Raw genomic sequence first — 50,076 nt, 5'->3', positions numbered from 1 at the left:
CGATGCTCACAAGGGTCAATCGCATCACCCGCGCGTCGGGGAATCCCACACGTGAGTCAAAAGCCACAGGATCTGGTATCATGCCTAACGCACGCCGCGAACAAGGACCGCAGAGCAACGCTTACCGCCGAGCTGGCGGAGACGAAGGAGAAAGCGGCGCAAGCGGGGCCGTGGCCGACGCCGCCAGCAGGGCACGAGAAGTGCCCGCGTTGCGGCAAGCCGACGATCATCAGGGAGCCGGAGGATGCGCCCGGCGCCTACTTCCTCGGCTGCTCGGGTTTCCCCGCCTGCAGATGGACCGGGGATTTGCCGGAGGGATGACGCCGTGCGGCTGAAGCCCCACCGAAGCCCCGAGCCGGAGGGAACCTGTGGATAACGCGGCCAAATCTTGGTGGGCGCACTAGGATTCGAACCTAGGACCCGCTGATTAAGAGTCAGCTGCTCTACCAACTGAGCTATGCGCCCGCCAAGCGCCCGGCGGCACCCACCGATGCAGGGCCGGCTAGATAGCGCCCCGGGCCGGCAAATCAAGCCCGAAATCCGCCCTGTCGCCTTCCTTCACTCGCGGGGCGGCTCGAATTCCACGCTCCGGTGCACCCAGGCCGAAAGCAGCAGGCCGAAGCCCAGCATCACGGTCAGCATCGCCGAGCCGCCATGGGAGATCAGCGGCAGCGGAACCCCTCCGACCGGGATGGAGCCGGTCACCATCGCAACGTTGACGAAAACATAGAGGAAATAGTTCGTCCCCAGGCCCACCGCCAGCAGTCGCCCGAACTGATGCCGACAACGCAGCGCCACCAGATGGCAGAACACCACCACAAGAAGCATCAGACCGAGCACGGTCATGGCACCCACAAGGCCAAATTCCTCCGCCAGCATCGTGAAGATGAAGTCGGTCTGCTTTTCCGGAAGGAAGTTGAGGTGCCCCTGTGTGCCCTGCAGGAATCCCTTGCCCCACACCCCGCCGGAGCCGAGTGCGATCTTCGACTGGATGATGTTGTAGCCAGCCCCGAGCGGATCGCTCTCCGGGTCGAGGAAGGTCTGGATCCGCGCCTTCTGGTAGTCGCGCAGGTGCTGGTAGGCGATGGGCGCGGCCACCGCCGCTGCCCCAAACGCCAGCGCGAACTTCCACCAGCGGACTCCCGCCGCCCAGAACACCGCGGCCCCGACGGTGGCGGTGATCAGCGCGGTGCCGAGATTGGGCTGCTTCAGGATCAGGGCGACCGGAACGGCCACCGCCACCACGGGCGGGATCAGGAACAGGGGGTTGCCCACCCGCTCCCAGCTCGCCCTGCGGAACCATGCGGCGAGCGCAAGGACGAGCAGGATCTTCATCAGCTCCGACGGCTGCAACTGCACCGGACCGACGTCGATCCAGCGCTGCGCGCCCTTGCCGACGTTGCCATGCACCAGCACCAGCGCCAGCAGCGCGAGACCGCCCGCATAGGCCGGCCAGGCGAGGCGCGCGATCACCCGAATGTCCACCAGCGCCACGGCCAGCATCACCACGAGCCCGAAGCCGAAGCGGATCGCGTGCCGCTGCGCGTAGGGCTCCGGCGCCCCGCCACCCGCCGAGTACAGCGCCACATAGCCCACCGTCGCGAGGAGGCAGAGCAGCAGCACGAAGCCCCACGGGATCCGCCAGAGCTTCGCCAGGATGACGGCGCCTCGGTCGTGGGCGAGGAGCCGGCGCTCGAACACCGCCGTCATGGTCGGGCGGCCCCCGCCAGGCGCGGTCCCGGCACGGCCGGACCGTTGCCGCCGGGCCGCAGGCGCTCGAACGCCTCGATCAGGATCTCGCGCGCGAGCGGCGCCGCGGCGCCGGAGCCGCTGGTGCCGTGCTCGACCACGACCGAGACTGCGAAGCGGGGATCGTCGTGCGGCGCGTAGGCGACGAACAGCGCGTGCGGCCGCCATTCCCGCGGCAGCTGGCTGACGTGGAAGCCGCGCTCGCGCTGCTCGCGCGTCACGCGCCGCACCTGGGTGGTGCCGGTCTTGCCCGCCATCTGCGCGCCGAGGGAGGCGGGCAGGCGGGATCGCCGCGCCGTGCCGCCCTCCTCGTTCACCACCGCCCACATGGCCTCGCGCACCAGCCGCAGATCGCGCTCGGGGATGCCGAGCGGGGGCCAGTCCTCGGGCCGCGATCCGGGCGCGGGGCGGCCACCGACCGCCCGCGTGAGGCGCGGCTGCACCGCCCGCCCGGTGGCGAGGCGCGCCGTGTAGGTGGCGAGCGCGAGGGGGCTGAGCTGGTAGAAGCCCTGGCCGATGCCGTGCACGACCGTGTCCCCCAGCGCCCAGGGCCTGCCCTGGGCCTCGCGCCAGGCGCGGGTCGGCACCAGGCCGCGGCGCACGCCGGGCAGCTCGATCCCCAGGTCCACGCCGAGGCCGAGGCGGCGCGCCATCGCCGCGATGCGGTCGATGCCGAGGCGCTTCGCCATCTCGTAGAAATAGACGTCGCACGAGTACTTCAGCGCGGCGCGCAGGTCCATCCCGCCGTGGCCGCCGCGGTTGTGGCAGTGGAACCGGGCGTTGCCGAGGTCCATGTGCCCCGGACAGTGCACGCGCTCGCCGGGCGTGCAGACGCGGGCCTCGAGCGCGGCCAGCGCGACCGCCATCTTGAAGGTCGAGCCCGGAGCATAGAGGCCGTTCGTCGCCTTGTTGATCAGCGGCGTCGCGCGGGAGGCCGTCCATTGCCGCCACTGCTCCGCGGAGACGCCGGCATTGAACAGGTTGGGATCGAAGGAGGGCTTGGTCGCCATCGCCAGCACCTCCCCGTTGCGCGCGTCGAGCAGGACGGCCGTCGTGCCCTCCTCGATCTTCCCCCGGATCGCCTTCTGCAGCTCCGCGTCGACGGTGATCTGCACGTCCTGTCCGGGGACGCCCTCGCGCCGGTCGAGCTCGCGGATGACGCGGCCGACCGCGTTGACCTCGAGCTGGACCGTGCCGGCGCGGCCGCGCAGGACCCGGTCGTGGTGCCGCTCCACCCCGGCCCGGCCGACGCGGATGCCGGGCAGCGCGAGCAGCGGATCGTCGCCGATGTCGGCCTCCGCGGGCGCCGCGACGTAGCCGACCACGTGGGCGAGATCCTCGCCCTCCGGGTAGATCCGCGTGGTGCCCATGTCCACGACGATGCCCGGCAGGTCGGGCGCGTTCAGCTCGATCCGCGCCATCTCCTCCCAGTCGAGGAACTCCCGTACCACGACGGGTACGAAGCGGCGGCGCCGGCGCACCTCGCGCTCGATCCGCGCCCGCTCCTGCTCGGCGAGCGGGACGATGCGCGAGAAGGTGTCGAGCGTGGCGGTGACGTCGGCGGTCTGCTCGGCGACCAGCAGGGCGCGCCAGTTCAGCCGGTTCGCGGCCACCACGCGCCCCTCGCGGTCCAGCACCCGGCCGCGCGGCGGGGCGATGAGCCGGACGCTGATCCGGTTCTCCTCGGCGAGGGTGGCGTAGCGCGCGCCCTCCTCGACCTGCAGCCGCCAGAGCCGGTGGCCGAGGAAGCCCAGGGCCCCGATCTGCGCGGCGGCGAGCACGAGGGCGCGGCGGGTGAAGACGCCGCGGCGGCGTTCCTCCTCGCGCCGGGCGCTGGTGCCGAGGCTGCCGCCCAGGCCCTGTCCCGGGGCGGCGCGGCGGCGCCAGCGCGGGCCGGACCTCCGCGGCAGGCCGATCACGCCGCCTCCTCCTCCGCCCGGCTCACCACCCGGAGCAGCCGCGCCATCGGCCAGGCGAGCAGGGGGTAGAGCCCGGCGGAGAGCAGGAAGAGGTGCCATGCCGGGGCGAGGGCGGGCACGCGCAGCGTCAGGAGGAGCTGCAGGACCCAGCCGAGTGCCGCGGCCGCCCCCGCCGTGACGCAATAGAGGATCCAGGCCACCGGAAAGCTCTGCCGGGCGATCGGCCGCCGCCAGCGCACCGCCGCGCCATGCACCGCCAGCAAGGTGAGCACCCCGGCGCCGAGCGGGGCGAGGCCAAGCAGGTCCTGCAGCAGGCCGAGGGCGAAGACCACCGGCGAGGACATCGCCGCGGGGCGGTGGACCGACCAGAAGAACACCGCCGGCAGGCCGATCGCCGCGACCACGCCCGGCGGCCCGGCCGGCGCGGCGGCGAGGACCATCAGTCCGGCCGCGGCGAGGCCCGGCAGGCTCGCCCGGCCGAAGGAGTCGAGCCGCTGCAGCAGACCGGGGGGCGACGCCTTGCGTCCCGGCGGGGCGGGCCGCGGCGGCGTGGCGCCGCGGCCCGTCATCGCCGCGCCATGGCGGCAGTTCCGCCGCCCCTGCGGGGCGCCGGCCGCGCCACCGCCTCCGGCGGCAGGATGCCATCGGGGCCGAAGTCGAACAGCCGCACCAGATCGAGCCGGTCGAGCCGGGCGAACAGCTCGACCTCCGGCGCGCCGGAGGCGGACCAGCGCACCACGCCGACCGGCAGGCCGCCGGGAAAGAGATTGCCCTCGGCGCTGGTGACGAGCCGCTCGCCCTCGGCCGGCCGCGTGCCTTCCGGCCAGTAGGCCAGGCGAGGCCGCGGACCGTTGGTGCCGATCATCAGCGCGCGCGCCCGGCTGCCCTCGAGCGCCACCGGGATGCGGCTGTTGATGTCGGTGGCGAGCAGCACGCGGGCGGAGCGAGCGCCGACCTCGGTCACCCGACCGACGAAGCCGCGCTCGTCGAGCGCCACCTGGCCCTTGCGGATGTCGTGGCTGGGGTGGAGGGCGAGCAGCACGGCGCGCGCATAGACGCCGCCGCCGTCGGCCACCACCCGGGCGGTGACGAAGCGCGGCGCGGGGTCGGGGATGAAGTCGAGCTGGCGCCGGAGCAGCGCGTTTTCCGCCTCGAGGGCGTGGGCGGCCGCCTGCCAGCGGCGGAGGCGCTCGTTCTCCTCGCGCAGGCGGGCGTTCTCGGCGCGCAGCGCGACCAGGGTGCGCGCCTCCTCCGCCGCGTCGCGCGCCGCACGCAGCGGCTCGGCCACCGCTGCCCAGATCGGGGCGAGGGCGTCGGCGAGCGCCGTGCGGGCACGCTCGGCCAGCAGCGCGTCGGCCTTGCCGAGCAGCATGGTCGCGAAGGCCGCGGCGACCATCACCGGCAGCGTCAGCCGGGCCAGCGCCTGCCGCAGCGGGATGCTGAGACGCAACACGGTTCGGTCCGCCCCCCTCCGCCGGGCGTTGTCCCCCGGCCGCCCCCCCAGGCTACCCGTCGATTCAGTACATGGAGGTTAGCACATGGCGAAGCCGCTTCATCTCCTCAAGCGCCCGGCCGGTGCCGAGCGCGACGCAGGAGAGCGGTTCCTCGGCCACCGTGACCGGCAGCCCGGTCGAGTCGCGCAGCACCTGGTCGAGGCGGTTGAGCAGCGCGCCGCCCCCGGTCAGCACGATGCCCTTGTCCACGATGTCGGCGGCGAGCTCCGGCGGCGTGTTCTCGAGCGCCACCTTCACCGCCTCGACGATCTGGCTGACCGGCTCGGCGAGGCTGTCGGCGATCTGGCGCTGGCTCACCACCACCTCGCGCGGCACGCCGTTCATCAGGTCGCGCCCCCTCACCTCGGTCAGGGTGCCCTCGCCGCCGTCCTCGGGCGGCGCGGCGGAGGCGATCTCCATCTTGATCCGCTCCGCCGTGCTCTCGCCGATCAGCAGGTTGTGGTGGCGGCGGATGTAGCTGATGATCGCCTCGTCCATCTTGTCGCCGCCGACGCGCACGCTGCGCGCGTAGACGATGCCGCCGAGCGAGATCACCGCGACCTCGGTGGTGCCGCCGCCGATGTCCACGACCATGCTCCCCGACGGCTCGGTCACCGGCAGGCCGGCGCCGATCGCGGCGGCCATCGGCTCCTCGATCAGCAGCACCTTGCGGGCCCCCGCGCTTTCCGCGCTCTCCTGGATGGCGCGGCGCTCCACCGCGGTCGAGCCCGAGGGGACGCAGACGACGACCATCGGCGAGGCGAAGCTGCGCCGGTTGTGTGCCTTGCGGATGAAGTGCTTGATCATCTCCTCCGCCACCTCGAAGTCGGCGATGACGCCGTCGCGCAGGGGGCGGATGGCGGCGATGTTGCCCGGGGTGCGGCCGAGCATGTGCTTGGCCTCGTTGCCGACCGCGAGGACCTGCTTGCGCCCGCGCAGGTCGGCGATGGCCACGACCGAGGGCTCGTTCAGCACGATGCCGCGGCCCTTCACGTAGACCAGCGTGTTCGCGGTGCCGAGGTCGATGGCCATGTCGGCGGAGAGGAAGCCGAACAGGCGGGAGAACATGCGAGCAGCCTTCCGGTGGCAGCAGAGGGGGCGCCCGGCGTCCGGCGCTGGCGGGGGTCACGATGGCGCGCGCGGGCCGGGGCAGGCCGCCTTACCCGCCCCGGCGCCGCCGCTCAAGGCCGGAATTGGCAGGGACCGCAACCCGTTGGCAAGGCAGGCGTTTTTCGCCCAGCACCCACCGGCGCCAACAAGCGGAGACCTGCCACGATGACGCGCAAGCTCGGCCTCGCCCTCCTCGCCGCCGCCGGTCTTGGGCTGTCCGCCTGTGGCTACACGACCACCGACCGGGCAATCTCCGGCGGCCTGCTCGGCGCCGGCGCCGGGGCGGGCATCGGCGCCCTGGCCGGCGATGCCGGCACCGGCGCGCTGATCGGCGGCGGCCTCGGCGCGCTCGGCGGCGCCGCGACCAGCGGCAGGAACATCAATCTCGGCCGGCCGATCTGGCGCTGAGGCGCACCGCCGCCGCAGCCGCCGCCCTCGCGGGGGCTTCCCATCCCGCGCGGGGCGCCTGCCCGCCATGCCTGACCGCGAGGCGATGGGCAGGGCCGCCCGCAGGCAAGCGTCCCATGCCCGATCCTGCGATCGGCGCCGATCCGCCCAGGACGCCGGCGCCGGGCCGCCGGCCGTCGGGGGGAGCCCGGCCGCGGCCGCGGCTCGGGTGGGTCCCGCCGCCGCACCGGCCTGCGCCCCTCGCCCGCCCCCCGGCGTCGGGTCAGGCCCCGCGGATCACGCCGACGACGAGCGAGACCAGGAACAGCACCAGGAAGATCGCGAACAGCACCTTGGCGATGCCGGCCGCGGTCGAGGCCACGCCGCCGAAGCCGAACAGGCCGGCGATCAGCGCGATGACGAGGAAGATCAGCGTCCAGTAGAGCATGGGGCGACTCCGACTGCGTCCTCGCCGCCCAACGCCCCCGCTGCCGGAGGGTTGCCCATGCCGAACGAGCGGGGACCGCGGCCCGCGCTACTCCTCGCGCTCGAGCCGCTCGATGTCCTCGTCGGAAAGGCCGAAATGGTGGCCGATCTCGTGGATCAGCACGTTGCGCACCAGGCGGAACAGATCCTCCCCGGTCTCGATCCACTCGAGAAGGATCGGCTCGCGGAACAGGAGGATCGTGTCGGGCGCCGAGGGGACGTCGCCGACGCTCTTCTGCGTCAGCGGCACGCCGCGGTAGAGGCCGGTGAGCTCCCAGGGGCTCTCGAGGCCCATCTCGGCCAGGATCTCGTCGTCCGGCGCCTCCTCGACCACGATCGCGGTGCCGCGCACGAGGCTGCGCAGCGGTTCGGGGATGGCGGCGAGGGCGGTCTCGGCCATCTCCACGATGTCCTCGGCGGTGGGGGGCGTGCCATGGCGCATGATGGGCGCCACCGGACGCCGCGCCGCCGTCCGCGTCAAGCGGTCCGGGAGGAGAAAGAGGAGGAACGACGCGCCATGGCCCCCATCGCCCGGCTCGACCCCGCCGCCCGCGCCGCCCTGCCCGGCATCCTGCCGGGCTGGAGCCTGATCGAGGGCCGCGACGCCATCCGGCGCGGCTTCCGCTTCCGCGACTTCTCCGAGGCCTTCGGCTTCATGGCCCGCGTCGCCCTGCTGGCCGAGAAGCACGACCACCACCCGGAATGGTCGAACGTCTGGAACCGGGTGGAGATCACGCTGACGACCCACGACGCGGGCGGGCTGTCGGAGCGCGACGTCGCGCTGGCGCGCGCGATCGACGCGCTGCTGGGGGAGGGGGGCGGCTGAGGCGCGCCTCAGCCGCCCCGGCCCGTCAGGCGCGTCCCGCCGCGAGCAGCCGGCCGAACAGCGGCACCGCGGCGGCGAGCTCGGCGATGCGCGCGCGCTCCTGCGGGGTGTGGATCGTGTCCGAGGATTCCGGGCCGAGGACGACGCAGGGGGCGATCGCCTGCAGCTCGCAGGCGTCCGTGCCGTAGGGGACGGTGCGGGCGCGCTGGTTGGTGTGCTGCACGGCGAGCTGGATGAGCGGGTGGTCCTCGGGAAGCTCGGGCGGCGGCCCCTCGCGCTGCTCGGTCAGGCGCACCCCGGCGCGGGCGGCCGCGGCGCGGACGGCCTCGACGACGGGCGTGGGGTCTATGGAGTGGCTGTAGCGGTACTTGATGCCCGCGGTGGCGCGCGCGACCGTCACGTTCAGCGCCGTGCCGTGGTTGTCGAGGACCAGGTTGAAGTCGGAGAAGGGCGGCTCGTAGGCGGGGTCCTGCAGCGAGGGGTCGCTGCGCAGGCGCTCGTACAGGCTGCGCATCTCGGCGAGGAAGGGGATGAGCTGCCAGTTGGCGTTCACCCCGGTGCCGAGGGCGGAGTGCGCCTGCACGCCCTCCGCCTCGGCCGTGAAGTTGATGTGCGAGCGGTGGCCGCGCACCGGGGCGAGGCGTGTCGGCTCGGCGACGACGATGCCGAGGAGGCCGAGGGAGCGGGCGAGGGCGGAGGACTGCGCGATCAGGCGCGCGCCCTGCTTGGTGGTCTCCTCGTCGGTGGTGAGGAGGAGGGTCACGGGGGTGTCCCTGTCGGCGGCCCTGGCGGCGAGGATGGCGGCGGCGACCTGGCCCTTCATGTCGGCGCTGCCGAGGCCGTGCAGGAAGCCCTGCTCGTCGATGCGGGCGGAGAAGGGATCCTCCTGCCAGCCGGTGTCCGGCACGGTGTCCATGTGGCCCGAGAGGGCGTAGCCGCCCGGCGGGCCGCGATGGGCGACGAGGGCGCGCTTCCGCACGCCGCGGGCGTCGGCGTAGTCGAGCCGCTCGATCTCGAAGCCGGCGAGTTCGGCCTCGATCCGCTCGGCGAGGGGGAGGTTGGAGACGAAGGAGCGGCTGTCGATTCGGACCAGGTCCGCGGCGAGCCGGGCGACGGCGGTTTCGAGTTCGGTCATGGCAGGGGGAGGATGGACTTGCGGAGGTGCGTGCGGCAAGCGACCTTCCCGCCGCCATGACGACGCCGCCCGCCGCCTATCTGGACCCCCGCACCGGCCGCACCTGGCCGCTCGATCCGCCGCGCTGGTGCGGCGACGGCCGGGCGCCGCTGCTGCTGACGCCGCTGCCCGGCCTGAGGCGCGACGCGATCCGGCGCGAGCGGCGCTCGCTCTGGCGCTACGCCGCGGCGCTGCCCTTCGCGCCGGAGGACCCGATCAGCCTGGGCGAGGGCTGCACGCCGCTGGTCCCCCGCCGCGTCGCCGGCGCCACCGCGCTGCTGAAGTGCGAGTGGTTCATGCCGACCGGCAGCTTCAAGGACCGCGGCGCCAGCGTGATGCTCTCGCTGCTGCGCGCGCAGGGGGTGAGGGAGGTGCTGGAGGATTCCTCCGGCAATGGCGGCGCCGCCGTCGCGGCCTACGCGGCGGCCGGGGGGATGCGGGCGAAGATCCTGGTGCCGGCCGGCACCTCCCCGGCCAAGACCGTGCAGGCGCGCGCGAGCGGCGCCGCGATCGAGCTGGTCCCCGGCAGCCGCCAGGACTGCGCGGAGGAGGCGTTGCGCCAGGCGGAGCGCATCTTCTACGCGAGCCACAACTGGCATCCGTTCTTCCTGCACGGCACCAAGACGCTGGCCTACGAGCTGTGGGAGGACCTCGGCTTCCGCGCGCCGGACAACGTGATCGTCCCCTGCGGCGCGGGCTCGAACGTGCTCGGCTGCGGCATCGGCTTCGAGGAGCTGAAGCGCGCCGGCGAGATCGCGCGGCCGCCGCGCATCTTCGCCGCGCAGCCGGAGAACTGCGCGCCGATCGCGCGCGCCTTCCTCGGGGCGCCGGCGGCGGCGCCGGCGCCGACGATCGCCGAGGGGACCGCGATCGCCCGGCCGATCCGGCTGCCGGAGGTGCTCCAGGTGCTGCGCGACACCGGCGGCGGCGCGGTGATGCTGAACGAGGCGGAGATCGGCGCGGCGACGCTCGACCTCGCGCGCGGCGGCGTCTATGTCGAGCCGACCTCGGCCCAGGCGGCGGCGGCCTTCGCCAAGCTGCTGGCGAGCGGGGCGATCCGCGCCGAGGAGACGACGGTGGTGGTGCTGACCGGAACGGGCCTCAAGGCCACGCCGCGCATCGCCGAGCTGATGGGGGTGTCGCTGTGAACGGTCCGCGCGTCGCGCTGCTCGGCTTCTCGATCGAGTGCAACCGCTTCGCCCCGCCGGCGGAGCGCGAGGACTTCGCGCACCGCTGGTTCGAGGGCGAGGCGATGCTCGCCGACGCCCGCGCGGCCGCGCCGCGCATGCTGGCCGAGATGCCGGGCTTCGTCGCAGATATGGACGCCGCGGGGCCGTGGCGGCCGCGCCCGATCCTGCTCGCCATGGCGGAGCCGAACGGGCCGGTGCGCGGTTCCGTCTTCGCCGGGATGATGGCGATCTGGCGCCGCGGCCTGGAGGCGCTGCGCGGGGAGGTGGACGGGGTCTACTGCGTGCTGCACGGCGCCGGCCTCGCCGAGGGCGACGACGATCCCGAGGGCACGGTGCAGCAGCTCGTCCGCGACATCCTCGGCCCGGAGGTGCCGGTGGTGTGCAGCTACGACCTGCACGCCAACGTCTCCGACCGCATGGTGGCGCTGTGCGACGTCTTCGTCGGCTACCGCACCAACCCGCATCTCGACCTGCGCGAGCGCGGCGCCGAGAGCGCGCGGCACCTGCGCCGCCTGATGGGCGGCCTGCGCGCGCACCGCGCCTTCCGCCGCCTGCCGATCGTGGCGCCGACGGTCAGCATGCTGACCGCGCAGGGACCCTACGCCGAGGTCATCAACCTCGGCCAGGAGCGGCAGGCGGGCGATCCGCGCATCCTCAACGTCTCGGTCATGGGCGGCTTCGCCTACGGCGACACGCCCTTCAACGGCATGGCGATCATCGTCACCGCGACCGAGGCGGAGGCGGCGGAGGCGCTGGCGGATGAACTCGCCCTTGCGACCTGGGAGCGCCGGCATCGTTTCGTGGCGCACCTCACGCCGCTGGAGGATGCCGTGCGCCGCGCGAAGGAAAGTCCGGTGCCGCTCGCCTTCGCCGACGTCGCCGACAATCCGGGCGGCGGCGCGCGCGGCAACACGATGTACATCCTGGAGGCGTTCCACAAGGCGGACGTGCGCGACTGCCTGGTCGGCATCATCCACGACCCGCTGCTCGCCGCGGAGGCGCACCGCCTCGGCCGCGGCGCGCGCCTCACGGCGCGGTTCAACCGTCCGCAGGGCACGCTCGCGGCGGACGACCCGTTCAGCCGGCCCTTCGCGGCGGAGGCGGAGGTGCGCGCGCTCTCCGACGGCCGGGTGACGGGGCGGCGCGGCATCTACGCCAACACGGCGGTGGACCTCGGCCCGACCGCGGCGCTGCAGATCGGGGGCATCACGGTCGTCGTCGTCTCGCGCCGCGCGCAATGCGCCGATCCGGTGTTCTTCGAGCATCTCGGCCTTGACATCGGCGCCGCGCGCGCGGTGGTGGTGAAGTCGCGCGGCCATTTCCGCGGCGGCTTCGACGAGTTCTTCCGCCACGAGCAGATCGTCGAGGTGGACTGCCCCGGCCTGACCAGCCCGATCCTCTCCCGCTTCGACTGGAAGCGCCTGCCGCGCCCGGTGCTGCCGCTCGATCCCGACGCGAGCTGGTCGCTGCCGGCGCGCGCCCGCTGACGGACCGCCCGGGGGCGTCCTGGCGCGCGCCGCGGTTGCGCCATAGTGTGCCTGCCATGACGACCCTGGACGACCTGCCGACCCCCTGCCTGGTCCTCGACCTCGGCATCCTCAAGCGCAACCTGGCGGCCATGGCCGACGCCATTGCGCGCCATCCGGGCGTGCGGCTGCGCCCGCACCTGAAGACCGCGAAGAGCCGCGAGGTCGCGGCCCTGGCGGCGCCGGGGGGCGGTCCGATCACCGTCTCGACCCTCGCCGAGGCGCGCTACTTCGCCGAGGGCGGCTGGCGCGACCAGATCTACGCCGTCGGCATCGCCCCGGCGAAGCTCGACGCGGTGGCGGCGCTGAACGCCGCCGGCGCTGACGTGAAGGTGATCACCGACGATCCGGACGCCGCCGCCGCCATCGCCGCCCATCCCGGCCCGGTGCGCGCCCTGGTCGAGGTGGACGTGGGCGAGGGCCGCGGCGGCGTCGCGCCGGACTCGGAGGCGCTGCTGGCCGTCGCCGCCCGCCTCGGGCCGCGCCTCGTCGGCGTTCTGGCCCATGCCGGGCACTCCTACGCCGGCCGCTCGCCGGGCGAGATGGAGGCGATCGCCGAGGCCGAGCGCGCCGGCGTCGTGCGCGCCGCCGAACGCCTGCGCGCGGCGGGGCACCGGGTGGAGATCGTCTCGCTCGGCTCCTCGCCGACCGCGCTGCACGCGCGCTCGCTCGCCGGCGTCACCGAGGTGCGCGCCGGCGTGTACATGTTCGGCGACCTGTTCCAGATGCAGCTCGGCACGCACGGGCCGGAGGACATCGCGCTCACCGTCCTCGCCTCGGTGATCGGGCGCAAGCCGGAGCGCAACGCGGTGCTGCTCGACGCCGGCGCCCTGGCGCTGTCGAAGGACCGCAGCACCCAGGCCGCGCCGCGCGACTACGGCTTCGGCCTGATGCTGGACCGCGCCGGCCGCCCGAGCTTCGGCGATGCCATCGTCGTGCGCACCCACCAGGAGCACGGCGAGGTGCGCGGCGAATCCGGCCCGCTGCCCTTCGACCGGCTGCCGGTCGGGGCGCGGGTGCGCGTCGCGCCGAACCACGCCTGCCTCACTGCCGCCGCATACGACCGCTATCATGTGGTCGAGGGCGGCGAGCAGGTGATCGCCGTCTGGGGCCGCGTCAACGGCTGGTAGAACGGCGGCCGGCGGCGCCGGGCGGGCGCGACTTGCGCCGGCCGGCGGGATGGGGTTAGGAGGCCCGCGGGCCGCAGGGGCGCCGCACGCCGCCCCGGTGTCCCCGGCGGGCCCGACGGATCGGAGAGTCGCGTCCTTGGTCATCCTCGTCACCGGCGGCATGGGCTTCATCGGCTCCGCGGTGGTGCGCCGCCTGCTGGCGACGACCGATGCCGTCGTCGTCAACGTGGACAAGCTGACCTACGCCGCGAGCCCGGACTCGCTCGGCCCCTGGCTGCGCGACCGGCGCCACGTGCACGTCCGCGCCGACATCTGCGACGCCGCCGCGATGCGCGCGGCGTTCGCGCAGCACCGCCCGCGCGCGGTGATGCACCTCGCGGCGGAGAGCCACGTGGACCGCTCGATAGACGGGCCGGCGGACTTCATCCGCACCAACGTCGTCGGCACGCAGGTGCTGCTGGAGGCGGCGCGGGAGCACTGGCTGTCGCTGGACGCGCCGGCGAGGGCGGCGTTCCGCTTCCACCACGTCTCCACCGACGAGGTGTTCGGCTCGCTCGAGAGCGCGGACGACCCGCCCTTCCGCGAGACGACGCGCTACGACCCGCGCAGCCCCTACTCGGCCTCCAAGGCGGCGTCCGACCACCTGGTGCGCGCCTGGCACCACACCTACGGGCTGCCGGCCTTCGTGACGAACACGACGAACAATTACGGGCCCTGGCAGTTCCCCGAGAAGCTGATCCCGCTCGTCGCGCTCAACGCGCTGGAGGGCAAGCCCCTGCCGGTCTATGGCGACGGCTCCAACATCCGCGACTGGATCCATGTCGAGGACCACGCGGAGGCGCTGGTGCTCGCGTTGCAGCGCGGGCGGCCGGGCGAGACCTACTGCCTCGGGCCGCGGCAGGAGCGGACGAACCTGCAGGTGGTGAAGGCGATCTGCGCCACGCTCGACCAGCTGCGCCCCGACCCGGCCGGGCCGCGGGAGAGGCTCATCACCTTCGTCAAGGACCGGCCGGGGCACGACTTCCGCTACGCCATGGACCCGTCCGCGGCGGAGCGGGCGCTGGGCTGGAAGGCGCGGCGGGACTTCGAGACGGGCCTCGAGGAGACGCTGCGCTGGTACCTCGACAACGAGGCGTGGTGGCGGCCGATCCGCGAGCGGCGCTACGCCGGGCAGCGCCTGGGGACGGCGGCGGCATGAAGGGCATCCTGCTCGCCGGCGGCTCCGGCACCCGGCTGCATCCGATGACGCTGGCGGCGAGCAAGCAGCTCCTGCCGGTCTACGACAAGCCGATGGTCTACTACCCGCTGGGGACGCTGATGCTGGCGGGAATCCGCGACATCCTGGTGATCTCCACGCCGCAGGACCTGCCGCAGTTCCGCCGCCTGCTCGGCGACGGCTCGCAGTTCGGCGTCGCGCTGAGCTATGCCGAGCAGCCGCGGCCGGAGGGCATCGCCCAGGCCTTCCACATCGGCGCCGAGTGGATCGCCGGCGGGCCCTGCGCGCTGGCGCTCGGCGACAACATCATCTACGGCCACGGCCTGTCCGACCAGCTCCGCACCGCGGCGACGCGGGCCGAGGCGGGCGAGGCGACGGTCTTCGCCTACCGCGTCGCCGATCCGGAACGCTACGGCGTGGCGGAGTTCGACGCGGCCGGGCGCGTGCTCTCGCTGGAGGAGAAGCCGCCGCGGCCGAAGTCGGACTGGGCGGTGATCGGCCTCTACTTCTACGACCGGCGCGTGACCGAGCTGGCGCGCGGCCTGCGGCCCTCGGCGCGCGGGGAGCTGGAGATCACCGACCTCAACAGGGTCTACCTGGAACTCGGGGCGCTGCGCGCGGAGCGGCTCGGCCGCGGCTGCGCCTGGCTCGACGCCGGCACGCCCGCCTCGCTGCTGCAGGCGGCGCTGTTCGTGCAGACCGTGCAGGAGCGCCAGGGGCTGCAGGTCGGCTGCCCCGAGGAGATCGCCTTCCGCATGGGCTTCATTGACGCGGCGGCGCTGCGCGCCCGCGCCGCCGCGCTCGGCAGGACGGCCTACGGCGCCTACCTGCTGGATCTCGCGGAGGGACGGCACGCGTGAGGGTCGAACGCCTCTCCATCCCCGACGTGCTGCTGATCGAGCCGCGGCGCCTCGCGGACGAGCGCGGCTTCTTCTCGGAGGTGTACAGCCGCCGGGCCCTGGCCGAATGCGGCGTGGACGTGGAGTTCGTGCAGGACAACCACAGCCTCTCGCGCCAGGTCGGCGTGGTGCGCGGGCTGCACTTCCAGGTCCCGCCCTCGGCGCAGGGCAAGCTGGTGCGGGTGACGCGCGGCGCGGTGTTCGACGTCGCGGTGGACATCCGCCACGGCTCGCCGACCTTCGGGCGGCACGTCGCGGCGGTGCTGAGCGCCGCGAACTGGCGCCAGATGTGGATCCCGCGCGGCTTCGCCCACGGCTTCTGCACCCTCGAGCCCGACACCGAGGTGATCTACAAGGTGGACGCCTACTACGACCGCGCCGCGGATGCGGGGATCCTGTGGAACGACCCCGCGCTCGGCATCGAATGGCCGGTGACGGCGGAGGCGGCGGTGCTGTCGGAGAAGGACCGCGCGGCGCCGCGCCTCGCCGATCTGCCGCGGCACTTCACCCATCCGGGCTGAGCGCGATGCGGCGCGTCCTCGTGACCGGGCGCGGCGGCCAGGTCGCGACCGGGCTGGCGACGGCGCTGCCCGCGCGCGGCTTCGAGGCGGTCCTCGTCGGCCGCCCGGAATTCGACCTGGAGCGGCCGGAGAGCATCGCCGCCGCGATCGCCGAGGCGCGGCCCGACGCGGTGGTGAACTGCGCCGCCTGGACCGCGGTGGACGCCGCCGAGGACGAGGAGCCGGTGGCCTTCCGCGCCAATGCGCTCGGGCCGGCGCGTGTCGCCTCGGCCTGCGCGCGCGCCGGCGGCGCGCCGCTCATCCACCTCTCCACCGACTACGTCTTCGACGGGCGCAAGGGCGCGCCCTATACGGAGGAGGACGCGCCGAACCCGCTCGGCGCCTATGGCCGGACCAAGCTCGCCGGCGAGTGGGCGGCGCTGTCGGGCGCGGAGCGCGTGGTCGTGCTGCGCACCGCCTGGGTGCACGCGCCGACGGGGCGGAACTTCGTGCGCACCATGCTCGCCCTCGGCGCGCAACGGCCGGAGCTGCGCGTGGTGGCGGACCAGCGCGGCTGCCCCACCGCCGCGCCGGACCTCGCCGACGCCATCGCCGCGGTGCTCGCGCGCCTGCGCGAGACCGGCTGGCGCCCGGAGTATCGGGGCGTGTTCCACGCCGCAGGTGCGGGCGAGACGACCTGGCACGGCTTCGCCGAGGCGATCTTCGAGGCGGCCGCCCCCTTCGGCGGGCCGCGCCCGAGGGTGGTGCCGATCGCCACGGCGGAGTATCCGACGAAGGCGGCGCGTCCGGCGGACGGCCGGCTGGCGTGCGGGAAGCTCGCGCATGTCTTTGGCGTGGGGCTGCCGCATTGGCGCGACGGCCTCGAGCGCGTGGTCTGCGGCCTCTACGAGATCGGGTGAAACGAGCATATTGTGGTATGCGGCCGTGCTAGGTAACCTGCGCGCAAACGCGATCAACGCCGCGCGGAGCTATGTCCGCCGCCGACCCTGGCTCAAGCGCCGCCTCTTGCGGTTGCTACGTCCGCTCTGGCCCTATCTCCAACCGCGCTTGGTCCGCCAGACCGACACTAACTACCGTAGCTGGATCCGCCGCTACGACACGCTCTCAGACGCCGACCGCGAGGCGATTCTCGCCCACATCGCGCGGTTGCCGCGCCGACCGCTGATCTCCGTGGTGATGCCGGCCTACGAGACGCCGGAGCGTTTCCTGCGCGAGGCGATCGCCTCGGTCCAGGCGCAGCTCTACCCGCACTGGGAGCTCTGCGTCGCCGACGACGCGTCCCCCTCGCCGCACGTCGCCCGCGTACTGGAGGAGGCGGCGCGCGCGGACGCGCGGATTCGATGGGTCCGCCGCGAGACCAACGGCCACATCTCGGCGGCCACCAACACTGCGCTCGCGCTGGCGACCGGCGAGTGGGTGGCGCTGATGGACCACGACGACCTGCTCGCCGAGCACGCGCTCTACGAGGTCGCGGTTGAGATCAACGCCAACCCCGACGCCGCGCTGATCTATAGCGACGAGGACAAGGTGGACGCTGGGGGGCGGCGGAACGCCCCTTATTTCAAGCCGGACTTCGACCCGGACCTGCTGCTCGGGCAGAACCTCGTCAACCATCTCGGCGTCTACCGGCGCGACCTGCTGACGGCGATCGGTGGCATGCGAGAGGGGTTCGAGGGCAGCCAGGACCACGACCTCGCGTTGCGCGCCGTCGGCGCCTGCGGGGCGGAGCGGGTCCGCCACATCCCGGCCGTACTCTACCACTGGCGGCAGGCCGCCGGTCCCGCCTCCTTCTCGGAGGCGTACCTGGCCCGCTGCGTGGACGCCGCCCGCCGCGCCGTCGCGGAGCACCTCGCCGCGCGCGGCGTCCGCGCCGAGGTGATCACCGCGCCGCTCGCCCCGGCGTATCTGCGTGTGGTCTGGCCGCTGCCGGACCCCGCGCCGCTGGTCTCCGTCATCATTCCGACGCGCGACCGCGTGGATCTGCTCCGCGGCTGCGTCGAGGGCCTGCTGCACCGGACCGGCTACGGCCCGATCGAGGTGCTGATCGCCGACAACGGCAGCGAGGAGGCCAGGACGCGCGAGCTGTTCGCGATGCTGGCGCGCGACGCGCGCGTGCGCGTCCTGCCGATGCCGGGGCCGTTCAACTACTCGCGGCTCAACAACCGCGCCGTCGCCGAGGCGCGTGGCGAGGTGCTGCTGCTGCTCAACAACGACACCGAGGTCCTCGAACCGGGCTGGCTGCGCGAGATGGTCTCCCACGCGGTGCGGCCGGAGATCGGCGCGGTCGGCTGCAAGCTGCTCTACCCGAACGGCCGCGTGCAGCATGGCGGCGTCATCCTCGGCATCGGCTGGCCCTGCGGCGTGGCGGGCCACCATTTCGTGGGCGCCGCGGGCGGCGCCGCGGGCCCCTTCGGGCAGCTTGCCCTCGTGCGCAGCACCTCCGCCGTGACCGCCGCCTGCCTCGCGGTGCGCCGGCACGTGTTCGAGGAGGCCGGCGGTCTCGACGAGGAGAACCTGCCGGTCGCCTTCAACGACGTGGACCTGTGCCTGCGGATCCGCGAGCGCGGCTACCGCAACCTCTGGACGCCCTTCGCCGTCCTCCGCCATTGGGAATCGGTCTCCCGGGGCCTCGACCTGGAGGGGGAGAACGCCCGGCGCTTCCGGCGCGAAATCGCCTACATGCGCCGGCGCTGGGGGGCAGTGCTCGACAACGATCCCTTCTGGAACCCGAATCTCTCGCTGTCGGACAGCATGCGCACCCTCGCCTGGCCGCCGCGACGGGAGAGACCCTGGCGGTGCGCCGCGTCGTGACCGGCGCGGACAAGGAGGGTGCTGCCGTCCCGATGGTCGGACCGAGCCTCACCGACCTCGCCGACATCGAACCGGGAGCCCGGCGCTGGCTGCACGGCCTGCCCGGCCTGCCGCGCCTGCGCCACTGGCCGCAGTTGGCGAAGGAGCTGGGGCGGCTGTCCCGGCGCGCCGCGGAGCGGCTGGGCGAGGTGGCGCGGGCGGCGGTGCTCGATCCGGCGATGCGCCTCGGCATCCGGCCCGAGCCGCTGCTGCGCGTCGAACCCGGCGGGAGGAGCGATCCGGCGCGGAAGGGCGTGGCGCTGTTCGTGCACTTCAGCCCCGACGGCCGCATCTCCCGCATGGTGCGGCGTCAGCTCGAGACCTACGATCGGCTCGGCTTCGAGACCGTCTTCCTCTCCAACGCTCCGCGCATCGCCGAGGCCGACTGGCAGGAGGCCCGCGCGCGCGTGGCGCTCGCGGTGCATCGGCGCAACTTCGCCCTCGACTTCGGCGCCTGGCAGGACGTCGCGCCGCTGGTGCTGCGGCGCTGGCCGCAGGCGGAGGAGCTTCTTCTGGTCAACGACAGCGTGCTGGGGCCGATCCGGCCGCTCGACCCCGTGTTCGCGGCGATGCGGGCAGCCGGGCCGGGCGTGTTCGGACTGCTGGAGAGCATCCAGGGCGGTCCGCACCTGCAATCCTGGTTCCTGCTGGCGCGCGGGCGGGAGGTGGTGGCCGATCTCGTCGCCTTCCTTGCCGCGCTCCGCCTGAGCGTCTCGAAGTGGCACGTCGTCCAGCGCGGCGAGCTGCGGCTCGCGCGCGCGATGCGGCAGCGAGGGCACCGCGTCGCGGCGGTCTATTCCTATGCCGCGCTGCTGGAGCGCGCCCTGTCCGATCCCGCGGAGCGGGCCTACCTCGCCGCGGCGCTGCCGTGGCTCGAGCCGCGCCGGGCGCTCCCGGAGGCCGAAGCGGTGGCCGCGATGCGGCTGCGGCTGCTGCGACGGCCGGTGAACCCGGCGCGCCTCTTCTGGCGCGTGCTGTACGGGCCCGCCGGATGCCCGCTGATCAAGACCGAGCTCATCCGCCGCAACCCGGGCCGCCTGCCCGGGGTGGAGGTCTGGCGCGAACTGGTCCCGCCCGATCCGCCCTGCCCGCTGCCGGAGATCGAGGCGCACCTGCGCCTGATGGGCGCGGCGCCGGCACGCTGAGGTCGGGTCAGGCGCGGCTCCTCACCGCAGCACCTCGAACATGCGGTAGGTCCCATCGAGCTCGGGGGGCAGCGCGAGCGGGCGCAGCCAGGGTGGCGGATCGCCGGAACCGCGCAGCCGTGCTTCCAGGCTCTCCGGATGCATCGGGCCGAGGTTCGGGGGCCGCGTGCGCAGGCAGAGGAGGATGAACCGGACCCCGCGCCGGTCGAGGACCGCGCGCGCGGTTGCCTCGTCGCGCGCGGTGAACACCGCGACCGTGTCCTCGAAGGCCGCGCCGCCGCGATGATACGGCGCCGAGACGTAACGGTAGGGCGTGAGATAGGCGAGTTCGGGCGTGATGTCCGGACTGGCCGTCAGGATGATGGGGTCCGCATCGCCTGGAGCGGAAGGTCCGGCGCCAGGCCGCGCCGCGACAAGCCAGCGCGCCAGCGCGTCCGTGCGGCAGGCGTGCTCCGCGGACTCGCCCGAGGCGTTCGGGTGCGGCATGAGGAGGGCGAGATAGGGTGTACACGTCACCACCGCGATCGCGGCGGCGACGGCGAGCGCGCGGACCATCCGCCCAGGGAGGCGCAGGGCGAACCAGACCAGCCCCGCGCCGGCGATGCCGGACACCGCGGCGAGATCCACGACGAAGCGCCGGTGCGTCATCGTCGCGGCGAGCGTCACGGCGAAGGGCAGTGCGAGGACGAGCCAGGCCGGCCAGCGTCGCCCATCGCGCGCCCAGGCCAGGAGGGCGATCGGCAGCGCGAGCAACGGCCCCGCCGCCACGCCGGCCCAGGCCAGGAGGTCGAACAGCCCCTCGCGCGTCGGCGCGAGCGGCTGCATCTCCCTCACCATCGGCAGGAACAGGGCGATGCTGCCCGCATCGGCGCCCGCGAGCGAGCCGGAGAGCGCGCGCGGATAGAGCGCGAGCAGCACCGCGACGGCCCCGCCCGCGAGGCCCGCGCCGAGCGCCAGCCGCCGCGCGCGGTCCGATGCGCCGAACCGCATCGCCATGGCGAAGCTCCCGGCCGCCAAGGCCGCGATCAGGACGTGCTGCGCCGAGACCTTGTCGTACTCGCCGACCAGCCAGCGTGCCGGCGGCTGCTCCACCGCGACCGCGACGGCGAGTCCCGCCAGCATCGCGCCGGCGATGCGCATGCCCTGCCGGGCGAACGGCGTCCCGTCCGGCGCGACCAGCCAGGCGAGGCCGAAGGCGGCGAGCGCCGGGCCCGCGACCAGCAACGCCTCGGGCGAGACCCAGACGCCGAGCGCGAAGGCGAGCCCGGCGCCGATCGCGGCACGCCCGGTCTCCCGCGGCTCCAGCGCCGCGCGCAGGGCCGCCCCGAGACCCACCACCGCAGCGATCAGGATGAGCATGTGGTGGTCGGTGAAACCCGCGCGGCCGTAGCCGAAGGCGATCGGCGGGGTGCCGATCAGGGTCAGCGCGGCGAACCAGGCCACCGTGCCAGGCCAGAGTGCGGCCGCCGCCCAGGCGGCGGCGAATGCGGCGGCGATGTGCTGCACGGGGGCGGAAAGCGCGCCCGACCAGAAGATCGCACGGCGTGCGTCCACGCCCGCGAGACGCTCCGCCACGAGCGCCGGACCGAGAATCAGCACGTCGAGCGGCCGCGTCCAGTGCATGGACAGGCCGTAGGGCGCGTTGAGCCGCGCGATGTCGGTCGCGTACCAGTCGCCGGTCCGCCGCAGCGCCTCCACGCGCATGGTGCGCACATAGGCGTCGGTGTCGCGCAGGCGGCCCTCGACGGCGATGCCGTGCGGCCCGGTGGCAAGGCGCGCATGCACCGCCAGTCCCACCAGCAGGACGAACAGGGCGAGGATCGGGATGCGCCGGGCTCGCCGGCGGCGCACCGGCGTTGGCCGATCGGGGATCACCTCGCGCATGCGCTCCCTCACGCGGCCGCGGGCGGCCAGTCCTGCGCCCAGGGCTGCACCGCCTCGAGGCACGCCGCAAGATCGAGCAGGCGATGATCGGCGTGCCACGGCGCCACGAGCTGCAGGCCGACCGGCAGGCCCCCGGCCGTGCGCCCGCAGGGCACCGACAGCGCCGGGTGGCCGGTGAGGTTGAAGGGAAAGGTGTAAGGATACCAGGTGGCGCGGATGCGGCCCGCCTCGCCGCTGCCGCCACCCACCGCGAAGGGCGCGAAGGGATCGAGCCCGGCGGGCGGAGCCGGCGCGCTGAGCGTCGGCGTGGCGAGCATGTCCACGCCCGCTTCGAACAGTGCGACGACGCGGCGGAAGAGCGTGGTGCGGTGCGCCGTCGCGGCGAGGATCTCGGCCGCGCTGCGGCGCTGGCCACGCGCGACGGTCTCGCGCAGGCTGGCGTCGAGCCGGTCCGCCGCGGCCGGCAGATGGGACGCGAGCCGGCCGGCAAGCCCCGCCTGGAGGAGGACGAGGAAGGCCTCCTCCTCGGCGGCGAGGTCGCTCTCGACCGGCTCGACGGCGGCGCCCATCGCCTCCAGGGCGCGGATCGCGGCGGTGGTCAGCGCCTCCACCTCGGCGTCGAGCAGGCGGTTGCCGACGCGCGGCGCCCAGCCGATGCGCAGGCCCTCGAGGCGCGCGCCGAGCGGCGCGGCGTCGGGCGGCAGCGCCGCCGCATAGGGATCGCGCAGGTCCGGCCCCTCGATGACGCGCAGCATCAGCCGTGCGTCGGCGACGGTGCGGGCCATCGGGCCGATGGTGCTGGTGTTGCCGAACAGGTCCGGCGCGTGGACGTGCGGCACGCGCCCGAGGGTCGGCTTCAGCCCCAGGATGCCGCAGCACGCCGCCGGGATGCGGATCGAGCCGCCGCCGTCGGTGCCGAGCGCGATCGGCCCGAGGCCCGCGGCGACCGCCGCCGCCGCCCCGCCGGAACTGCCGCCCGGCGTGTGCGCGGCGTTCCAGGGATTGCGCGTGATGCCGGTGAGCGGGGAATCGGTGAAGGGCTTGTGGCCGAACTCGGGCGTCGTCGTCTTGCCGATCAGGATCGCGCCGGCGGCGCGCAGCCGCGCCACCGGCGCCGCGTCCTCGCCCGGCACGTTGTCGGCGAACAGCGTCGAGCCCATGGTGGTGCGCAGCCCGGCGGTGTTCGTCAGGTCCTTCACCGAGAAGGGCACGCCGTGCAGCGGGCCGAGGGGCTCGCCGCGCGCCACCGCATCCTCCGCCGCGCGCGCCGCCGCGCGGGCCTGGTCGGCGGCGACGGTGACGAAGGCGTTGAGCACCGGCTGGCTGCGCTCGATGGCCGCGAGCACCGCCTCGACCAGCTCGACCGGCGAGAGGCGGCGGGCGCGGATGGCGGCGGCCGCATCGGCGGCGGAAAGGCGCGTCAGGTCGTTCGGCACGGCTCAGATCATCCAACGGCCGCCGTCGATCAGCAGGGTCTGCCCGGTGACGTAGCGCGCATCCTCGCTGGCGAGGAATGCGACGACGCCGGCGACATCCTCCGGCTCGGCGACATAGCCCATGGGAACGCTGTTGCGCACCTTGTCGATCACCTCGGGCGGCAATCGGTCATGGGCACGGGTGCGGATCGCGCCGGGCGCGACGGCGTTCACGTTCACCCGGAACGGCGCGAGCTCTCGCGCGAGGGCGCGCGTGAAGCCGATCACGCCCATCTTCGCCGCGGCATAGTCCACCATGCCGACATCGCCATAGAAGGCGCTTTCCGTGGACATGTTGACGATCCGCCCGGCGCGGCGCTCGCGCATGCCCGGGACGACCTGGCGCGAGACCAGCATCGTCGTCATCAGCGAGACGTTCAGGACGAAGCGCCAGGTCTCGGGTTCGGAGTCGTGGAACTGGCGCGACCGCTCGCGCGCACTCTGGCCGACATTGTTGAACAGGATGTCGAGCGGGCCGAGATCGCGCGCGATCCGGGCGAAGGCGTCCGCCACCGCCGTCTCCTGCGTCAGATCGGCGGCAAGCGGCAGCACGGCGGGCGCGCCGACTGCGCGGCAGGCCTCGGCCGTCGCGGCGAGGGCATCGGCCTCGATGTCGATCAGGGCGAGGCCGGCGCCCTCCGCGGCGAACCGGAGGGCGGTGGCGCGGCCGATGCCGTTCGCCGCGCCGGTGATGGCGGCGCGGCGGCCGGCGAAGCGGAGGGTGGAGGCGGCCATCAGTGGAAGGTCCTTCCGCCGTCCACTGCGAGCGCCGCGCCGGTGACGTAGCCAGCCTCGTCGGAGACGAGATAGAGCGCCGCGGCGGCGATCTCCTCCGGCGTACCGATGCGCTTGATCGCGTAGCGGTCGAGGATCACGGCGAGCTCCGCCTGCGGGTCGGCCGCACGCTCCCAGGAGCGGCGGAACATCGGCGTGTCGACAATGCCCGGGCAGATCGCGTTGACCCGGATGTTGTCGGCGGCGAGCTCGATGGCGAGCGTCTTGCCGAACATCACCACCCCGGCCTTGGAGGCGCAGTAGGCGGTGCGGTCCGGCAGCGGCCGCAGCCCGGCGCCGGAGGCAATGAGCACGATCGCACCACCGCCCGACGCACGCATCGCCGGCAGCGCGGCGCGGCAGACCAGCATCGGCGCGGTAAGGTTGACGCCGATCACCCGCGCCCAGTCCTCGGGCGACATCGCCTCGACCTTGCGGATCAGATCGACGCCGGCGGCGCAGACGACGCCGTCCAGCCCGCCGAGCGCCGCCGCGGCCCGCTCCACGGCGGGCGCGACCGCGGCGGTGTCGAGCAGGTCGCAGGGAAGCGGCGTGCCACCGCCTTCCCGCGCCGCGGCTTCCAGTCCCGTCGCGTCGCGGTCGAGCAGCGCCACGCGTGCGCCCTCCGCGGCGAAGCGGCGCGCCGTCGCGCGCCCGATGCCGCTCGCCGCGCCGGTGACGAGCACGCGGCGTCCCCGGAGCCGGGCCATGACCTTGCCCTCCCTCACGTGAAGCGGTGGAAGCCGACCCAGCGCTCGGCCAGCACCAGCGCGAGCGCCGTGGTCAGGATCAGGAGCGAGGAGACGGCGGCGACGGTCGGGTCCACGCCGAACTCGATGGCGGTGAAGATCTTCACCGGCAGCGTGGTGTTGCCCACACCGGTGAGGAAGATCGAGACCGGCACGTTGTCGAAGGACGTGATGAAGGCGAACAGGGCGCCGGCCACCATGCCTGGACGCATCAGCGGCAGCGTGACCTTCCAGAAGGCGGTCGGGCGGCTCGCGCCAAGGGTGCAGGCGGCGTCCTCAAGTTCCGCATCCAGGCCCGAAAGGCTCGCGAGGGTGGTGCGCACCACATAGGGCACGGTGATGACGACATGCGCCACGGCCAGCCCGGCGAAGCTGCCGGCAAGCCCGAGCGCGGCGTAGAACTGGAGCAGCGCCACGCCGATGACGACGCCGGGAAAGATCAGCGGCGACATCACCACCGCCGAGACCGCGGCCTTGCCCGGCAGGGCGCGTCGAACCAGCGCGTAGGAGGTCGCAGTGCCGATCGCCAGCGCCGAGAGCGTCGCGACGGAGGCGAGCAGCAGCGAAATGCCGATCGCGGAGAGGTAGTCAGCGCTCTCCAGCACGCGGCCGTACCAGCGGAGCGTCACCCCCTGCGGCGGGATGGTGAGGTAGGCGGTCGTGCTGAAGGAGGCGAGTACCACCACGGCGACCGGCAGCATCAGGAAGCCAAGGACCAGCGCGCAATAGAGCCGCGCCACCCACCGGCGGGCGACCGCGTTCACGCCCGCGCCTCCCACCGTCGCGCGAGGCGCGTCCCCAGCAGGATCAGCGCCAGCACGATCAGCGTCATCACCACCGCCATGGCCGAACCGGCGGGCCAGTTCAGGAGCTGGAGGAACTGCTCGTAGATCAGCGTGGACATCACCTTGTAGGTCGGCCCGCCGAGCAGCCGCGGCGTGACCAGCGCGCTGATCGTCAGCACGAAGACCAGGATCGAGCCGGAGAGGATCCCAGGCGCCGAGAGCGGAAGCGTCACCCGTGCGAACACCGCCCAGAAGCCGGCGCCGAGGGTGCGCGCCGCGTCCTCCACCTCGCGCGGGATGTTCTGGATGACGGCGACGAGCACCAAAACCATGAAGGGCAGGAAGATGTGGGTCAGCCCGATCAGCAGGCCGGTGAAGTTGAACATCAGCCGCAGCGGCTCCTCGGCGAGGCCAAGGCCGATCAGCCACTGGTTCACGAGGCCCCGCCGCGCGAGCAGCGCGATCCAGCCGAAGGTGCGCACGACCAGGTTGAGCAGCAGCGGGAACACCACGAGCAGCGTCAGCCAGTGCCGCCAGCGCGAGGTCGAGCGGGCGAGGACGTAGGCGAGCGGGTAGCCGATGACGAGCGTGAGCAGCGTGACGACGAAACCAAGCCCGACGGTGCGGAGGATGATCTCGAGGTAGAAGCTGTCGGTCAGCGCCTTCGCGTAGTGCCCGAGGGTCAGGCCCTCGCCGACGCCGGTGCCGGCGACGTAGGGGCGGAGGCTCGTCGGGATCAGCGCTGCCACCGGCAGCAGGAATGCGAACAGGAGGAGCAGCAGCAGCGGCGAGAGCAGGCCGAGGCCGGTCAGGTCCCAGCGGCGCTCAGGCATCGGCCGTCTCTGCGGGCAACAGGATCATGTCGTCGGCCGTCCACCAGGCGGTGACCTGCGCACCTCGCGGGAAGACGGCATTCGACGGCGCCTCGGCCTGCAGCTCCAGCCCGCCCGGCAGGCGCAGCAGATACTGACACTGCGCGCCGGCGAATGCGGCCAGCGCGACCTCGGCGAGGTGGACGTTCGCCGCATCCGGGGGCGCGTCACCGAGGCGCAGCTTCTCGTGCCGCAGCGCCAGCCGGACACGTGCGCCGGGCGGAGCGGCACCGCGCACGACCAGCGGCACCCCGCCCGGGCCGGAGAGATGCAGGAGGGCGTCGGCCGCCCCCACCACCACCGCGTCCAGCAGGTTGGTCCGGCCGACGAAGCCGGCGACGAACGCGTTGGCCGGCCGCTCGTACACCTCCTGCGGTGCGCCGACCTGCTCGATGCGGCCGGCGCGCATCACTGCGACGCGGTCGGCGAGGGTCAGCGCCTCCTCCTGGTCGTGGGTGACGAAGATGGTGGTGATGCCGAGCGACTGCTGCAGCCGGCGCAACTCCACCCGCATCGCGTCGCGCAGGCCGGCGTCGAGGTTCGACAGCGGCTCGTCCAGGAGCAGCACGCGCGGCTCCGTCACCACGGCGCGGGCCAGCGCGACGCGCTGCTGCTGGCCGCCGGAGAGCTGCCGCGGGAAACGCCCCTCGAACCCCTCGAGCCGCACGAGCGCCAGCGCTTGCGAGACCCGGCGCCCGATCTCCGCCTCCGGCACGCGGCGGCGGCGCAGGCCGAAGGCGACGTTCTCGAACACGCTGAGGTGCGGGAACAGTGCGTAGCTCTGGAACACCAGGCCGAGGTTGCGCTTGTGCGCCGGCGCGCGCGTGACGTCCGCGCCGCCGATCAGCACCTGGCCGGCGTCGGGCTCGATCAGACCGGCAATCATGCGCAGGACCGTCGTCTTGCCGCAGCCGCTCGGGCCGACGAGCGCGACCATCTCGCTTTCGGCGATCGCAAGATCCACGCCGGCGACCGCGACGGCTGCGCCGTAGCGCTTGGTCAGGCCTCGTAGCGAAACGGTCGCCAAGGCGGGATCAGCGCGCGATCTCGCGGTTCCAGCGCTCGGTCCAGGCCGGCAGGCTGCGCGCGACGATCTCGGGCGGCGGGAAATACATGCGCTCCACCGATTCGCGGTAGGGCACGAGGCGCGCCAACTCGTCGGGGAGCTCCACGCGCCGGTTCGTCGGGCCGGCGAATTGCCGCTCCGCGAAGCAGCGTTGCGCCTCGGCGCCGAGGGCGCGGTCCATGTACTGCTCGGCCAGCGCCTTGCTGCGCGCGCCGATCGGAATGGAGAAGGTGGGCAGGATGCCGACCGCGCCCTCGCGCGGGAACACCACGGCGACCGGCACGCCGCTGCGCGCCGCCGCGCCGACGCGGTCGGAGAACCAGACCGCGGCGGCGATGTCGCCGCGCTCGATCAGCTGCACGACCTGGTCGGCCTGGGTGTAGAGCGTGACGACGTGCGGCCGCAGGTCACGGATGGCGCGGAAGCCCGGCTCGACATTCTCGACCGAGCCGCCGTTGATGCGCGCCGCCGCGATCAGGAAGTGCTGGCCCGAGGTGGCGGTGATGTCGCCGATCGCGAGCTTGCCGCGCAGCGACGGGCTCCAGAGGTCCGCCCAGGCCTGCGGCGGGTTGCGCAGTTCGCGCGGATTGTAGGCGATGGCGGTCGAGGAATACATGAACCCGATCCACCGGCGGTCCGGATCCACGGCGGAGGGATAGATGTCGGGGAGATTGGTCAGGCGCGCGGCATCCACCTGGTCGAGCAGGCCTTCGTTCTTCGCCTGCACCGCGACCTGGAGGTCCATGTAGGCGATATCCACGTCCGGCCGCCCTCGCGTCGCGCGCAACCGCGCCGCGTTCTGCACGGAGTTGCCGAGCACGAAGTTCACCCGCGCGCCGGTCGCGCGCTGGAAGGGCTCGGCGACGCAGGTGCGGACGTTCTCGGCGAAGCTGCCGCCGAAGAGCGCGACGTTGAGTTCCTGCGACCGCGCGGTCGTCGCGGCGGCGCCGGCGAGGAGCCCGGCCGCCATCGCGGTCGCGGCGAGGCTACGGCGAAAGCGTCCCATGGCACAGCCCCCCGGAGACGTCCCGGCAGAGCCTAGGCACCGCGAAGGCGGGGGGTCAACCCTGCGGCGGGCGGGCGCGGATCGCCGCCTCGTTGGGCTCGACGCCCCAGCCCGGGGCGGTGGGCAGCACGAACGCCCCGTCCTCGATCACCGGCGGCGCGAGGACCAGCTCGTCGCGCCAGGCGACGCTGTCGATGTCGATCTCCATGACGCGGAAGTTGGGGATCGCGGCGCAGAAATGCGCCGAGATGGCGGAGGAGAGGTGGCCGTAGAAGTTGTGCGGCGCGCAGTTCAGCTCGTAGGCGTCGGCCATCGCCGCGATCTTCACGCTCTCCCCGAGGCCGTTCCAGACCACGTCCACGATCGGCACGTCCATCGCCTGCGCCTCGAAGTAGGGGCGGAAGTCGCGGCGGCCGTGCAGCGTCTCGCAGGAGGCGACGGGGCAGGGGGCGCGGCGGCGGATGTCTGCCAGCGCGCCGGGGTCGTGGGTGTCGATCTCGAGCCAGGTCAGGCCGAAGGGCGCCACGGCCTCGGCCATGCGGATGAAGCCCTCGGTCCTGAAGTGGAAGTTGAGGTCGAGATGGATGCCCATCTCCGGCCCCACCGCCTCGCGGATCGCGGCGAGCTGGGCGCGCATCTCGGCGAGCAGCGCGTTGTCCCAGTTGAGCTCCGGCCAGCCGGCGTGGCGCCCGAAGCCGGGCGCGAACTGGCCGAGCGCGCCGTCCGGCCCGATGCGCAGGATGTTGGTCTTGAGCGCCCGGAAGCCGAGCGCCTTCACCTCCGCCGCGTGTTTCGCGAGTTCGTCGAGCGTGCGGATGCGCGGCAGCTCGGCCCCGCGCCGCCCGCCGACGCGATAGGTGCCGAAATGCGACCAGTAGACCGGGATGCGCGTGCGCAGCGGCCCGCCGAACAGGGCGCAGACCGGCACCCCGGCCGCCTTGGCGCGGACGTCGAGCACCGCGTTCTCGATCGCCGCGATCGCCTGCTGGATGACGCCGCCGCGCGACTGGCGCGTCAGCACGTGCAGCTTGGCGACGATCAGCTCCGAGGCGCGCGGGTCCATGCCGACGACGGCCGGCGCCAGTTCCTCGATCACGCGCGCGAGGCCGGGGCTGCCGAAGCTCTCGTTGAACTCCGACCAGCCGACGATGCCGTCGGCAGTCGCCGTCTTCAGGAAGGAGAAGGTGCGCCAGCCGGCGTCGCAGCGCAGGATCTCGAGACGCTCGATCCTCATGCCCGCGTCACTCCTTCACGGCCCCGGTCAGGGAGGAGACGTAGTAGTCCACAAAGAAGGAATAGAAGATCGCCACCGGCAGCGACCCCAGCAGCGAGCCCGCCATCAGCGCCCCCCACTGGTACACGTCGCCCGAGACCAGCTCGGTCAGGATGGAGACCGGCACGGTCTTGTTCTCGCTGCTCTGGATGAAGGCGAGGGCGTAGATGAACTCGTTCCAGGACAGGGTGAAGGAGAAGATGCCGGCCGAGATCAGCCCGGGGACGGCGAGCGGCAGCGTGATCCGCCGCAGGATCTGCAGCCGCGTCGCGCCGTCGATCAGCGCGCACTCCTCGAGCTCGTAGGGGATGGACTTGAAGTAGCCGATCAGCAGCCAGGTGCAGAAGGGGATGAGGAAGGTCGGGTAGGTGAGGATCAGCGCCAGCGGGCTGTCGAACAGGCCGAGCCGGTAGACCATCGTCGCCAGCGGGATGAACAGGATCGAGGGCGGCACGAGGTAGGCGAGGTAGATCGCGAGCCCCACATAGGCGCTGCCGCGGAAGCGCAGCCGCTGCACCGCGTAGGCGGCGAGCACGCTGGCGAACAGCGAGAGGACGGTGGCGCAGACCGCCACCGTCATCGTCGTCAGCAGCCAGCGCGGATAGGCCGTCTCGAACAGCAGCTTGCGGATGTGGTCGAGCGTCGGCGAGTGGATCCAGAACGGGTTGTAGGTCTTGTAGTCGTAAAGCTCGGCGTTCGGCTTGAACGCCGTTATGGCCATCCAGTAGAAGGGGAAGAGCAGGACGAAGACGAAGACGGCGAGCGGCAGGTAGAGCACCACCACGCGCCGCGCGCGGCTGTCCCAGCTCAGCATCTCCGGCTTGTCGACGGTGGGCGCGCGCGCGGTGTCGGCGCCCGAGGCGGCGGCGAGGGCGTCAGTCATTGCTCTCTCCCTGCTGCCACTTCCGCCGCGCCAGCGCGAAGTAGCTGAACAGCGTCGCGAAGACGAGGAACGGGATCATCGCCACCGCGATCGCCGCACCCTCGGCCAGCTCCTGCCCGGCGATGCCGCGCTGGAAGGCGAGGGTGGCCATGAGGTGCGTCGAGTTCACCGGCCCCCCGCGGGTGATCGCGTAGACGAGCTGGAAGTCGGTGAAGGTGAAGATGATCGAGAAGGTCATCACGATCGCGAGGATCGGCATCAGCAGCGGCACGGTGATGCGCGTGAAGCGCTGCCAGGGCGTCGCGCCGTCGAGCAGCGCCGCCTCGTAGAGCGAGGGCGAGATGGTCTGCAGACCCGCCAGCAGGCAGATCGCGACGAAGGGGATGCCGCGCCAGATGTTCGCCGCGATCAGCGAGAACCGCGCCGGCCAGGCCGAGCCGAGGAAGTCGAAGTAGCGGTCCCGCAGCCCGAGCACGTCCACGAAGACGTAGGAGATGATCGAGAACTGGGGGTCGTAGATCCACCAGAACGCGATCGCGGAGAGCACCGTCGGCACGATCCAGGGCAGCAGGATGATCGCCCGGATCAGGCTCTTGAACGGCAGATGGTTGTTGAGCAGCAGCGCCAGCCAGAGGCCGAGGGCGAATTTTCCCACCGTCGCCACCGCCGTGTAGAACACGCTGTAGAACACCGCCGTCCAGAAGGTCGGGTCCCCCATCAGGTACTCGAAGTTCTCGAGCCCGACCCACTGCCCGCTCCGGCCGATCCTGGTGTCGGTGAAGGCGAGCCAGATGCCGAGGCCGAGCGGGTAGGTGAGGAACACCATCAGCAGCCCGACCGCCGGAAACAGGCAGGCGACGATCAGGAAGGGCTTCGAGTCGAAGACCCGCGCCAGCCAGCCCGGTTCCTGGCGGGCGCGCGACCAGCTCGGCGCGGCGGTGACGGACATCGCGTCCTCCCTGCGGGGGCGGGGCGCGCCGGGCGCGCCCCGTCCTGCTCGCTCAGCGGTAGATCCGGCGGGCGCGGCGCTCGGCCTCGCGCACCGCCTGCTCGGGCGTGGCCTGGCCGGAGGCGACGGAGGCGTACATCTGCACCATGATGTACTCGGAGTTCACGGTGCCGGACGCCGCAGTGATCGGTCCCTTGTAGCCGCTCCAGAACGGGTGGTTCATGCCGTTCCGGTAGGGGCCGAGCTTCGGATCGGAATCCCACACGGCGCTCCGGCTGTAGTTCCTGAGCGAGTGCGACCAATAGCCGAGGCAGCCGGTCAGCCAGGGATCGTACTGCTCGGACTCCATCATGAACTGGATGAACGCCTTGGCGGCGTTCGGGAAGCGCGTGTGGCGGAACACCATGGCATTGAGGATCGTCGCCGACTGCGGCGGCTGGTCCACCCGGCCCTTCGGCAGCGGCGCGTGGTCGGTGTCCTCGGCGATCGCCCGCGTGTTCGGGTCGTTCTTGAGGGCGTAGTAGAGCGAGATGCCGTTCGCCGTCAGCCAGCACTCCTGCGCCGCGTAGGCCCGGTTGTTCGACGGGTCGAGCCAGGAGAGCGTGCCAGGCACGAAGGTCTGATACAGCTCCTTGACGTAGTTCAGCGCGTCCAGCGTCTGGCGGCTGTTGATCGCGATCTTGCCCTCCTCGTCCACCAAGTAGGCGCCGTGCGCCCAGGTCATCCAGTTGGCGAAGCCATTGCCGTCGCCCACCGCGTTGCCGAGCGCGAAGCCCGCCGGCTTGTTGAGGCGCTTGAGCGCCTGGCAGAGCCGCAGGAATTCGCCGAGGTCGTCCGGAATGGACTGGAAGCCGGCCTCCCGCACCGCGGAGATGCGATAGACGATCGGCCCGGTCGTGCCGCCGAAGGGGATGCCGATCCAGTTGTTCGTGGCGTGGCGCTTGCCGTACTTCTCGGCCAGGAACATCCAGCCGCCGTAGCGCCGGCCCAGGTACTCCGCCACGTCCGACAGCTCGATCAGCTTGTCGGCGTAGATGTGCGGATCGTCCGCCCAGCCGAGCACCACGTCCGGGCCGGTGCCGGTGTTGGCGGTGACCGCGGTCTGCGGGCGGATGTCCTCCCAGCCGACGAAGTCGACCCGCACCGGAACGTTGAACTGCTGGCTGAATTTCTGCGCGTTCTCGCGGAAGATCACCTCGTCCGGCTCGACGAAGCGCGCCGGACGGATGACGCGGAGCTGCGCCCCGCTCTCGATCGGCAGCCGCGGCGCCTGGACGTCCTGGCGCGGGATCGCCTGGGCGAGGCCCTCGCGCGAGAGCGCCGCCGCGGCGAGAGCGCCGGCGCCGAGGCCGATCGCGGTGCGGCGCGTGTACCGGTTGGTCATTCTTGCGTTCCTCCCTAGCGGGTATCGGGTCAGAGTCTCCGGCCGGTCTCCCGGTCGAACAGGTGGACGAGCGCCGGGTCCGGCAGCACCGGCAGCACCTCGCCGGGCTTCGTCCCGATCCGCTCGCGGAAGGCGCCGACCACCGAGGCGCCGCCGACCCGCAGCAGCACCTGGGTCTCCGATCCGGTCGGCTCCACCACCTGTACGGTGGCGGGGATGCCCTCGCCGGGCGCGAGGCGGAAGTGCTCCGGCCGCACACCGTAGATCAGCGGCCCCGCCGGCGCCGCGCCCGGGCCGTTCGCCGGCGGCAGCGGCCAGGCGGTGCCGTCGGGGGAGCGGAAGGCGCCGCCCTCGATCCGCCCCTCGATCATGTTCATCGCCGGCGAGCCGATGAAGCCCGCGACGAACAGGTTCGCCGGCCGGTCGTAGAGCTCGAGCGGCGGGCCGATCTGCTCGACGTTGCCGCTGTTCATCACCACGATCTTGTCGGCCATGGTCATGGCCTCGATCTGATCGTGCGTGACGTAGACCGTGGTCGTGTTGAGCCTGAGCTGCAGCTCGCGGATCTCGGCGCGCATCTGCACCCGCAGCTTGGCGTCGAGGTTGGAGAGCGGCTCGTCGAACAGGAACACCTGCGGGTTGCGCACGATCGCGCGCCCCATCGCCACGCGCTGCCGCTGGCCGCCGGAGAGCTGGCGCGGGTAGCGGTGCAGCAGCCCCTCGAGTCCGAGGATCCGCGCCGCGCGGCCGACCTCGGCCTCGATCACCTCCCTGGGTGCCTTCGCCAGCGACAGCGAGAAGCCCATGTTGTCCCGCACCGTCATGTGCGGGTAGAGCGCGTAGTTCTGGAACACCATCGCGATGTCGCGGTCCTTGGGCGGGACGTTGTTCACGACCCGCCCGCCGATCGCGATCTCGCCGGAGGTGATGTTCTCGAGCCCCGCGATCATGCGCAGCAGCGTGGACTTGCCGCAGCCCGAGGGGCCGACGAGGACGACGAACTCGCCGTCAGCGATCTCGACGCTGACGCCGTGCAGGACCTCCGTCGAGCCGAAGCTCTTGCGGACGTTGCGGACCGAGACGCTCGCCACCGCCTTCGCTCCTCACCAGACGGGCCGGGCGACCTCCGTCTCCTTCGAGGTGATGAACTCGAGGAGTACCGGCACGCCCTCCTGGGTCTTGCGGATGCCGCGCCGGATCGCCGGCACGATGTCCTCCGGCCGCTCGATGCGCTCGCCGTGGCCGCCGAAGGCCCGCGCCATCGCCGCGTAGTCGCCGGAGATGTCGGTCGAGCGGTACTTCTCGGTGCTGATCGGCATCACCTTGAGCTCGATCGCCATGGAGAAGTTGTTGAGCAGGACCGACATGATCGGGATGCGCTCGCGCACCGCCGTCTCGAAGTCCATCCCCGTGAAGCCGATCGCCGCGTCGCCCCAGACGTTGATGCAGAGCTTCTCCGGCGCCGCGAGCTTCGCCCCCATGGCGAGGCCGAGCCCGTAGCCGAGCTGCGTCGTCTTGCCCCAGCCGAGGTAGGAGAGCGGGGTGCGGCTGACCCAGAAGGGCGAGAGCTGGTCGCGCGGCGAGCCGGCGTCGTGGGTGATGATCGTGTTGTCCACGTCCACCGTGTTCCACAGGTCGCGCAGCACGCGGTAGGGATTGAGCGGCGCCGCGTCGCTGTCGCGCTTCTCCCGCCACTGCGCGAGCCACGGCTCGCGCACGGCCTGGATCTCCGCCGCGACCTTCGACGGGTCGCGCCTCTCCCTGATCCGGTCCTTCAGCTCGGCGAGCAGCATGTCGAGCGTCAGCGCCGCGTCGCCCACCAGGCCGAGCTCGATCGGGATGTCCTTGCCGAGATGGTTGGGATCGAGCGTCGCCTGGATGATCGGCTTCCCCTTCGGCATGGCGATGCCGAAATTCGTCGTGCTGAAGCTGCAGCCGACGCCGAGGATCAGGTCGGCGTTCTTCAGGAAGTGCGGCACCGTCGCCTGCACCGCGAGCCCGCCCGAGCCGAGCGCGAGCGGATGGTCCTCCGGGAAGCTCGACTTGCCGCCGAGGCTCGTCGTCACCGGCGCCGCCAGCAGCTCGGCCAGGGCGCGGAGCTGCGGCCAGGCGCGCGCCCAGTGCACGCCGGTGCCGGCGTAGATCACCGGCCGCCTCGCCGCGGCGAGCATCGCCGCGGCGCGCGCCACGTCCTGCGGGTCGGGCGCGTAGCGGGCGAGCGGCACCGGCCGGTAGTCGAGCGGCTCCGGCACCTCCTCGTTCCACATGTCGTTCGGGATCTCGACCAGGCACGGCCCGCCGCGGCCGTTGCGCATGCGCGCGAAGGCGCGGCGCAGGATGTTCGGCACCTCGGCCGCCAGCGTGATCGGCTCGGCCGACTTGGTGAAGCTCCGCATCGAGGCGACGGAGTTGAAGTTCGGCTCGACATGGGCGAGGCGGCGCGGATAGCCCATCGGCAGCACCAGCACCGGCACGCTTTCCGAGAAGCACTGCGCCACGCCGCCCATCGCGTTCTCGGCGCCCGGGCCGTGCTGCATCACGAACACGCCGGGCTTGCGGCCGGAGGTCATGCGCGACTGCGCGTCGGCCATGTGCAGGCCGATCCGCTCCTGGCGCACGATGATCGGCCGGATGTCGGCCGCCGCCGCGTGCTCCAGCATGTGGTTGACCGGGTAGCCGGCGATCCATTCCACGCCCTCGCGCTTCAGGATCTCGGCGATCGCCGTGCCAAGCTTCATACCCGGCCCCTCCCAGGGGGACGGCGCGGCCCGCCGCCCATCCGTCCGTTCCATTCCTTGGCACGAACCCTAGCCGGCCCGCTGCGGGCCTGGCAACACGAACCGCCGTTCGGTCAGTCGCCCGCCCTGGCCCGGTCGCGCGCGTAGATGCCCATGGTGCTGTAGGGCGGGTAGGGCGGGATCGCCCCGATCGCCTGCATGTCCACCTCCACCAGGGCGGGGCCGGGGACGGCGAGGGCCTTCGCCACGGTCGCGCCGAAGGCGCCCGCCTCGGAGACGCGGAAGAAGGGCATGCCGACCAGCGCGGCCAGCGGCTCGAGCTTCGGCAGCTCCGGGTCGGCGGCGAAATGGCGCCCCTCGGCGACCGCGTTCTGGATCACCTTGATGATCCCGTAGCCGCGGTCGTTCATGACGATGATGACCAGCTCCGCCCGCTCCTGCGCCGCGGTCCAGAGCTCGGCCAGGTTCACCGCGAAGCCGCCGTCGCCGGTCATGACCACGGTCTTGCGCCCCTGCGTCCCCGCGGCGAGCGCCGCGCCGATGCCGAGCGGCAGGCCGGGGCCGATCGCCGCGCCCACCGGATGGACCGAGTCGTGCGGGCCGAGCACCGGGAAGATCCGGTTGCCCCAGGTGGTGTGGCTCATCGTCACGTCGCGCACCCACACCGCGTCGCGCGGCATCGCCTTGCGGATCTGCGCGGGGAAGTCGGCATAGGGGCCGAGGCCCTCGCAATACTCCGCGACGGCGCGGCGCTTGGTCTCCTGGAAGTCTGCCGCGAAGCCGGGGTCCACGGCGATGCGCCCCTTCAGCCGCTTCGCGAGGCCCTCCATCACCAGCGCCGCGTCGCCGTGCACGAACAGCGTGCTCCGATAGGTCCGGCCGTTGGCGCGCGGGTCGATGTCGGCCTGGACGATCGTCTTCGGCAGCTTCACGGACAGCTCCGCCGTCTCGTGCGCGCGCAGGCGCGAGCCGGCGACGAGCATCGCGTCCACCGTCTGGTAGAACTCCTGGATGCGCGGCGAGCCGTTGCCGTTCATCCCGCCGAAGGTCATCGGGTGATCCTCGGGCACGATGCCGCGGCCGTTCCACGAGTTCACCGCGCCGAAGCCCAGCTCCAGCAGCGCCATCGCCTGCGCGCGGGCGTGCTTGGCGCCGTTGCCGAGCCAGACCATTGGCCGCTTCGCCTTCGCGAAGATTTCCGCCGCCTCGTCCAGCGCCTTCTCGTCCGGCACCAGCGGCCCGGGGATCGGCAGGACGAGGTGGTCCAGCCCCGCCGGCCGCTCGACCGCTGCGCGCTGGAGGTCGATCGGGATCTCGACGCTCACCGGCCCGGCGGGCGCCGTCAGCGCCTCGGCGGCGGCGCGCGTGAGGATGCCGAAGGCCTCGCCCGCCGCGCGCACGCGATAGGCGGCCTTGCAGACGCTCGCGAGCATCGCCGTCTGCCCCGGCACGTCGTGGACCGAGCCCATGTCGCGGTCGAGGAAGCGGGTCGGCGTCTGGCCGGTGATGTGCAGCACCGGCGAGCCGGCGAAGCGCGCCTCGACCAGCGCCGGCACCGCGTTCGCCGCCCCCGGCCCGGTCGAGGTGATGAGCACGCCGAGCCCGCCCGAGACGCGCGCATAGGCGTCGGCCATGTGCCCGCCGCCCATCTCGCCGCGCGGCGCGACGAAGCGGATCGCGTTGCGCCGCCCGATCGCGTCCAGCATCGGCACGTTGTGCACCGAGACGATGCCGAAGGCCGTGGTCACGCCGCAGGCGTGCAGGAACTCGGCCACCAGGTCGGCGACGGTGTAATCGCTGCTGCTCACGTGCCTGCCCTCCCGCGCATCGGCGCGAGTGTGCCACGAAGCGGCGGCGCGGGAAGGGGGCCGGCGCGCTATTCCTCGGCCGGGCGGCCGGAGCGCAGGCGCTTGATCCCGGCGCGCCGGGCCTTGCCCTCCAGCCGCCGCCGCCGCGCGGCGCGGCTCGGCCTGGTCGGCCGGCGCGGCGGGGGCGGCGGCTCGGCCGCCTCGCGGATCAGCGCGACCAGGCGCTCCAGCGCCTCGGCGCGGTTGCGCTCCTGCGTGCGGTGGCGCCGCGCGGTGATGACCAGCACCCCCGCGCGCGTCAGCCGCCGCCCGGCGAGCCGCATCAGCCGCGCGCGCACCGCCTCCGGCAGCGAGGGCGAGCGCGCCGCGTCGAAGCGGAGCTGCACCGCCGTCTCCAGCCTGTTCACGTTCTGCCCGCCGGGGCCGGAGGCGCGCAGGAAGCTCTCCTCCACCTCCCGCTCGTCGAGGGCGATCGCATCGGTGACGCGGATCATGCCCCCTGCGCCGCGTCCTCGCGGATCATCGCCGCGCCCTTCTCCGCGATCATGATGGTCGGCGCGTTGGTGTTGCCCGTCGTCAGGGTCGGCATCACCGAGGCGTCGATCACCCGCAGCCCGCCGATCCCGCGCAGGCGCAGGCGCGAATCGACGACGCTCGCCGGGTCCTCGCCCATGCGGCAGGTGCCGACCGGGTGGTAGATCGTCGTGCCGTTCTGGCGCATGTAGGCGTGCAGCGCCTCGTCCGATTCGACCTCCCGGCCGGGGAGGATCTCCCCGGCGCTGTGGCGGGCGATCGCCGGCGCGGCGAGGATGCGCCGCGCCTCCCGGATGCCGGCCGCCAGCACCATCCGGTCGGAGGGCACCGCGAGGTAGTTCGGCCGGATCGCCGGCCGCTCGAAGGGATCGGCGCTGCGCGCCATCACCGTGCCGCGGCTGTCCGGCCGCACCGGGCAGACCGCGACGGTCATGCCCGGCTCGCGCTCCAGCACCCCGAACTTCCCGGCCTCGTAGCTCGCCGGCGTGAACAGCAATTGCAGGTCGGGGCTGGCCAGCCCCTCGCGCGAGCGCAGGAAGACCTGCGCCGTGGTGACGCCGAAGGTCAGCGCGCCATTGCCGAACAGCGCGAACCGCACCGCCTCCCGCGCCAGGCGCAGGCCACGCGCGAGCTGGTTGGTGGAGACCGCGTCCCGCACCCGGTGCTGCACGCGCGCCACGTAGTGGTCCTGCAGGTTGGCGCCGACCCCGGGCGCGTCCAGCACCACCTCCACCCCGATCGACCGCAGGTGCTCCGCCGGGCCGATGCCCGAGACCTGCAGCAGGTGCGGCGAGTTCACCGCCCCGCCCGAGAGGATCACCTCGCGCGCCGCGCGCAGCTCGCGGTCGGCGCCGCGCTGGCGGAACCGCACGCCGACGCAGCGCCGCCCCTCGAACAGCAGCCGCGTCGCCAGCGCCTCCGTCTCCACGCGCAGGTTCGGCCGCCCGCGCGCCGCGGCGAGGAAGGTGCGCGCCGTGGAGCCGCGGAACCGCCCGTTGCGCGTCATCTGCGAATAGCCGACGCCCTCCTGCTCCGCGCCGTTGAGGTCCCTGCGGAAGGCGTGGCCGGCCTGCTGCGCCGCCTCGACGAAGCGGTGGGTCAGCGGCAGGATGGTGCGGTAGTCCTCGACGCGCAGCACGCCGCCCCTGCCGCGATACGCGGGATCGCCCGGCGCGTAGTCCTCCGACTTCCGGAAGTAGGGCAGCACGTCGTCGTAGCTCCAGCCGCGGCAGCCCATCTGCGCCCAGCCGTCGAAGTCGGCCCGGTTGCCGCGCACGTAGAGCATGCCGTTGATCGAGCTGGAGCCGCCGAGGACCCGCCCACGCGGCCAGCGGATCGCCCGCCCCTCCGTGCCCGGCTCCGGCTCCGTCAGGTAGTTCCAGTTCACGCGCGGATGCTCGAGCAGCTTCAGCATCCCGGCGGGAATGTGGATCCAGGGCAGCCTGTCGCGCGGCCCCGCCTCGAGCAGCACCACCCGCGCCCCGGTCTCGCTGAGCCGGCTGGCGACGACGCAGCCCGCCGAGCCGGCGCCCACCACGATGTAGTCCGCGTCCATCCCGCTTCCCCCGGGGCCCGGCCGCGCCTCCGGCCTGCCGCTTCCCGGTCCGTAGCCGCGGGCCGGTTCCGGCTCAAGCCGGCGGAACCGGGTTGCCGGGGGGCGCCCGGCGATGCTCAATGCTCCGGGCCGGCCCCGCCCTCCTCCTCGTCCCGATGGCCCGTGGCGGCGCTCCGCCCCTTTGCCCGCCGAGGGGACCCGACCTGCATGGACCGCTCGATCTTCCACCCCGACTTCAAGGCCCGGCCCTACTGGTGGGAGGCGGTGGAGATCGGCGACGACCCGCCCGCCGAGCTGCCGGCAAGGGCCGATGTCGTGATCGTCGGCGGCGGCCTCACCGGCCTCAACTGCGCGATCGAGCTCGGCCGCGGCGGCGCGCGGGCGGTGGTGCTGGAGGCAGAGGAGTTCGGCTTCGGCGCCTCCACCCGCAACGGCGGCGCGGTCTCCGCCGGGACCAACCTCGGCAAGGGCATGTCCGGCGCCGGCACGCAGGACGCCGCCGCGCAGGCCGTGCTCCGCGCCATGATGGCCGACGCGGCGGCGAGCCTCGCCCATGTCGAGGCGGTTGTCGCGCGCGAGAACATCGCCTGCCACTACGAGCGTTCCGGCCGCTTCGTCGGCGCCTGGACGCCGCGCCACTACGACGCCATGGCGCGCAGGAGCGAGCTGTTCAACGCGCACGCCGAGGCCGAGGCCGTCATGGTCCCGCGCGCGCGCCAGCGCGAGGAGATCGCCTCCGACTACTACTTCGGCGGCATGACGGTCGGGCGCAGCGGCAAGCTCCATCCGGCCCTCTACCACCGCGGCCTGATGGGGGCGGCGCGGCGGCACGGCGCGATCCTGCTCGGCCGCACCCGCGCCGGGCGCCTGGCCCGCACCGCCGGGGGCTGGTCCGTCGAGACCACGCGCGGCCCCGTCGCGGCGCGCGAGGTGGTGATCGCCACCAACGGCTACACCGGCGGCCTCACCCCCGACCTCCGCCGCCGGCTGATCCCGCTCGCCTCGCACATCATCGCCACCGAGCCGCTGGATCCGGAGATCGCGCGCGGCCTGATCCCGAAGGGCCGCACGATCTCCGACACCCGGCGCGTGCTCTGCTACTACCGGATGTCGCCCGACGGCACGCGGGTCCTGTTCGGCGGCCGCGCGCGCTTCACCCAGGTGGGGCCGGAGGTCTCCGTCCCGGCGCTGCACGCGATGATGCTGCAGCGCTGGCCGCAGCTGAAGGGCGTGCGCATCACCCATGCCTGGACCGGCAACGTCGCCTTCGCCTTCGACCACCTGCCGCACATGGGGGTCACGCCGAAGGGGCTGCACTACGCGATGGCCTGCAACGGCTCGGGCGTCGCCATCCTCTCCTATCTCGGCGCCCAGGTCGGGCGGAAGATCCTGGGCGGCGGCAACCGCGTCACGGCCTTCGACGGGCAGGACTTCCCGACCAGGCCGCTCTACACGGGCCACCCCTGGTTCCTGCCGATGGTCGGCTCCTGGTACCGCTTCCGCGACTGGCTCGACCGGCGCGTCGCCTGAGCGGCGCGGGCGGCGCCGCTCAGCCCCGGATCTTCGCCACGGTCGCGGTCGTGCTCTGCCCGGGCAGCAGCTCGGCCAGCCTCACCTGCCCGCCGTATTCCTGCACCAGGTCCCCGCCCACCACCTGATCGAGCGTGTAGTCGGCGCCCTTCACCAGCACGTCCGGGCGCAGCAGGCGGATCAGCTCCTCCGGCGTGTCCTCGTCGAACACCGTCACCAGGTCCACGCTGGCCAGCGAGGCGAGCACCGCCGCGCGTGCCGCCTCGCCCTGGATCGGCCGCGCCGGGCCCTTCAGCCGCTTGACGCTGGCGTCGGAATTCAGCCCCACCACCAGCCGGTCGCACCAGCTCCGCGCCTGCTCCAGCAGGTGGACGTGGCCCGGATGCAGCAGGTCGAAGCAGCCGTTGGTGAAGCCGATGCGCCAGCCGCGCCGGCGCCAGCGCTCCACCTGCTCCTCCGCGGCGGCACGCGAGACCACCTTGCGCAGCGCGCCGCGCTCGGCCGAGAGCGCCTCGAGGATCTCCTCCTCCCGCGCCACCGCCGTGCCGACCTTGCCGACCACGATGCCCGCGGCGATGTTCGCGAGCCGCGCCGCGACCGGCAGCGCGAGCCCCGCCGCGAGCCCCGCCGAGACCACCGCCACCACCGTGTCGCCGGCGCCGGAGACGTCGTGCATCTCCGCCGCCTCGGCCGGGAAGTGGCGCACTGCGCCCGTCTCGTCGAGCAGCGTCATGCCGTCCTCGCTCCGCGTGACGAGGACGGCGCCGAAGCCGTGCGCCGCGCGCAGCGCCCGGGCCGCGGCGACGATGGCCGGCTCGCTGTCCACGGGCATGCCGGTGGCCTCGCGCAGCTCGGCGCGGTTGGGCGTGATCAGGTCGGCCCCGGCGTAGCGCGCGTAGTCGCGCCCCTTCGGGTCCACCACGACCCTGCGCCCGGCGGCGCGCGCCGCGGCGATCAGGCGCTGCGGCGTCTCCCCCGCCAGCACCCCCTTGCCGTAGTCGGAGAGCACCATCACCGCCGTCGCCGCCACCGCGTCCGAGGCGATGCGCACCAGCCGGTCCGCGAGGCGCGGATGCACCGGGCTGACGATCTCGTGATCGGCGCGCAGCAGGTGCTGGCCGTTGGCGATGAAGCGCGTCTTGGTCGTCGTCGCCCGCCCGCCCTGCACCAGCAGCCAGGGCTCGACCCCCGGCTGGCCGCCGATCAGGCCGGTGAGGTCCGCCCCCGCCTGGTCGTCGCCGACCACCGAGACGAAGGCGACCGCCCCGCCGAGCGCCGTGAGGTTGCGCACCACGTTCCCGGCGCCGCCGGGCATCGCCACCTCGCGCTCCACCGCCAGCACCGGCACCGGCGCCTCGGGCGAGACGCGGCCGACCGTGCCGTAGACGTAGCGGTCGAGCATCGCGTCGCCGACCACGAGGACGGAGGCGCGTCGCAACTGGCGCGCCGCCTCCGCCAGCTCGGCGGTGGGGATCTCGGGGAGCGGCCGGTCGTCGGCCGGCGCGGGGCCTTTCATCGCGCCCGGCCTAGCGCAACCGATGCGTGTCGCGCAAGGCGGCCGGCCCTGCCCGGGCGGGCGCCGGAACGCCCGCGGGACGGCGTCCGCTCAGCCGCCGCGCGCCTCCCGCGCGATGCGCCGGCAGTGGTCGAGCGCGGCGCCGATCAGGTTGTCCGTCGCCTCCGGCGTGCGGAAGGCGGCGTGGCTTGCAAGCACCACGTTCGGCAGGCGTGTCAGCGGGTGCCCGGCCGGCAGCGGCTCCTCGGCGTACACGTCGAGGCCGGCGGCGCCGAGCCGCCCGGCGGCCAGCGCCTCGACCATCGCCGCCTCGTCCACGATGGCGCCGCGCGCCGTGTTCACCAGGATCGCCCCGGGCCGCATCCTGCCGAGCCGCTCGCGCGAGAGGAAGCCGCGCGTCTCGTCGTTCAGCAGCAGGTGCAGCGAGACGACGTCGCTCCCGGCGAGCAGCGAATCGAGGTCGGTCACGGTCACGCCCGGCGGCGCCTCCCGCGGCGTGCGGTTCCAGGCCAGCACGCGCATGCCGATCCCGGCGCAGAGCCGCGCCATCTCCGTCCCGATGCCGCCGAGGCCGATCAGCCCGACCGTCTTGCCGGTGAGCTGGCGCCCCTCCGGCCGCGGCCAGCCGCCGGCGACGATCTCCCGGTGCATGTCGCCGAGGCCGCGCGCCGCGGCCCACATCAGCGCGAAGGCCATCTCGGCCACCGCCGTGTCGCCGTAGCCCTTGATGGTGTGCACCTGCACGCCGAGGGCGGCGAGCTCCTCCGGGTTCATGTAGCTGCGCGCGCCGGTGCCGAGGAAGACGATGTGCCTGAGGTCCGGCATCCGCCGCACGATCTCCGTCGGGAACTGCGTGTGGTCGTCGATCGCGATCGCGGCGCCGGCGAGCAGGGCGGGCAGGGCCTCCGGCCGGATGTCGGGATCGCGGTGGATCGCGACGGGGATGTCGTCGGGCCGGCGTAGCCGCTCCATCACGTCGCCGAGCGAGGGGGTGGCATCCACGAAGACGGCGCGCATCGGGCTCGCATCCTGGGGCTGGTTGGGGAGGGAGGCATGGTATCGCGGCCCGCCGCCGGCGCGTCCAGCCTCGTCAGCCCGGGGCGAGGCGCGCGAAGGTCAGCTCGTGGCGGTTGTGCGCGCCGTGGAACAGCACCGCGCCGGGGATCGCCGCGAATTCCGCCGCCACCGCGTGGTCCGTCGGGCCCTGGAACTTCACCGTGCAGACCAGGTGCCGCGCCTTGCCCGCGGCGATCCAGCGCCGCACCAGGCCGAGCAGCCGCGCCGGGTAGCAGACCACGTCGCTGAACAGCCAGTCCACCGGCGGCTCGCGCCGCGGATCGAGCGCGAAGGCGCTCTCCGTCCGCACCGTCACCCCCGGCAGCGCCGCCACCGCCGGGTCGAGCGGCGCCTTGTCCACCGCCACCACCCGCGCGCCGAGCTTCGCCAGCGCCCAGCTCCACCCGCCCGGCGCCGCGCCGAGGTCGAGGCAGGTCTCGCCCGGCAGCGGCCGGCGCCCGAGCCGAGTCAGCGCCTCCCACAGCTTGAGGTAGGCGCGCGAGGGCGGGCCCGTGCGGTCCTCGACGAAGCGCACCTCCCCGTTCACGAACGGGCTGGTCTTGCTCGGCGAGGCGAGCACCAGGTCCGGCGCGAGCAGCGTCCAGGCGCCGAGCGGGGCGGTCGGCGCCGGCTCCGGGAACACCAGCGGGCGCGCCTTCACCGGCGGCAGCGCGGCCGCGATCAGCGCCGCGCGGCGGTGGTGCGCGGCGGCGTAGAGCGACCAGTTGCGCTGGATCGCGCGCAGCGCCGCCGCCGCGGCCTTGATCGAGGGCGCCGGGACCAGACGCGGCGCGGTCCAGACATCGAGCGCCCAGGCGGCGAGGCCCGGCGGGTCGGGCGAGAGGGCGAGCCGGCCGTGCCAGGCGGCGACGCGCCGCCCGGCGCGCGCCAGTTCCTCCGCCAGCTCGGCCTCGTAGCCCTCGGCGGCGAGCCAGGCGCTGGCGACGCCTTCGGGCGGCGGCCGCCCCTCCACCCGCGCCGCCGCCCCCGCTCAGCGCCGGATCGCGGCGAGCAGCAGCAGCGCCCAGCCGAGCATCAGCGTCGCGCCGCCGTAGGGCGCGAACCGCCCGACCCCCGCGACCCCGAAGGCGCCCGCATAGACCGCGCCGCAGAACACCAGCACGCCGAGCACGAAGGCGGCGCCGGCGGCATCCGCCAGCCCGCCGCGCCCCTCGGCGAGCAGCCCCGTCGCGAGCAGCGCCAGCGCGTGCCAGCCCTGCATGGTCAGCGCGTTCTGCACCGCGGCCATCCGCGCCGCGCCGATCCGCTGCGGCAGCCCGTGCGCCGCCCAGGCCGAGAGGGCGACGGCGGCGAGGCCGAACAGGGCGCCGAAGGCGAGCCAGAGCCGGTGCATGGGCGGCTGGATAGCGCGGCCCGCCGGTGCCGCGCCAGGGCGGGACGCATCGCCCCGGGCGGGCGCGGCGCGCGCCCGCGTCAGCGCGCCGCGGCGCCGAGGCGCTGGCGGTTCGCCGCCAGGTGGGCGAGCCGCGTCGGCTCGGGCAGCCGGTAGCCGCGCCCGGCGGTGCGCAGCACCCATTCCACCGCGCTCTCCAGCCCGACGCGGTGGCCGACCGACACATAGAGGGGATTCGCCCGCGCCCGTGTCCGCAACGCCATGGCGATGGCGCGCCCGTGCCAGACCAGTGGCACCCGCGCGCCCGGCTCGGCGCCGAGCATGCCCGCCGGCTCGCCGACGAGGACCGACTTCGCCACGCCGATGGTCGGCAGGTCGAGCAGCACGCCGAGATGGCTCGCGATGCCGAGCCCGCGCGGATGCGCGATGCCGTGCCCGTCCACCATCACCAGGTCGGGCTTCGGGTCGAGCCGCGCCCAGGCGGCGAGCAGCGCGGGCACCTCGCGGAAGCCGAGGAAGCCCGGGATGTAGGGGAAGGCGGCGACCCGCGTCGCGCCGGACTCGGCGAGCGGCCGCAGGGTCCCGGCATCCAGCGTCACCAGCGCCGCATGCACGCGCTGCGCCGGGTCGAAGCGTTCGGCGCTGGTGTCGGCGCCGCCGAGGCGCGCGACGGGGCCGTGCGCGTCCTGCGCGATCACCCGCTCGGCCATGGCGCGCTGCGCCGCGCGCGCGGCGTCGAGGTCCGGCGGGTGAAGCCAGTCCGCCGGCGCCCCGTGCAGGGCGGCGAGGCCGAGATCGGCCGCCCTGTCCTCCGCCATGTGCTCGTCCTGCCGTGCCGACCGGTGCATCGCCGGCATTCTCCCCCTCGCCGCACCTGCGGCAACGCCCGAGGACGAGGCAGGGTCCCGCGCCGGGCGCCCTTAGAACCCACCGCGCCAGCGCAGCACGGCGAGCACCGCCTGCGCCTCGCCGCGCCGGCCGTCCTCCTGCGCGATGCGCGCATGCTGCCAGCCCAGGTCGAATCCGAACCCGCCGCCGAGGTCGCGGCCGAGCGACACCTCGACCCACTGCCCGGCCGGCAGCGCCTCCAGGGACCGCTTGCGCTGGTCGCGCTGCCAGACCGCCGCGGCGCGCCAGGACCCCTCATGGTGCTGCACGCCGAGGGTCGTGAAGCGCCGCCGCTCGGCCAGCGGCACCTCGATCATGTCGTCCTCGATCCCGATCTCCACCCGCGGGCGTCCGCCGGCGTTGCGGAACTCGACGTGCTCGGCGAAGAGCCGCGTGCGCGAGTCGCGGCCCCATCGGAGCTCGTAGCGCAGGCCCACCGCGTAGCCCCATTCGCGTGCCGTGCCGTCGCGTCCCGGGGCGCGCGAGACCATGGCGAGGTGGTAGGCGAAGTCCGGCAGCCAGGGGATGCGGTCGCCGTCGAGCGCGACGGCGACGTTGTCCAGGCGGCCCGTGTTGCCCGGCCCGCCCTGAGCGCGCGTGTTGCGCGCGAAGCGCTCGTACTCCCCCTCGCAGCACCGCCGGCGGGTGAAGGCCGTGCTGGAGAGGAAGGTCGTGTCGAGCGTGAAGACCGCGGCCGAGAGGTCGTGCTCGCCGAAGCGCGGATCGGCGAGGACGGTCCAGGTGGCGCCGAAGCCCAGCGCCTCGGCGACCTCGTAGCCCTCGTCCGCGCGGATCGGCGGCAGGATGCCGGGGAAATCGTGGAAGCCGCGTCCGAAGGGCGCCGAGAACTTCCCGGCATAGAGCTGGAGCGCGTCGGTCGCCCGCCAGTCGAGCCGCAGTTCCTGGAGAAAGGCCGCCTGGGCATAAAAGCCGCGCAGCGCGGCGTTCGGGCTGCGCTCACCGATCGGCTCGACCTTGACGACACTCTGGATCGAGAGGTGCGGCGAGAGGTGCAGCCCGGCGGCGATCTCGCCGAACAGGAAGAGGTCCCCGCCACGCCGCGCGCGCTCGGTCGCACGATAGGTGCCGACGGCGTAGAGGCCGAGCGCTGCCTCGCCGGAGACCTGCGGATAAAGGGACGCATCGCCGTCGGTCGCGGGCGCCGCCGCCGCAGGGGCGGGGATCTCCTGCGGCCGCGCCGCGCGCCATGGCGCCGCCGCCACGGCGACGGACAGCGCCAGCGCCGCGGCGCCGACGGAGGCGGGCGCGACCGTCCGCCGCCACCGTCCGCGCATCACGACGCGCCCCCGCGCATCGCCGAGACCAGTAGCGCCACGTTGTGGCGGAACATCGCCTCGTAGGTCGGTGCCGGCCCGTCCGGCGGACTCAGCGCGTCGGCGTAGAGCCGGCCGACGATGCGCGCCCCGGCCTCGCGCGCGAGGCGCTCGAGCGTCGCGGGGTTGCCCATGTTCTCGAGGAACACCGCGGTGATGCCCTCGGCGCGGATCTGGCGGATCAGCCGCGCGACCTCCGCCGCGGAAGGCTCGGCCGCGGCGGAGACGCCCCGCAGGGCGAGGAAGCGCACGCCATAGGCCGCGCCGAAATAGCCGAAGGCCTCGTGGTCGGTGACGACCTTGCGCCGTGCCTCCGGCACGGTCGCGATCTGCGCCCGCACCCAGGCGTCGAGCGCGGCGAGTCGCGCGACGTAGGCCTCGGCGTTGCGCCGGTAGTGCTCCGCGCCGGCCGGATCGGCGGCCGCCAGGCCGGCGGCGATGTTGCGCGCATAAATTTGGCCGAGGCGCAGGTCCTGCCATGCGTGCGGATCGGGCACGCGACCCGGCGGAACGGCGTGCTGGCGGCGGCGCTCGACGTCGGAGCCGCCGTGGTGGTGATGGCCCGTCGCGGCGTCCATCACGCGCGGCGTAATGCCAGCGGTCGCTGTGACCACGGGCCCGCGATGGCCGGCGGCGCGCCTCAGGCGGTCGAGCCAGGGCTCGAAGCCGAGGCCGTTGCGCACCACCGGGGGTTCACCGCGGAGCGCCGCGACGTCGGAGGGGCGCGGTTGGAAGCCGTGCGCGTCGTGATCCGGCCCGACGATCACCTGCAGGTCCACGCGCGACCCGCCGATCTCGCGGACCATGTCGCCGAGGATCGAGAAGGAGGCGACGACGCGCAGCGCCGCGCCCTCCGCGGGCGCGTGCTGGGCGGAGGCTGCGCCGCCGCCGCGCGCGGCCAGCACGGTCCAGGGGAGGGCGGCGAGGAGCAGGCGGCGGCTCGGCATGGGGCGCGACCTCGTAAAGTAATGTTATAATATAACGTATCACGGTCGAATGCGCCCGGCAACAAGAGGTGCAGCCGCGCCCTCTGAGCTCACCCCAGCCCGCGCCGTCACCCGCGTCGGAACAGCCGCAGCAGCCGCTCGAACAGCCGGCCTGCCCCGAGGCCGCCGCCGGCCGGCGGCCGCTGCTGGTGCGCGACATGCGGCCGCCGCGACGGCGGCGGCAGGGCGCTCGCCACCGTGTGCCGCCCGGAATCGCGCGCCTCCACCAGCCGGCGTTCCAGCCCGATCACCTGCGCCACCGGCTCCGGCGGGCGCGACCGCGCGAGCGCCTCCGCCGTCGCGAGCGCATCGTCCCACGCCTGCGCCCGGCGCAGCGCGTCCACCACGCGCACCGTCTGCTCCGGGTTGAGCGGCGGGCCGGCGCGCCACAGCGCCACCGCCTCGCGCCGCCAGGCGCGGGCGAGGTCGGGCCGGTTCAGGTCGTCGGCCACCCACGCCGCCTGCAGCGTCGCCTCGGCCGCGGCGTGCAGCGCCCCGGTCTCCTCGAGCACGTGCGCCCAGGCGAGGAAGCGCCGCGCCAGCAGCGGATGGCTCGTCTCGGCCAGCAGCGCGCGGAATGGCGCGGCGGCGACGGCCGCGGCCGCGCCGGGGTGGGCGCGCCCGATGTCGGGCGCGGCGTAGCCGCAGTGCGGGCATTGCTGCAGCCACAGCGCCATGGTGCCGCGCACCGGTTCCCCGGGCCGGAGGTCGAGGTCCGGCGCCTGTTCCGGCGGCGGCGGGCGGAACGGCGGCTGGCGGCTCTCCGTCCCGCACACGCCGCAGCGCACCACGCCGCCCGCCCCGTCCGGGCGCGCCGACGCCGCCTCGGTCCGGGGCGAGTGCGGGGGCGGCTGGAAGGGCGGCGGCGCGGCCATGGTCTCTCGAAGCTAGGATGCGCAGGGCACGAAGCGAAGGGGGCGCCGCATCGCAACGCGCGGCGCGGCACAGGGTGGCGGCAGCCCCCGATCCCCCGGGCCGCAAGGCCGCCCGCCCCATTGCCCCGCGCCTCCCGCCGCGCCAATCATGGGGCCCGAGATGCCCCGCGGTGACCTTTTCCCCGACATCGCCCCCTACGAGACCGGGCTGCTGCCGCTGACCGGCGGCCATGTGATGTACTGGGAGCAGGTCGGCAACCCGCGCGGGCAGCCGGTGCTGTTCCTGCATGGCGGCCCGGGCGCCGGCGCCGGCGCGGTGCACCGGCGCTTCTTCGATCCCGCCCACTGGCGCGTCGTGATCTTCGACCAGCGCGGCGCCGGCCGCTCCCGCCCGCTCGGCGAGCTGCGCGAGAACACCACCCCGCACCTGGTGCGCGACATCGAGGCGCTGCGCCGCTTCCTCGGCATCGAGCGCTGGCTGCTGTTCGGCGGCTCCTGGGGCTCGACGCTGGCGCTCGCCTACGCGCAGGAACATCCGCAGCGGGTGACCGGCTGCGTGCTGCGCGGCGTCTTCCTCGGCCGACGGGCCGAGGTGGACTGGTTCCTCTACGGCCTGAAGCGCGTCTTCCCCGATGCCTGGGCGGCCTTCGCCGAGCACGTGCCGCCTGCCGAGCGGCACGACCTGCTCTCCTCCTACCTGCGCCGCCTCACCGACCCCGACCCCGCGGTCCACCTGCCCGCCGCACGTGCCTGGAGCCAGTACGAGGGCTCCTGCTCGACCCTGCTGCCGAGCCCGGAGACGGTGGCGAGCTTCGCGCAGGACCGCACCGCGCTCGGCCTCGCGCGGATCGAGGCGCACTACTTCGCGCACGACCTGTTCCTGCCGCCCGAGGGGCTGCTCGGCCGCATGGACCGCCTCGCGCACATCCAGGCCGAGATCGTGCAGGGCCGCTACGACATGGTCTGTCCGCCGGAGACCGCCTTCGAGCTCGCAGCCGCCTGGCCGAAGGCGCGCCTCACCATCGTGCCGGACGCCGGGCATTCGGCGCTGGAGCCGGGGGTGCGCACGGCGCTGGTCGCGGCCGTCGAGCGGTTCAGGCGGCGGAGCTAGCAGCCTGTCGGCTTTGCGTCTGCGGTCTGCGCATGGGGCGGTGGTGTCTGAGGTCGGGCGAGCCGCAGGC

General features: G+C 73.7%; 46 protein-coding genes and 1 tRNA gene. 13 read left to right on the top strand and 34 right to left on the bottom strand.

Translation table 11 applies throughout. The features are described 5' to 3' along the window. Positions 1-389 precede the first annotated feature (389 nt). The 6 genes from IEX99_RS20425 to IEX99_RS20400 form a co-directional block, all read right to left on the bottom strand. Positions 390-465, bottom strand: a tRNA-Lys gene (locus IEX99_RS20425). Positions 466-558: 93 nt separating this feature from the next. Continuing rightward, on the bottom strand, positions 559-1,710 hold the full coding sequence (rodA, locus tag IEX99_RS20420) for a rod shape-determining protein RodA (RefSeq protein WP_188903743.1): 1,152 nt from the start codon (positions 1,708-1,710) through the stop codon (positions 559-561). Further along, positions 1,707-3,668 carry a penicillin-binding protein 2 gene (gene mrdA / locus IEX99_RS20415; protein WP_308421511.1) on the bottom strand — a complete coding sequence of 654 codons (1,962 nt, stop codon included), beginning with the start codon at positions 3,666-3,668 and terminating at the stop codon, positions 1,707-1,709. The genes rodA and mrdA overlap by 4 nt, the downstream gene beginning before the upstream one ends. Then, a complete protein-coding gene (locus IEX99_RS20410) occupies positions 3,665-4,237 on the bottom strand; it encodes a rod shape-determining protein MreD (RefSeq protein WP_229678179.1) in 573 nt (190 codons plus the stop codon). Before IEX99_RS20410 ends, mrdA begins: the two co-directional genes overlap by 4 nt. Beyond that, positions 4,234-5,121 carry a rod shape-determining protein MreC gene (gene mreC, locus IEX99_RS20405; protein WP_188903738.1) on the bottom strand — a complete coding sequence of 296 codons (888 nt, stop codon included), beginning with the start codon at positions 5,119-5,121 and terminating at the stop codon, positions 4,234-4,236. The genes IEX99_RS20410 and mreC overlap by 4 nt, the downstream gene beginning before the upstream one ends. A gap of 64 nt (positions 5,122-5,185) precedes the next feature. Then, the gene (locus IEX99_RS20400) at positions 5,186-6,229 is read right to left on the bottom strand and encodes a rod shape-determining protein (RefSeq protein WP_188903735.1); all 1,044 of its coding nucleotides are present in this window, start codon (positions 6,227-6,229) and stop codon (positions 5,186-5,188) included. A 207-nt stretch (positions 6,230-6,436) separates the two neighbouring features. Between IEX99_RS20400 and IEX99_RS20395 the strand changes: the two genes are divergently transcribed. Then, complete coding sequence (locus tag IEX99_RS20395; protein ID WP_188903734.1) at positions 6,437-6,679, top strand: hypothetical protein; 243 nt, start codon at positions 6,437-6,439, stop codon at positions 6,677-6,679. 262 nt (positions 6,680-6,941) lie between these two features. On the opposite strand, the gene IEX99_RS20390 is transcribed toward IEX99_RS20395, so the two are convergent. Beyond that, on the bottom strand, positions 6,942-7,106 hold the full coding sequence (locus tag IEX99_RS20390; RefSeq protein ID WP_188903732.1) for a DUF1328 domain-containing protein: 165 nt from the start codon (positions 7,104-7,106) through the stop codon (positions 6,942-6,944). An 87-nt stretch (positions 7,107-7,193) separates the two neighbouring features. Continuing rightward, complete coding sequence (locus IEX99_RS20385; RefSeq protein ID WP_229678178.1) at positions 7,194-7,544, bottom strand: metallopeptidase family protein; 351 nt, start codon at positions 7,542-7,544, stop codon at positions 7,194-7,196. A gap of 117 nt (positions 7,545-7,661) precedes the next feature. Between IEX99_RS20385 and IEX99_RS20380 the strand changes: the two genes are divergently transcribed. Then, positions 7,662-7,970 (top strand): 4a-hydroxytetrahydrobiopterin dehydratase, encoded by a 309-nt coding sequence (locus tag IEX99_RS20380; RefSeq protein WP_188903728.1) that lies wholly within the window; start codon positions 7,662-7,664, stop codon positions 7,968-7,970. A 25-nt stretch (positions 7,971-7,995) separates the two neighbouring features. On the opposite strand, the gene IEX99_RS20375 is transcribed toward IEX99_RS20380, so the two are convergent. Next, positions 7,996-9,105 (bottom strand): M20/M25/M40 family metallo-hydrolase, encoded by a 1,110-nt coding sequence (locus tag IEX99_RS20375; protein WP_188903726.1) that lies wholly within the window; start codon positions 9,103-9,105, stop codon positions 7,996-7,998. 56 nt (positions 9,106-9,161) lie between these two features. Here IEX99_RS20375 and IEX99_RS20370 point away from each other — a divergent pair, with 56 nt between their 5' ends. The 9 genes from IEX99_RS20370 to IEX99_RS20330 all read left to right on the top strand — a co-directional run bounded on the left by IEX99_RS20370 (position 9,162) and on the right by IEX99_RS20330 (position 19,621). Further along, a complete protein-coding gene (locus tag IEX99_RS20370) occupies positions 9,162-10,292 on the top strand; it encodes a pyridoxal-phosphate dependent enzyme (protein WP_188903724.1) in 1,131 nt (376 codons plus the stop codon). Continuing rightward, the gene (locus tag IEX99_RS20365; RefSeq protein ID WP_188903722.1) at positions 10,289-11,821 is read left to right on the top strand and encodes a M81 family metallopeptidase; all 1,533 of its coding nucleotides are present in this window, start codon (positions 10,289-10,291) and stop codon (positions 11,819-11,821) included. The genes IEX99_RS20370 and IEX99_RS20365 overlap by 4 nt, the downstream gene beginning before the upstream one ends. A gap of 56 nt (positions 11,822-11,877) precedes the next feature. After that, positions 11,878-12,990 (top strand): alanine racemase, encoded by a 1,113-nt coding sequence (locus IEX99_RS20360; RefSeq protein WP_188903720.1) that lies wholly within the window; start codon positions 11,878-11,880, stop codon positions 12,988-12,990. 136 nt (positions 12,991-13,126) lie between these two features. Continuing rightward, entirely contained in the window at positions 13,127-14,188 is a 1,062-nt protein-coding gene (rfbB, locus tag IEX99_RS20355; protein ID WP_188903718.1) for a dTDP-glucose 4,6-dehydratase, read from the top strand. Then, complete coding sequence (gene rfbA / locus IEX99_RS20350) at positions 14,185-15,066, top strand: glucose-1-phosphate thymidylyltransferase RfbA (protein WP_188903716.1); 882 nt, start codon at positions 14,185-14,187, stop codon at positions 15,064-15,066. The genes rfbB and rfbA overlap by 4 nt, the downstream gene beginning before the upstream one ends. Further along, positions 15,063-15,626 carry a dTDP-4-dehydrorhamnose 3,5-epimerase gene (gene rfbC, locus IEX99_RS20345; RefSeq protein ID WP_188903714.1) on the top strand — a complete coding sequence of 188 codons (564 nt, stop codon included), beginning with the start codon at positions 15,063-15,065 and terminating at the stop codon, positions 15,624-15,626. The genes rfbA and rfbC overlap by 4 nt, the downstream gene beginning before the upstream one ends. A 5-nt stretch (positions 15,627-15,631) precedes the next feature. Further along, positions 15,632-16,525 (top strand): dTDP-4-dehydrorhamnose reductase, encoded by an 894-nt coding sequence (rfbD, locus tag IEX99_RS20340; RefSeq protein ID WP_188903712.1) that lies wholly within the window; start codon positions 15,632-15,634, stop codon positions 16,523-16,525. 148 nt (positions 16,526-16,673) lie between these two features. Next, complete coding sequence (locus IEX99_RS20335) at positions 16,674-18,437, top strand: glycosyltransferase family 2 protein (protein ID WP_188903710.1); 1,764 nt, start codon at positions 16,674-16,676, stop codon at positions 18,435-18,437. Beyond that, positions 18,434-19,621, top strand: coding sequence for a hypothetical protein (locus tag IEX99_RS20330; RefSeq protein WP_188903709.1), 1,188 nt, complete (start codon positions 18,434-18,436; stop codon positions 19,619-19,621). Before IEX99_RS20335 ends, IEX99_RS20330 begins: the two co-directional genes overlap by 4 nt. 21 nt (positions 19,622-19,642) lie before the next feature. Here the strand turns inward: IEX99_RS20330 and IEX99_RS20325 are convergent, their stop codons facing one another. From IEX99_RS20325 to IEX99_RS20245, 17 genes are all read right to left on the bottom strand, one after another. Further along, positions 19,643-21,505, bottom strand: a complete 1,863-nt coding sequence (locus tag IEX99_RS20325) for a hypothetical protein (RefSeq protein WP_188903707.1) — start codon at positions 21,503-21,505, stop codon at positions 19,643-19,645. 8 nt (positions 21,506-21,513) lie between these two features. Beyond that, positions 21,514-22,941 (bottom strand): amidase, encoded by a 1,428-nt coding sequence (locus IEX99_RS20320; protein WP_188903705.1) that lies wholly within the window; start codon positions 22,939-22,941, stop codon positions 21,514-21,516. Between the two features lie 3 nt (positions 22,942-22,944). Further along, a complete protein-coding gene (locus IEX99_RS20315; RefSeq protein WP_188903703.1) occupies positions 22,945-23,715 on the bottom strand; it encodes an SDR family NAD(P)-dependent oxidoreductase in 771 nt (256 codons plus the stop codon). Then, positions 23,715-24,464: an SDR family NAD(P)-dependent oxidoreductase gene (locus IEX99_RS20310; protein WP_188903702.1), complete on the bottom strand. Its 750-nt coding sequence runs from the start codon at positions 24,462-24,464 to the stop codon at positions 23,715-23,717. The genes IEX99_RS20315 and IEX99_RS20310 overlap by 1 nt, the downstream gene beginning before the upstream one ends. Positions 24,465-24,478: 14 nt before the next feature. Then, on the bottom strand, positions 24,479-25,267 hold the full coding sequence (locus IEX99_RS20305; RefSeq protein WP_229678177.1) for an ABC transporter permease: 789 nt from the start codon (positions 25,265-25,267) through the stop codon (positions 24,479-24,481). Then, entirely contained in the window at positions 25,264-26,121 is an 858-nt protein-coding gene (locus IEX99_RS20300) for an ABC transporter permease (protein ID WP_188903700.1), read from the bottom strand. The genes IEX99_RS20305 and IEX99_RS20300 overlap by 4 nt, the downstream gene beginning before the upstream one ends. Then, positions 26,114-27,187 carry an ABC transporter ATP-binding protein gene (locus tag IEX99_RS20295; RefSeq protein WP_188903698.1) on the bottom strand — a complete coding sequence of 358 codons (1,074 nt, stop codon included), beginning with the start codon at positions 27,185-27,187 and terminating at the stop codon, positions 26,114-26,116. The genes IEX99_RS20300 and IEX99_RS20295 overlap by 8 nt, the downstream gene beginning before the upstream one ends. 7 nt (positions 27,188-27,194) lie before the next feature. Beyond that, a complete protein-coding gene (locus tag IEX99_RS20290; RefSeq protein ID WP_188903696.1) occupies positions 27,195-28,232 on the bottom strand; it encodes an ABC transporter substrate-binding protein in 1,038 nt (345 codons plus the stop codon). A 55-nt stretch (positions 28,233-28,287) separates the two neighbouring features. Further along, on the bottom strand, positions 28,288-29,466 hold the full coding sequence (locus IEX99_RS20285; protein WP_188903694.1) for a mandelate racemase/muconate lactonizing enzyme family protein: 1,179 nt from the start codon (positions 29,464-29,466) through the stop codon (positions 28,288-28,290). 7 nt (positions 29,467-29,473) lie between these two features. After that, positions 29,474-30,388, bottom strand: a complete 915-nt coding sequence (locus IEX99_RS20280) for a carbohydrate ABC transporter permease (RefSeq protein WP_188903693.1) — start codon at positions 30,386-30,388, stop codon at positions 29,474-29,476. Next, positions 30,381-31,337, bottom strand: a complete 957-nt coding sequence (locus IEX99_RS20275) for a carbohydrate ABC transporter permease (protein ID WP_188903692.1) — start codon at positions 31,335-31,337, stop codon at positions 30,381-30,383. The genes IEX99_RS20280 and IEX99_RS20275 overlap by 8 nt, the downstream gene beginning before the upstream one ends. Positions 31,338-31,389: 52 nt before the next feature. Further along, positions 31,390-32,721 (bottom strand): ABC transporter substrate-binding protein, encoded by a 1,332-nt coding sequence (locus IEX99_RS20270; RefSeq protein ID WP_188903691.1) that lies wholly within the window; start codon positions 32,719-32,721, stop codon positions 31,390-31,392. 29 nt (positions 32,722-32,750) lie between these two features. Beyond that, on the bottom strand, positions 32,751-33,812 hold the full coding sequence (locus tag IEX99_RS20265) for an ABC transporter ATP-binding protein (RefSeq protein ID WP_188903690.1): 1,062 nt from the start codon (positions 33,810-33,812) through the stop codon (positions 32,751-32,753). A 12-nt stretch (positions 33,813-33,824) separates the two neighbouring features. Beyond that, a complete protein-coding gene (locus IEX99_RS20260; RefSeq protein ID WP_188903689.1) occupies positions 33,825-35,513 on the bottom strand; it encodes a thiamine pyrophosphate-requiring protein in 1,689 nt (562 codons plus the stop codon). A 59-nt stretch (positions 35,514-35,572) separates the two neighbouring features. Continuing rightward, positions 35,573-37,267: a thiamine pyrophosphate-binding protein gene (locus IEX99_RS20255; RefSeq protein ID WP_188903688.1), complete on the bottom strand. Its 1,695-nt coding sequence runs from the start codon at positions 37,265-37,267 to the stop codon at positions 35,573-35,575. A 68-nt stretch (positions 37,268-37,335) separates the two neighbouring features. Further along, entirely contained in the window at positions 37,336-37,761 is a 426-nt protein-coding gene (gene arfB, locus IEX99_RS20250) for an alternative ribosome rescue aminoacyl-tRNA hydrolase ArfB (RefSeq protein WP_188903687.1), read from the bottom strand. Then, positions 37,758-39,356 carry a GMC family oxidoreductase gene (locus tag IEX99_RS20245; RefSeq protein WP_188903685.1) on the bottom strand — a complete coding sequence of 533 codons (1,599 nt, stop codon included), beginning with the start codon at positions 39,354-39,356 and terminating at the stop codon, positions 37,758-37,760. Before IEX99_RS20245 ends, arfB begins: the two co-directional genes overlap by 4 nt. Positions 39,357-39,563: 207 nt before the next feature. Between IEX99_RS20245 and IEX99_RS20240 the strand changes: the two genes are divergently transcribed. Further along, on the top strand, positions 39,564-40,886 hold the full coding sequence (locus IEX99_RS20240) for an NAD(P)/FAD-dependent oxidoreductase (RefSeq protein ID WP_188903683.1): 1,323 nt from the start codon (positions 39,564-39,566) through the stop codon (positions 40,884-40,886). A gap of 19 nt (positions 40,887-40,905) precedes the next feature. Here IEX99_RS20240 and rfaE1 read toward each other — a convergent pair whose 3' ends face one another. The 8 genes from rfaE1 to IEX99_RS20200 all read right to left on the bottom strand — a co-directional run bounded on the left by rfaE1 (position 40,906) and on the right by IEX99_RS20200 (position 48,895). Next, positions 40,906-42,402 (bottom strand): D-glycero-beta-D-manno-heptose-7-phosphate kinase, encoded by a 1,497-nt coding sequence (gene rfaE1 / locus IEX99_RS20235; protein ID WP_188903681.1) that lies wholly within the window; start codon positions 42,400-42,402, stop codon positions 40,906-40,908. Positions 42,403-42,492: 90 nt separating this feature from the next. Further along, positions 42,493-43,419, bottom strand: a complete 927-nt coding sequence (locus tag IEX99_RS20230) for an NAD(P)-dependent oxidoreductase (RefSeq protein WP_188903679.1) — start codon at positions 43,417-43,419, stop codon at positions 42,493-42,495. A gap of 73 nt (positions 43,420-43,492) precedes the next feature. Beyond that, positions 43,493-44,431 carry an SAM-dependent methyltransferase gene (locus IEX99_RS20225; protein WP_188903677.1) on the bottom strand — a complete coding sequence of 313 codons (939 nt, stop codon included), beginning with the start codon at positions 44,429-44,431 and terminating at the stop codon, positions 43,493-43,495. 18 nt (positions 44,432-44,449) lie between these two features. Further along, positions 44,450-44,812, bottom strand: a complete 363-nt coding sequence (locus tag IEX99_RS20220) for a DUF423 domain-containing protein (RefSeq protein ID WP_188903675.1) — start codon at positions 44,810-44,812, stop codon at positions 44,450-44,452. A gap of 80 nt (positions 44,813-44,892) precedes the next feature. Then, the gene (gene nfi, locus IEX99_RS20215) at positions 44,893-45,660 is read right to left on the bottom strand and encodes a deoxyribonuclease V (protein ID WP_229678175.1); all 768 of its coding nucleotides are present in this window, start codon (positions 45,658-45,660) and stop codon (positions 44,893-44,895) included. 72 nt (positions 45,661-45,732) lie between these two features. Continuing rightward, a complete protein-coding gene (locus tag IEX99_RS20210; RefSeq protein ID WP_188903673.1) occupies positions 45,733-46,995 on the bottom strand; it encodes a hypothetical protein in 1,263 nt (420 codons plus the stop codon). Beyond that, positions 46,995-47,981 carry a metal ABC transporter solute-binding protein, Zn/Mn family gene (locus IEX99_RS20205; RefSeq protein WP_188903670.1) on the bottom strand — a complete coding sequence of 329 codons (987 nt, stop codon included), beginning with the start codon at positions 47,979-47,981 and terminating at the stop codon, positions 46,995-46,997. Before IEX99_RS20205 ends, IEX99_RS20210 begins: the two co-directional genes overlap by 1 nt. 107 nt (positions 47,982-48,088) lie before the next feature. After that, the gene (locus IEX99_RS20200) at positions 48,089-48,895 is read right to left on the bottom strand and encodes a hypothetical protein (RefSeq protein WP_229678174.1); all 807 of its coding nucleotides are present in this window, start codon (positions 48,893-48,895) and stop codon (positions 48,089-48,091) included. Between the two features lie 160 nt (positions 48,896-49,055). On the opposite strand from IEX99_RS20200, the gene pip reads away from it, so the two are divergent. After that, the gene (gene pip, locus IEX99_RS20195; RefSeq protein WP_188903668.1) at positions 49,056-50,006 is read left to right on the top strand and encodes a prolyl aminopeptidase; all 951 of its coding nucleotides are present in this window, start codon (positions 49,056-49,058) and stop codon (positions 50,004-50,006) included. Positions 50,007-50,076 lie beyond the last annotated feature (70 nt).

Origin of the sequence: Caldovatus sediminis, from assembly GCF_014644455.1 — a bacterium.
GTDB lineage: Bacteria > Pseudomonadota > Alphaproteobacteria > Acetobacterales > Acetobacteraceae > Caldovatus > Caldovatus sediminis.
Note: the sequence above shows the minus strand (reverse complement) of the source record. Positions and strands in the feature narration are given on the sequence as shown.

Coding starts and splice junctions, on each gene's coding strand:
- IEX99_RS20380 (WP_188903728.1), top strand. CDS start 7,662: ATGGCCCCCATCGCCCGGCTCGACCCCGCCGCCCGCGCCGCCCTGCCC.
- pip (WP_188903668.1), top strand. CDS start 49,056: ATGCCCCGCGGTGACCTTTTCCCCGACATCGCCCCCTACGAGACCGGG.
- IEX99_RS20270 (WP_188903691.1), bottom strand. CDS start 32,721: ATGACCAACCGGTACACGCGCCGCACCGCGATCGGCCTCGGCGCCGGC.
- rfbD (WP_188903712.1), top strand. CDS start 15,632: ATGCGGCGCGTCCTCGTGACCGGGCGCGGCGGCCAGGTCGCGACCGGG.
- IEX99_RS20390 (WP_188903732.1), bottom strand. CDS start 7,106: ATGCTCTACTGGACGCTGATCTTCCTCGTCATCGCGCTGATCGCCGGC.
- IEX99_RS20275 (WP_188903692.1), bottom strand. CDS start 31,337: ATGTCCGTCACCGCCGCGCCGAGCTGGTCGCGCGCCCGCCAGGAACCG.
- IEX99_RS20260 (WP_188903689.1), bottom strand. CDS start 35,513: ATGGAACGGACGGATGGGCGGCGGGCCGCGCCGTCCCCCTGGGAGGGG.
- IEX99_RS20245 (WP_188903685.1), bottom strand. CDS start 39,356: ATGGACGCGGACTACATCGTGGTGGGCGCCGGCTCGGCGGGCTGCGTC.
- IEX99_RS20360 (WP_188903720.1), top strand. CDS start 11,878: ATGACGACCCTGGACGACCTGCCGACCCCCTGCCTGGTCCTCGACCTC.
- IEX99_RS20410 (WP_229678179.1), bottom strand. CDS start 4,237: ATGACGGGCCGCGGCGCCACGCCGCCGCGGCCCGCCCCGCCGGGACGC.
- IEX99_RS20375 (WP_188903726.1), bottom strand. CDS start 9,105: ATGACCGAACTCGAAACCGCCGTCGCCCGGCTCGCCGCGGACCTGGTC.
- IEX99_RS20395 (WP_188903734.1), top strand. CDS start 6,437: ATGACGCGCAAGCTCGGCCTCGCCCTCCTCGCCGCCGCCGGTCTTGGG.
- IEX99_RS20310 (WP_188903702.1), bottom strand. CDS start 24,464: ATGGCCCGGCTCCGGGGACGCCGCGTGCTCGTCACCGGCGCGGCGAGC.
- IEX99_RS20290 (WP_188903696.1), bottom strand. CDS start 28,232: ATGGGACGCTTTCGCCGTAGCCTCGCCGCGACCGCGATGGCGGCCGGG.
- IEX99_RS20280 (WP_188903693.1), bottom strand. CDS start 30,388: ATGACTGACGCCCTCGCCGCCGCCTCGGGCGCCGACACCGCGCGCGCG.
- IEX99_RS20400 (WP_188903735.1), bottom strand. CDS start 6,229: ATGTTCTCCCGCCTGTTCGGCTTCCTCTCCGCCGACATGGCCATCGAC.
- rfaE1 (WP_188903681.1), bottom strand. CDS start 42,402: ATGAAAGGCCCCGCGCCGGCCGACGACCGGCCGCTCCCCGAGATCCCC.
- IEX99_RS20285 (WP_188903694.1), bottom strand. CDS start 29,466: ATGAGGATCGAGCGTCTCGAGATCCTGCGCTGCGACGCCGGCTGGCGC.
- nfi (WP_229678175.1), bottom strand. CDS start 45,660: ATGCACCGGTCGGCACGGCAGGACGAGCACATGGCGGAGGACAGGGCG.
- IEX99_RS20205 (WP_188903670.1), bottom strand. CDS start 47,981: ATGCCGAGCCGCCGCCTGCTCCTCGCCGCCCTCCCCTGGACCGTGCTG.
- IEX99_RS20370 (WP_188903724.1), top strand. CDS start 9,162: ATGACGACGCCGCCCGCCGCCTATCTGGACCCCCGCACCGGCCGCACC.
- IEX99_RS20325 (WP_188903707.1), bottom strand. CDS start 21,505: ATGCGCGAGGTGATCCCCGATCGGCCAACGCCGGTGCGCCGCCGGCGA.
- IEX99_RS20200 (WP_229678174.1), bottom strand. CDS start 48,895: ATGGCCGCGCCGCCGCCCTTCCAGCCGCCCCCGCACTCGCCCCGGACC.
- IEX99_RS20300 (WP_188903700.1), bottom strand. CDS start 26,121: ATGCCTGAGCGCCGCTGGGACCTGACCGGCCTCGGCCTGCTCTCGCCG.
- IEX99_RS20385 (WP_229678178.1), bottom strand. CDS start 7,544: ATGGCCGAGACCGCCCTCGCCGCCATCCCCGAACCGCTGCGCAGCCTC.
- IEX99_RS20240 (WP_188903683.1), top strand. CDS start 39,564: ATGGACCGCTCGATCTTCCACCCCGACTTCAAGGCCCGGCCCTACTGG.
- arfB (WP_188903687.1), bottom strand. CDS start 37,761: ATGATCCGCGTCACCGATGCGATCGCCCTCGACGAGCGGGAGGTGGAG.
- rfbA (WP_188903716.1), top strand. CDS start 14,185: ATGAAGGGCATCCTGCTCGCCGGCGGCTCCGGCACCCGGCTGCATCCG.
- IEX99_RS20210 (WP_188903673.1), bottom strand. CDS start 46,995: ATGCGCGGACGGTGGCGGCGGACGGTCGCGCCCGCCTCCGTCGGCGCC.
- IEX99_RS20220 (WP_188903675.1), bottom strand. CDS start 44,812: ATGCACCGGCTCTGGCTCGCCTTCGGCGCCCTGTTCGGCCTCGCCGCC.
- rodA (WP_188903743.1), bottom strand. CDS start 1,710: ATGACGGCGGTGTTCGAGCGCCGGCTCCTCGCCCACGACCGAGGCGCC.
- IEX99_RS20315 (WP_188903703.1), bottom strand. CDS start 23,715: ATGGCCGCCTCCACCCTCCGCTTCGCCGGCCGCCGCGCCGCCATCACC.
- IEX99_RS20230 (WP_188903679.1), bottom strand. CDS start 43,419: ATGCGCGCCGTCTTCGTGGATGCCACCCCCTCGCTCGGCGACGTGATG.